Origin of the sequence: Pedobacter psychrodurus, from assembly GCF_004331735.1 — a bacterium.
GTDB lineage: Bacteria > Bacteroidota > Bacteroidia > Sphingobacteriales > Sphingobacteriaceae > Pedobacter > Pedobacter psychrodurus.
The window spans coordinates 1-57671 of sequence record NZ_SJSO01000026.1 but is presented as its reverse complement, the minus strand read 5'-3'; the positions used below and the strand labels follow the sequence as shown (position 1 = coordinate 57671).

The 57671-nt window shown below is 41.4% G+C and carries 18 protein-coding genes (1 of these 18 running past the window's edge); 8 read left to right on the top strand and 10 right to left on the bottom strand.

All coding sequences use genetic code 11. The features are described 5' to 3' along the window. The 7 genes from EZ456_RS21970 to EZ456_RS21940 form a co-directional block, all read left to right on the top strand. Positions 1-180 carry the 3' end of a hypothetical protein gene (locus EZ456_RS21970; protein WP_131533885.1) on the top strand. The gene continues 342 nt to the left of window position 1, outside the view, so 180 of the gene's 522 nt are visible here — the last part of the coding sequence; the start codon falls outside the window, past its left edge; its stop codon occupies positions 178-180. Positions 181-182: 2 nt separating this feature from the next. Then, complete coding sequence (locus EZ456_RS21965) at positions 183-350, top strand: Arc family DNA binding domain-containing protein (protein ID WP_086545783.1); 168 nt, start codon at positions 183-185, stop codon at positions 348-350. A gap of 564 nt (positions 351-914) precedes the next feature. Continuing rightward, on the top strand, positions 915-2090 hold the full coding sequence (locus EZ456_RS21960; RefSeq protein ID WP_131533883.1) for an acetyl-CoA C-acyltransferase: 1176 nt from the start codon (positions 915-917) through the stop codon (positions 2088-2090). A 36-nt stretch (positions 2091-2126) separates the two neighbouring features. Further along, on the top strand, positions 2127-3023 hold the full coding sequence (locus EZ456_RS21955) for a hypothetical protein (protein ID WP_131533881.1): 897 nt from the start codon (positions 2127-2129) through the stop codon (positions 3021-3023). Between the two features lie 137 nt (positions 3024-3160). Continuing rightward, positions 3161-4750: a peptide MFS transporter gene (locus tag EZ456_RS21950; RefSeq protein ID WP_131533879.1), complete on the top strand. Its 1590-nt coding sequence runs from the start codon at positions 3161-3163 to the stop codon at positions 4748-4750. Between the two features lie 172 nt (positions 4751-4922). After that, the gene (locus EZ456_RS21945) at positions 4923-6404 is read left to right on the top strand and encodes a peptide MFS transporter (RefSeq protein ID WP_131533877.1); all 1482 of its coding nucleotides are present in this window, start codon (positions 4923-4925) and stop codon (positions 6402-6404) included. Positions 6405-6985: 581 nt separating this feature from the next. Continuing rightward, on the top strand, positions 6986-7720 hold the full coding sequence (locus EZ456_RS21940) for a polyprenol monophosphomannose synthase (RefSeq protein ID WP_131533876.1): 735 nt from the start codon (positions 6986-6988) through the stop codon (positions 7718-7720). A 181-nt stretch (positions 7721-7901) separates the two neighbouring features. Here the strand turns inward: EZ456_RS21940 and EZ456_RS21935 are convergent, their stop codons facing one another. From EZ456_RS21935 to EZ456_RS21905, 7 genes are all read right to left on the bottom strand, one after another. Further along, positions 7902-8405, bottom strand: coding sequence for a YdeI/OmpD-associated family protein (locus tag EZ456_RS21935; protein ID WP_131533874.1), 504 nt, complete (start codon positions 8403-8405; stop codon positions 7902-7904). Positions 8406-8870: 465 nt separating this feature from the next. After that, positions 8871-11882, bottom strand: a complete 3012-nt coding sequence (locus EZ456_RS21930) for a DNA polymerase III subunit alpha (protein ID WP_131533872.1) — start codon at positions 11880-11882, stop codon at positions 8871-8873. 2 nt (positions 11883-11884) lie between these two features. Further along, the gene (dinB, locus tag EZ456_RS21925) at positions 11885-13198 is read right to left on the bottom strand and encodes a DNA polymerase IV (protein ID WP_131533870.1); all 1314 of its coding nucleotides are present in this window, start codon (positions 13196-13198) and stop codon (positions 11885-11887) included. A gap of 884 nt (positions 13199-14082) precedes the next feature. After that, on the bottom strand, positions 14083-14814 hold the full coding sequence (locus EZ456_RS25845) for a thrombospondin type 3 repeat-containing protein (protein WP_131533868.1): 732 nt from the start codon (positions 14812-14814) through the stop codon (positions 14083-14085). A gap of 536 nt (positions 14815-15350) precedes the next feature. Next, positions 15351-17312 carry an OmpA family protein gene (locus EZ456_RS21915; protein ID WP_131533866.1) on the bottom strand — a complete coding sequence of 654 codons (1962 nt, stop codon included), beginning with the start codon at positions 17310-17312 and terminating at the stop codon, positions 15351-15353. A 44-nt stretch (positions 17313-17356) separates the two neighbouring features. Further along, a complete protein-coding gene (locus EZ456_RS21910) occupies positions 17357-18328 on the bottom strand; it encodes a PorP/SprF family type IX secretion system membrane protein (protein WP_131533864.1) in 972 nt (323 codons plus the stop codon). Between the two features lie 60 nt (positions 18329-18388). Then, positions 18389-48544 (bottom strand): Calx-beta domain-containing protein, encoded by a 30156-nt coding sequence (locus EZ456_RS21905; RefSeq protein WP_131533862.1) that lies wholly within the window; start codon positions 48542-48544, stop codon positions 18389-18391. A gap of 524 nt (positions 48545-49068) precedes the next feature. Between EZ456_RS21905 and EZ456_RS21900 the strand changes: the two genes are divergently transcribed. After that, complete coding sequence (locus EZ456_RS21900; protein ID WP_131533860.1) at positions 49069-49254, top strand: hypothetical protein; 186 nt, start codon at positions 49069-49071, stop codon at positions 49252-49254. A 27-nt stretch (positions 49255-49281) separates the two neighbouring features. Here the strand turns inward: EZ456_RS21900 and EZ456_RS21895 are convergent, their stop codons facing one another. The 3 genes from EZ456_RS21895 to EZ456_RS21885 all read right to left on the bottom strand — a co-directional run. Beyond that, positions 49282-49929, bottom strand: coding sequence for a response regulator (locus tag EZ456_RS21895; RefSeq protein WP_057934807.1), 648 nt, complete (start codon positions 49927-49929; stop codon positions 49282-49284). A 111-nt stretch (positions 49930-50040) separates the two neighbouring features. After that, positions 50041-51015 (bottom strand): PorP/SprF family type IX secretion system membrane protein, encoded by a 975-nt coding sequence (locus tag EZ456_RS21890; RefSeq protein ID WP_225876598.1) that lies wholly within the window; start codon positions 51013-51015, stop codon positions 50041-50043. Between the two features lie 14 nt (positions 51016-51029). Next, positions 51030-57671, bottom strand: a 6642-nt coding sequence (locus EZ456_RS21885) for a DUF7507 domain-containing protein (protein ID WP_131533858.1), incomplete at its 5' end; no start/stop codon positions are given.

Here is a 57671-nt window from a genome sequence, read left to right as displayed (position 1 = left end):
CGCAGCAGGCTTTGGTTTAGGTTTAACGATAAGGCCTACTTATTAAATGATAAGGATAAAGGTTTACAGATTGAATTTAAAAATGGCAAAAAATTATTGTTTAGCAGCAATAAAATAGATGAGCTGGAAATGTTCCTCATTAATTTAAAAACGAAGTATAATATACAAGCAATACAATAAGAATGGCGGAGAAAGATAAAAAAGCTTTTGTATTAAGAATTAGTCCTGCTTTATTAAAAGAAGTAGAAACCTGGGCTGCCGATGAGTTTAGAAGTACGAACGGGCAGATAGAATTTTTACTTACGCAGGCAATAAAATCGAGAAAGAAAGGTAAGGCGAAGGAGGAGTAGTAGCAAGACTTCCAAAGCTTCAAAGGCCTAGAGCACCAGCCAGCTGCAAATTGTGAATTGCAAACTGAAAATAATATGGGCGTTCCCCAAGCTACGCAAGGGTCGGGCTTTTTCAGGGCTGCGCTGCGCTCCGGTACCGATGAAGATCGGCACTGAACCCTTACAATCCCTAACGCTAACCACCCCGTTTTAAATTAAACCTATCAGGTTTTAAAAACCTGATAGGTTTCTAATGCTCCCCAAGCAGCACCGGCCCAAGTTAATTAAACCTGATGGCAGCGAGCATCCCGATTTTTCGTCGGGATAAAGCGAACAGCAGGACTGAACAAACCCAAACATTACTACAGCACCTTTTCCAATAAATTAATATTATTTAACCACCCCACCCTACGGGCACCCCTCCTTAAAACAAGGAGGGGAGTAATTACCGCAAGCATTAAGACTCCCAATTAACTAATGCTTTCTTTTCAATTGAAATATGCAAAAACTAACAATCATACGTTATTGCAATATTAAAAATGCATAACTTAGCGGCCTAACCAAAAATTCATAAATTTAGTTTACATGAAAGAAGTTGTAATTGTATCAGCTGTAAGAACCCCTATTGGTAGTTTTGGAGGCTCATTAGCTCAATTTTCTGCTACGCAGCTTGGTGGTTTTGCCATTAAGGCTGCCATTGAAAAAGCTGGATTAAAACCAGAACAGGTCCAAGAAATATATATGGGTAATGTTTTATCTGCAAACCTAGGGCAAGCACCCGCTACACAAGCTGCAAAATTTGCTGGTTTACCAGATTTACCTGCCACTACGATAAATAAAGTATGTGCTTCGGGCACAAAAGCAATTATGCTTGCTGCACAAAGTATTGCAAATGGCGACAATGAAATTATTGTTGCCGGCGGAATGGAAAGCATGAGTAATGTTCCCTATTATCTGGATAAAGCAAGAAACGGCTATCGCCTGGGGCATGGACAGATTACAGACGGTTTGATAAAAGATGGCCTATGGGATGTTTACAACGATTATCACATGGGATCTGCCGCCGAGCTTTGCGCTACAGAATGTAATATCAGTCGCGAAGCACAAGATAATTTCGCCATTACATCTTACAAAAGAGCGCAAGCTGCACAAAGTTCAGGTAAATTTGCTAATGAAATTGTAGCTATAGAAGTTAAAGACCGTAAAGGAGATATTACTTTGGTTGATACCGATGATGAGCCAACAGCCGTTAAATTTGATAAAATACCTTCATTAAAACCTGTTTTCAAAAAAGATGGAACAGTAACTGCAGCAAATGCATCTACCTTAAATGATGGCGCAGCGGCATTGGTTTTAATGAGTGCCGATAAGGCAAAAGAACTAGGTTTAACACCTTTAGCTAAAATTTTGGGTTATGCTGATGCGCAGCAGGCACCGGAATGGTTTACTACAGCACCATCAAAAGCAATTCCCCTGGCTTTACACAAAGCCAATATAAACATAAAAGATGTAGATTTTTTCGAAATCAACGAAGCTTTTTCTGTCGTTTCTATTGCGAATAATCAACTTTTAGAACTAAACGACAGCCAGGTTAACGTTAATGGTGGCGCAGTTTCATTAGGTCACCCACTTGGTGCATCGGGCGCCCGGATTGTAGTTACTTTACTTTCGGTATTGGCGCAAAACAAGGGCAAAATCGGTGTTGCCGGAATTTGTAACGGAGGTGGCGGCGCAAGTGCACTTGTTATCGAGAAATTATAATTTTTGATTTTGCAGCATCTTTGCACATTTAATCCTATGAAACTTATCAGATTTTATATCCTTTTAATCTTTGGAACGCTAAGCTTTAGTTTAAAAGCGCAACAGGCGCCAAACCAATTAAACGTTTTTCAGGATACACTGATTAAAATATCGACAAGGATTGTTGCTGCACAAAGCGATGCACAAAAATTAGCAGTAAATGGCAATTTTGTAAAAACATTGGTTGAGGCTTTAAAAGCCCCTAATTCTTTTTCTTATCCATTCGATTCACTTAAAAACATATCGGTAATTAAATCGTCCGATCAGGCTTTTAGAATTTTAAGTTGGTATGTGCTGCTCGAAAACGGTACATACCGTTATTATGGTACCATCCAGATGAATACCAAAAATGGTCCGCTGAAACTTTATCCATTAATCGATCAGACCGAAAACCTTAGCGACCCCAATATCGTTACCAATAACCAGAAATGGTTTGGTGCCAGGTATTACGAAATTGTTTCAGTAACCAGTGGAAACCGCCTGCCCTATTATGTACTTTTAGGCTGGAAAGGAAATACACAATTTACCACTAAAAAGGTAATCGATATCCTTTCTTTCGATAAGGATAATCTAACCTTTGGTGCACCTGTTTTTGATGGAAAAGAACTAAAAGAAAAAAACAGGATCATATTTGAATATGCCAAATCGAATGCGATGACTTTAAAAACGGACATGAAAGCTGGAATGATCGTGTTCGACCACCTTGCATCCTTCGATTCGGAAATAAAAGGAAAATTTGAATATTATGGTTCTGATGGCACTTTTGATGGCTTCAAAATTATTGGCGGAAAGCTGAAACTGCAGGAAGATATTACGCTTAACAACGATCCAAATTCGAGTGATGAACTTTATGCCGACCCAAAGAAAAATGTTAAACCCATCAGAAAGTTCTAAATCTTAACAAATCATTTACCTAACACATCATTTAAAAATTTGTGAGTTTGGCAATCGCTGACTATATTGCGCCCTGCTAAACTAGCTTAAACAACACACAAATTCTGAATTCATAAACTAAAACCAACAAATGTTTTATGCAAACATCTAATGAAACCATTAGTATTGACCATAGCAAGGAACTAGACCTCCACTTAGACAGTAACAATGTATCCAAAGAAAAATTATTTAATCATCCAGTAGGCCTCTTTGTACTATTTTTCACAGAAATGTGGGAGAGATTTAGTTACTATGGAATGAGATCATTACTTGTTTTATTCTTAGTAAGTGAAATAAGTAAAGGTGGCTGGCACTGGACAAGGCCAGAGGCTTTACAACTCTACGCCTGGTACACAGGTTTAGTATATTTAACTCCAATAATTGGCGGCTTAATTGCGGATCGATTGACCGGATATAGAAAAGCGGTTATCGTAGGCGCTTTAATCATGACCATTGGCCACATATCAATGGCGTTAGAAGGTGCAAATACCAATTTCTTCTATCTCGGATTATTTTTATTAATTGCTGGGAACGGACTATTCAAACCAAATATTTCTTCTATTGTAGGAAAACTTTACCCATCTACAAGTGATAAAAAAGATGCTGCTTACACTATTTTTTACATGGGTATTAACTCTGGTGCCTTTTTAGGTATGTTAATGTGTGGTTATATTGGCGAAAAAGTGGGCTGGCATTGGGGCTTTGGACTTGCGGGGGTATTTATGTTTTTTGGAATGCTTCAGTTTTACTTCGGACAAAAAATCTTTGGTGTTTTAGGTGCTGCTGTAAATAAAACAGAAAAAGTAATTGATCCAACTGATGAAATTTTACCCAAAAAAGTAAGCAATCAACGTTTAGCTGTAGTCGCTGTATTTTCAATTTTCACCATCTTCTTTTGGATGGTATTTGAGCAGGCTGGCGGCTCAATGACTATTTTTGCTAAAGATTACACACTTAGAAATTTAACAGGAAGTGCAGGTACAATTTTTAAATGGGTTGATGCCATACTTACTATTTTCCCACTTATTGCTGTAACCGTTGTTTTATTTAGCTTGGCGGCAAAAATCGCAAAAAAATATCCTGCCACAATAATTTTCACGGCAATAAGCTTCATTATTATCTGGGGATTAGCCATTTGGAAGGTAGAAAAAGAATTTACCGCTTTAAACACAGAAGTTCCTGCTTCATGGTTTGGGATTCTAAATTCATTCTTTATTGTTTCCCTTGCACCATTTGTGTCTAAAATATGGGAAACTAAATTTAACCCAAGTGGGCCCGTAAAATTTGGACTCGGTTTAATTTTTGTAGGTATAGGTTTTGCAGGATTGGCTTATGGAGGTATGGATATTGCAAAAGGCGCTACATCTGCACAGGTAAGTATGTTTTGGTTAATTTTCGCTTACTTCTTCCATACCGTTGGGGAATTATGTGTTTCGCCAGTTGGATTATCTTACGTTAGTAAATTAGCTCCAGCCAAAGTGGTAGGTTTAATGTTCGGTGTATGGTTTACCTGTACCGCAATTGGTAACTGGTTAGCGGGTACTACCGGCGGCTTAATTGACAAAATAAGTTCAGAATATTCCATTTCAATTTTCTTCCTAATATTTACGATTATACCTATCGTTGCAGGCTTAATTATGTTTGCTATAAGTCCAATATTACGTAAATGGATGCATGGCGTTCACTAATCAAAAAATAAATTTAACACAAGAGGTTGTATCATAAATATAGATTTGTCATCCTGAGCTCGTCGAAGGACCTGTTTAAACATGATTTAAGGTGTTTCGACAGGCTCAACATGACAGCATTTGAGGTGAAATCGCCATTATGAGACAACCTCTTTAATTTTAAACCTATTTAATGGAGAAAACAATTTCAATAGAAGATATTCAAAATTTTGAGGGGAAATACCCGAAACAGCTCTGGCATTTATCGTTGGTAGAAATGTGGGAGCGTTTCTGTTTTTACGGAATGCGCGGGGTATTGGCTTTCTTTATGGTTGAGCAACTGGGTTTAAGCGACCAAAAATCGAACCTACAGTACGGTGCCATACAAGCCTTTGTTTATGCTTTTACTTTTATTGGTGGTATTTTTGCCGATAAGATTTTAGGGTTCAGAAAATCTCTTTTTTGGGGAGGGGCTTTAATGATTATTGGGAACTTAATCTTAGCCTTCTCTCCACATGATTTATTTTATGTAGGAATTACCTTATCTATTATTGGAACAGGTTTTTTTAAACCCAATGTTTCATCAATGGTTGGCGAATTATACCACGAAAAAGATAACCGGAGAGATGCGGGTTATGGACTTTTTTATGCCGGTATTAATGTTGGCGGATTATTGGGCGGTGCCATGTGCATTTATCTCGGTAAATATTACAACTGGCATTTGTGTTTCTTATCTGCGGCAGTGGTAATGATGATTGGCTTAGGTACGTTTGTTATGACTAAAAAACACCTGGGACCGATTGGAAATTCACCTTTGTTACACCTTAAGCGGTCGAAACAAAAAACAGCAGAAATCGCCGTTTATATAGGCTCAATTTTATGTATACCATTGATTTATATCATGGTAAAAAACACAGCCTTCACCGACTATTTCATGTACACCATAGGTATTATTGCCTTGGTTTATTTCTTGTACGAAACTTTTAAAATAAAAGATAAAAAAGCACAGTATAAACTGCTGGCAGCTTTCGTTTTTATCTTCTGTTATTTCATTTTCATGGCCATATCTGAGCAGAGTGGCGGTTCGCTATCATTATTTGCGAAGGACAATCTGGATCATAAAATTCTTTTTTTTAATATCGATCCGAATGTGGTGAACAATAGCGTCAACTCGTTCTTTGTTATTGTTTTTAGCCCGATTGTGGGTATTTTGTGGCTAGGCTTGTACAAGCGCAAAATTGAACCGAATACTGTGGTGAAATTTGGAATTGGCTTCCTTCTATTGGCCGTAAGTTTTTATGTTTTTTACGCCACAAGATTCTTCGCTAATGTACAGGGCATTAGCTCGTTAAATGTATTTACGTTAGCCTATTTATTATTAACGCTAGGCGAACTTTGTTTGGGTCCGATAGGAATGTCGATTATTACTAAACTTTCGCCAAAGAAAATGTTTGGGATGATGATGGGACTTTGGTTTTTATCAAGTGCCTTTGGGCAATTGGCTGCCGGAAAATTGGGTGCAGAAATGTCGAGCATAGATAATGCATCACTACCGACTAAATTAATGGCTTATACCGAAGGTTATAAGGCATTGGCTTTATATTCTTTAATTGCAGGTTTGGCATTGATTATTTTTTCGCAGTTGGTTAAAAAGTTAATGCAGGAGGTGAGGTAAGAAAGATATCGTCATTTCGACCGTAGTGGAGAAATCTATTCTATAAAACGATTATTTATTAATGTACTGTAAGATTTGAAAATGAAAAGACAGTAGTTCTTGGAGGTCTAATGTCCCGCTCTTTGTTCCAAGTCCTCGTCCTCATGCTTCGGTATGTGGGCTTTACACGCCGATCGGGTTTAGGAACAATGGTTTGTATCGCAAAAGCTAAAAACAAATACAAGAGCTAGTCGGGATTGCAATCCAGTCTTAAGAACTTAGGATTTGCAAAACTGCTAAACCTGATTACAAATCCGGACCAACACAAACCTTGAAAATTAATCTGCGGTGATCTGCGAAATCAGCGGGAAACATTGTGGTAAGGTATTCGACTACGCTCAGACTGACAATGCTTTAAAAACAATAAAAACTACTAATAAAACAAGTTCAGGAAGACGAATCATAGGTTATTAATGAAAATTCATAAAGGTTTCACATTAAATATTTACTTTCGCAGTTTAAAAGCAAAGTGCACAGCGCAATAAGCTCCGCGTATCAAATACAAAGGCTAAAAGCTTACCTTATTAAAAACCACAACAAACGTGTCAGATAGTTTAGTCATCATTCCCACCTACAACGAGAAGGAAAACATCGAAAAAATCATTAGAAAAGTTTTTTCTTTAACCCAGCCTTTTCATGTTTTAATTATTGATGATGGTTCTCCTGATGGAACTGCTGAAATTGTAAAATCACTGCAAGACGAATACGAAGGGCATTTATTTATTGAGGAGCGTGCTGGTAAACAAGGATTGGGTACGGCATACATCTACGGCTTCAATTGGGCATTACAACACGATTATGCCTACATTTTTGAAATGGATGCCGATTTCTCGCACAACCCGGATGACCTGTCCCGCTTACGCGAAGCCTGTGTAAATGGTGCAGATGTAGCCATTGGCTCCAGGTATGTTAAGGGCGTAAATGTTGTAAACTGGCCAATGGGCAGGGTTTTAATGTCGTATTTTGCCTCAATGTATGTGCGTATCATTACCCGGATCAATATTCAGGATGCTACTGCTGGTTTTAAATGTTACCGCAAAATTGTATTGGAAACCATTCCATTAAATAAAATTAAGTTTGTTGGTTATGCGTTTCAGATCGAAATGAAATTCACCGCCATTAAATTTGGCTTTAAAGTGGTCGAAGTTCCGATCATCTTCACCGACCGTACCGAAGGAACATCAAAAATGAGCACCCGTATTTTCAGGGAAGCCTTTTTAGGTGTAATACAAATGAAGGTTTGGAGTTGGTTTAGGAATTATAAGAGGAAGGCTTAAGTTTGGAGCTGGGCGCCTGGAGTTGAGAGTTCTAAGTGCTTAACCGTTCTAGTCGCTAAAGGATATGATTCAAAACTTAGAGTTTTAAGTTATTGTAAGTTTGTTCTTTTTTCAAAACATATAACTTATTTCTCCAAAACCTTTTTGCTCTTTGGAAAACTCCAAACTAAAATCTCCAAACTCACAACTTACTTTCCCTGATCATTGCGCCAAAATCTTGCCCTTTATCCATCGCTTTAACCGTCATTACGATTCTTTTGGTGCGCGTGGGTTCGGTTTTAGCCTGGTTAATCCAGTTGATGTAATAGTTTTGGTGCGATTTCGGCTGCTTTAAAAAGTTTCGGATTAAATGTTCTTCTTCTGACAAGCAGATTTCGAGGTCTTCGGGCATTTCGATCTTAAAATCTTTATCTTCTTCTAAATAAAGTACTATGCTGGCGCCAGCTTCTTTTCTTAGTTTTTTACGGATTTCGCCTTTTAAGGCAACAATAAAATCGCCCTCTCCCATTGGAATAGTTGCCATTCCGCTAATCTCCAGCTCATCTATCTTTCCTTTTACCCGGAAACTCTTTTTACAATCGGGCTTAATTTCGTTGGCCAAAGCTGCCGGTATAAATACATAACTCCAGCCGGTTTTTTCGCCCATGGTTTCGAAACGCTCTATTTCTGCTTTGAAGTGTATCATGGTTTAAATATAAAAATTATGTTTTAACTGCTAAACGATTAAATCGTTAGGCTATTCATGCACTCGTTAGAAACGAGCGCAAACTATATTTTGGTAAAGGCTTAGACTCCCGCTACCATTGATAGATTCCAGTAGAAGTATCGTCATCTCGACCGAAGCAATGCGGAGTGGAGAGATCTTTGGACGATGTTAAAGATTTCTCCTCCAAAGGAGCTTCTTCGGAGCACTGTGGTCGAAATGACGATTCCGTTCGGACTGTCATCTCCACTCCAATGTTTTTTTATTAAAAACTAACCTCTACCATTGACATAACCCAATAGGTCGTCCTTTGCGAGGCAAACCTGCCCCGACTTTTCAGGGAAGCAATCTTAAAGTGCACGCTAGTAGCGACCGTTTTAAGATTGCTTCGTCGTTCCTCCTTATAATGACGATCTATCGAAAGAAAACATTAATCGGCTCATTCCACTAAACTGCCACCGGGTTCAGCTGGATATCTAATTTGGCAAACTTTAAAACCTCGATACTCTGGAAGCCAAAATCTTCTACTACTTTGCCTAAAATGAGGTAACAGCCTTTTCCTTTAAAAGGATACATGGGTGTGGTATTAGGAAAATGGGTTGTATCGAAAAAATCGCCATTGGCATCTAAAAAAGTACCGAACCACATTTTGGTATTTTTAATGGTGTGTACCGTTTTTTCGCAAACATAATTCCCTACCATCCTTACCGTTTTACCCAAGTATTTGTGCAGATCGGCCGTCATCACATCACCACGATAAGGCGTTTTTAAAAAATTAAACATTTTATAATTGAGTGGATAACCCAATAACTCTAATTCGGTATAGGCATTTTCCAGTTCCGAGTCGGCCAGTTCTGGCAGCTGATAGGTTTTATAACTTAATTTAAAAAGTTCGGCATGGTTCACTTTCTTCTGCTTAAAGCCGAGGTAGTTGTGTACATCCCAAAGCAGGGTTTTACGATCTTTGCCAGTAAACCGCAATGCACCTAGCCGGATTAAAATAATTGCCTGCTCTAGCGAAATACAGGTACGCTTTACAAAATCTTCGAGATCGACATACAAACCATTTGCATTACGTTCTGCCGGAATAATTTTGATATTTTTTTCTTCTAAACCCTGAACAGCAATAAAACCCAGGTAAGCATTTTCGCCATTTATAGTCACAACGTCATCACTGTGGTTAACACAAGGCAAATGCACCCTTGCTCCTGTTTTTTGCAGTTCGTGCACATAAACCCAGCGACTGTAAAAGCCGCCATAATTATTCAACACAGCCACCATAAACTCCATTGGATAGTATGTTTTTAAAAACAAACTCTGATAACTTTCTACAGCAAAAGAAGCCGAATGTGCTTTTGAAAAACTGTAACCGGCAAAAGATGAAATCTGTCGCCAAACTTCGGTAATGAGTTCTTCCGAGTGCCCTTCTTTTCGGGCTGAGACAAAAAACTTGTTTACCAGTTCGTCAAAGGCAAGTTTAGAGCGATATTTACCGCTCATGGCTTTACGGAGGATATCGGCATCGGCCAGATCAAGACCTGCAAAATAATGACAGACTTTGATCACATCTTCCTGATAAACCATTACCCCATAGGTTTCGCTAAGCCGTTGTTTCATTACTTCGCAGAGGTACACCACTTTTTCGGGCGCATGGTAACGTTCGATATAGGATTTCATCATACCCGAACTAGCCACCCCCGGGCGGATAATGGAACTGGCTGCCACGAGCGTAAGGTAATTATCGCATTTCAGTTTTTTGAGCAGTTGCCGCATGGCTGGCGATTCGATATAAAAACACCCGATGGGCTGCCCCTCTTTAAGGATATTATTTAACTTCTGATCTTCCTTAAAGGTTTTAAAATCGTGGATATCGATCTCCTTTCCCTTGTTCTTTTTAATAAGCTGTACGGCTTCGCGGATGTGCCCGATACCCCGCTGACTTAAAATATCGAATTTCTCATAACCAATGGCTTCGGCTTCGTACATATCCCATTGCACGGTTGGGAAACCTTTTGGCGGCATATCCAAGGCCGTATAATAGGTAATCGGCTCTTCAGAAATCAAAATCCCTCCGGCATGGATAGAACGTTGATTAGGCATACTTTTCATGTAGCGGTGTACAGCCAATAACTTCTGGTAAGTAGCATTCAGTAAATTTTCACGTTCTTTGGTGGGATCTGTAAAACTATCTATTTCGCCTTTGGGTAAACCCAGCACTTTACCGATTTCCCTGATAATTGCACGATCTTTAAAAGTGCTCATGGTACCCAAAAAAGCAACATGCCATTTGGGATAGCGTTTAAAGATATAACGTTGTATCACCTCCCTCTCATCCCAGGAGAAATCGATATCAAAATCTGGCGGACTAGTCCGTTTTTCATGCAGGAAACGTTCGAAATACAGGTCGAGATCAATCGGATCTACATCGGTAATGCGCAAACAATAAGCTACAATGCTGTTGGCACCCGAGCCACGGCCAACGTGGTAAAAACCACATTTATTCATGGCGTAGCTTACAATATCATAGGTAATAAGGAAATAAGCACAGAAATTTTTAAGTTCGATGATGCGCAGTTCTTTCTCCAAACGCTCAATGGCTTCTGTATTATTTTCACCATAACGATACTTAAGCCCTTCTTCAGCTAGCTCTCGAAGCATTTTTTTATCTCCTTCGAAATCTCTTGTATAAAAAAACTTGTTTTTAGAAGTAGGTGTAGGACCATCCTCAAAATAAATACTTAAATCGCAACTATTCATCAGTTTCTGTGTATTCTGAACAATGAACGGATACTGTTCAAATTGCTGGGTTAGTTCTACTTCTGGAATCAGGAACTCATCCGGATCACATTTTTGCTCATCGTTCACTTTACTTAAAAGCGTATTGAGCTCGATCGCCCTAAAATATTCGTGCAGGCGATAGGTGATCTTATCGCTAACGGTAACAGGATGCCACACCAACAACTTTTCTTTCTGTTTTAAAAGTGGGTGTTTGTACAACAGGTTGAGCTGTTTGGCACGGATACCTATGAATTCATTTTCTTTGAGTACTAGATTAAAGGATTTTTGAAAGGGATAAATGATATACACATTTTTCATTTCGGGAGGAACGTTGGGTAGCGAAATGTTGCAGATATTATGGTGGCTTAAAAACTCATTCAGCTCACGCATCCCCTCTTTATTCTTAGCGATACCCACATACAATAACCTGTTATCAATCCTGAACTCAATCCCCGCTATGGGTTTAATCTGATATGGAATGTTGCCTTTGTGTATTTCGTCAGCTTCTTTAGCGATGCCTTGTTTGTAGCACTCGCGAATAAATTCTACCGCCCCGGTTGAGTTATTGATATCAGTAAGTACCATTTGGTGAATACCCAAGCTCCGGGCAGTAGCAATTAACTGACCAATACGCTGCGTGCCATACTTTAGGCTATAAGAAGAATGCACATTTAAAAACATTGCTAATCATAAGATTTAGTACCTATTGTTCCTTTTTCACTCATAAAACTTCTAATTTTCGAGCGTTTCCTTACTTCCTGCTGTTCTTCTTCTGTTTGGTTTTCGATCAACATTTTCTTTTTGCGCGGATTGTACTTGATTATTTTTCCTTTTTCGTCGCGGGGCGGCTGCGTAACAATACAGGCCTTAACCACTGCTTCGGCACCATAATGATTGCGCACCTTATCCATAGCCTGGTAAAGACTATATTCTTCTTCGGCGATATTATATAAACCGATCTGTTCGTAACCGCTCACCAAATGCGAGAGTTTTACACCTACCAGCCGCAGCAACATTCGTTTGGCATACACTTTCTCGAACAGGTTATGTGCCCTGCTGATCAAAAAAGAATCGAGCGAGGTATAAGGAATACGTTCTTGCTGAGTAACGGTTTCGAAATTAGTATAACGCACGGTCACGGTAATACAGGCGGTTAATTTTTTCTGGTTGCGTAGCTGAAAAGTTAAACTGGTAACCATTCCGGTTATAATGGCCTTTAGTTTGGCCATATCCATGGTATCGCTTTCGAAGGTGGCCTGTGTACCAATAGATTTTCTTTCGCGGTAAGGTACAACTGGCGAAAGATCGATCCCGTTTGCTTTTTGCCATAAACTTAAACCATGCTGCCCCAAAATTTTAAACATGAGCTGTTGCGGGATCTGGGTAAGCGTAAGGATTTCGCGTACACCCATTTCGCTTAATTTTTTATAAGTAGCATGGCCGATACCCGGAATTTTGTGAATAGCCAAAGGATCGAGAAAGGGCCGCAACTGGGGAAAGGTAACCTGCCGTTCGCCATCAGGCTTCGATTCGTTTGTGGCTATTTTGGCTACGGTTTTATTGATCGATAAACCAAAGGAAATCGGCAAGCCCATTTCTTTAATAATGTTTTGTCTGAGCTCTGACGCGAATTTCATGCAACCAAAAAAGCGATCCATACCTGTCATATCGATATAATGTTCGTCAATACTGGCTTTTTCGAAAAGGGGAACTTTATCGGCAATAATCTCGGTAATATCATGCGAAGCTTTGGAATATTCCTCCATATCGCCTTTTAAAAATATAGCCTGAGGGCACAGCAATTTTGCCGTCCTGCCGGGCATTGCAGCATGTATGCCGTATTGGCGTGCCTCGTAACTACAGGATGCCACTACCCCTCTATCGCCGCCTCCACCAATAATTACGGGTTTACCTAACAACCTGGGATTTTTTCTGATCTCTACCGACACAAAAAATGCATCCTGATCCATATGAATAATCTGCCTTTCCTTCTCCATTCTCGTATTATAAGGATGATTGAGATCAAAAATACTAATATTTTTAGTTTTAAAGAAAATTAAAATCGATTAATTTCAATTAAAATACTAACAATTTTAGTTTTTAATGTACTTTATCATTCTGAGTTCTGGTTGAAACATTTGCCCGGAAACACAGAGCGCCCGGATTTAGATTCCCAATCGAATTGTTCAAGGAACTACTGTGGAATGATGCAATTCAGGGATTAAATGGTTATACTTTCGTCTTGGTTAGTGTCTCACTAACTACTACAGCTGGTTAACGATCGATGGCAACTGGGCATAGAATAAATGCAGTGATTTGTTACTCTGAGCCGAGTCTAATCATTTAACACAGAAACACGGAGTATCAACTGCGAAATATATAGATGCATTCCCGAAACATCTGATTCAATGATAATTTGAACTATATAATATGAGAACATATTAGCTCATATGGCAGTATATTTTTTATGTGGTTAAGAAAGTCTTCGACTACGTTCAGACTGACATACATTTTATTATCTGTGGTTGGTGAGCCTCCGATCAATGAAAAAGAATATATTGGGTAAAATGCAAGTCGAACTAAGCATTAAGATTCCCAATCGACCTGATAGCTATCGGGTTGGGAATGACGAAACGCGGATGGTGGTGAGAGAATAATAAAGTGCTAATAAACATACATTTAATCAAAGATAGAAAAGACACACATAGATAAAATGTGTTTATCTATGTGTGTCTGTGATTTAAAACTCTTTACACCATTACGTTTTTCCCGCACAAGTGGAATCCTAGAGCAAGGAACAACCTAGCTAAACTCTTAATCAAGTTGATAGAGGAAATGGAAAAAGTCTTTCAATTTTGAAGAACTTTAGATACTTATTTAACTATGGAAGTATAAAAACAGGTAAACTAGAATTACTAAACCAAAAAGCTTGGGTACACCCCGACTTATAAGCATTATAATGGTCAGCATAATTCGGAAACTGCACAATCAACTCATCAATATAAGCAAGCTTTGCATTTATATAACTAAGATTAGCCTGGCGAATTGCAAAATCATTTCCTTGAGCCGATTTTATTGTTACATAGCATTTGTGAGTTTTGCAGGAATCTTTTACGGTTTCAACTAAATCTGTACCGTTGTTTTTATCTATCATGAAGTAAGCTTCTAAAGGTTCATAAACTGTAGTGTTCTTAAACAAATCTTTAGTCTCTAATAATACCTCTTTAATTCCTTTCGCTAACCCACAACCTGTTGTCATTGTATTAGTTGTTGCACAGTAATTATCATAATAATATTCAGCGGTTACGACACTTCCAGAAACAGGCATTGGATTTGAACTACCACCGCCCGTATCGCAAACATCACCTACACCATTTCCATTTACATCTTCTTGACCAGGGTTATAATTATCCGGACAGTTATCAAGCACATCTGTTACACCGTCACAATCACGGTCATCAAAATAAGGGCAAGGTGTTCCATCAGTCATTAATGCCCTCTTACCTGATTTAAATGTGGTTTTTTCAGGATCAGGTTCAATTGACTGTCTTTCACAGCTATAAATTACAACAAGCATAGCAAAGGCAATTCCAATAAGTTTAATTTTTTTCATAGGTTAATGATTTAGTAGTTGTTTATCTGTGTCACAAAATAACAATCAATACTGACAAAACATAACAAATCATACAAATATAATATTACAGTATAGTTAATATTCCGAATTAGCTTTTACATTGATTCTTAAGAAAATCATTGGCCTAACAACATCTATTTATTACAATTTATCTATCCCCCCTTTATAAAACATATTCGAATTAGTAAATTGGTCAGAAAAGATTGTCAATTTTTTTTTGCATGATTCATATTAAATGCAAAAAAAATGCGTGTAAATACTTAAAAGCTATTAGTATTATTATGTTTTACTTCAATACCTATATTGTTTTACCTTGAGAAGGCTTCCAGTCGGGAATGACGAAAAGCGGGCATTTTTACCATTAAGTTATTTAAGAAATATAAGCTTATATGGCCTTATATTTCTTACACGGTTGATAAGGTTGAGGATCACCAACCATGAAAACAAAAATGCCCCCGATTTTCATCAGAGGCTTTGTACTAAAAAATTAAAATATAATGTAAACCCTAATAATGTTATTGTTTTACAATTTTGAATTCTGTTCTTCTGTTTAACTGATGTGCTTCATCGCTACAATCTACACCATTGCTACATTTGTTTAACAGCTGTGTTTCACCATAGCCTTTTGCAGTAATGCGGTTTTTATCAATCCCCCTCGAAATGATATACGCTACAGCAGATTCTGCCCTTTTTTGCGATAGGGTTAGGTTATAACTATCCTTGCCCCTGCTATCGGTATGCGAACTTAATTCGATCCAGATGGTTGGATTATCCGTCATAATCTTAACCAATTTATCCAGCTCTACTGCAGCATCTGGGCGGATGTTCCATTTATCGAAATCGTAATAGATATTTTCAAGCTTAATTGCTTTATTCATTACAATAGCTTCTAAATATAGGTTTTGCGTAAGTACGCTAGAAGTTGTTAAACCAATGGTTGCCAGATTTTCTACATCAGATCTGTAGTTTGTTTTCTCTGCCGAAACATTGTATTCAGATTCTTTGGCTAAATTAAATCTATAACCGCCATTCTCATCAGTTTCGGTTTTTAAAACAGTACCGTTTACCTTTGCTAGGGTTACCAATGCACCTGCAATGGGCTGGTTGCTATCTTTATCAAATACCCTGCCTTCTAATTTGAAAGCCAGGATCATTTTCTGATCAATGGTATAAATATCATCGCTACCTAAACCACCCTCGCGATTAGAAGAAAGATAAACAATACCACCTTTTTCGTTTAAACTAAAGCCAAAATCGTCCTGTGGAGAGTTGAAGGGATAACCCATATTTTCAATCTGGCCAATCTTGCCTTTTTCTCTTAAAGCCTGATAAACGTCTAATCCCCCCATCCCAACTCTACCATCGCTAGAAAAGTAGAAATTATCCTTTTCATCAAAAACCGGACTGCGTTCATTGCCTTCGGTATTTACTTCTTTCAGGTTAACGGGCTTGCCCCATTCGCCAGCATCTGTTTTTAGGCAAACATAAATATCAGTACCGCCTAAGCCACCTGGCATATTCGAGGCGAAATAAAGGCTATTTCCATCGGTAGTAATAAAGGGATCGCCTACGGAGTAACCGTTTACATTATTATACGCAAATGAAACAGGTTCGCCCCAAACACCATTGGCACCTTTTGTACTGCTAAAAATTTCTACGTTAACGGTTGTTGGTTGTTTTTTTAAGCGTTCTAGTTCATCGGTGATACGGGTGAGCGTAAAATACATGGTTTTGCCATCGGCTGTAAAGCTTGCCGAACCTACGTGATAGCTTGTACCTGCTTTTATAGGGAACAACTGAAGGCTATCGTTTGGCGACGGTTTGATGTATAGTTTCAGGTATCCGTTACCAGTCCAGCCGTATATTTTTTTATCGGGTTCTTTTGACCCGTCGAATCTTAAAAACGGTTTACTTTCCTGAGCGGTTAACCCACTGTTTGATCTGTCGGAAGTGAATACAACCCCTCCCTGATAGTTAACGGCACCCCAATCGGACTGCGTACTATTTAAAGTTTTTTGGTTAATGAGTTCGATTTTCTTTGGATTCCTGATCCATTTCAAAGCCGAATCGCAAGAGGCAACCCAAACAGCCTGCTGCTTTTCTGATACATTTTTCTTTTTATCAATATAATTTAGGTACTGAACTTTTGCTTCGCTGTATTTCGAATTGCGCTGTAAAGCTTTGGCATAACCCAAAATATTCTCAGGGCTACTACCTGGCATTTTAGCTGCAATAGCATACCAGCTTTCGGCCTGTTTGTAGTTATAAACAAACGCATAAGCATTTGCTAAACGCTCTGCAGCATGTAAAGTTTCTTTCTTTTTATAGGCTTGTTCGTATAAATCTATTGCTTTGCTGTAATTAAACAGTTCGTACTGCTTATCGGCATCTTTTAATGCATACTGGGCACTTGCCGAAAAACTGAATACGAATAAACAATATGCAGAAAGGCAGGTACCTATTAAAATTTTCTTCATTATGTTGTTGGGATAGTTGGTCAAAAATACTGAATATAGTTAGTTTAAAATACCCTTGGGGTTGTCATTCTTACGTTTTGTCTGATAAAAGAATAAGCGATAGAAATCTCATGTGTACCGCCGCTATAGCCTTGTAATGGACCGATTGAGAAATCATAGCCATAACCGATCCTGAGTTTCTCTGATGGAAAAATCTGTATCGCTGCTACAGCAGAGTTTCTAGGAGTAAGATCGCGCTGTAGATAGCTTTTATCATACAGCTTTACTCCCGTCCGATATGAACCGCCAACCCAGATAAAATCTTTGATCATCAAAAAAGCATTCAAATCTAAACTCGTTGGGCCTCCGCGATCGTCTTTTAACAGGAACGATGGCTTAACCTGAAAATCTTCCGAAAGCGGAAACAAGGCTCCAGCGGTAAGGTAATAATGCGGTTTTGGCTGTGGGATAAAGGCATAACGGTCAATATCAATATAAGTGGCAATCAGGTTATCGGCCGAAAAACCCGCATAAAACTTATCGTTGGCAAAGTAAACCCCTGCCCTTGCATCGGGTACAATGGTACTCTGCATGCCTACTGGCTGGTTAGGCTCTGGATTATTCGGGTTGAGCATAGAACCGTCTATACCCAGCTGCACCATTCCAACACCAAGGCCTAGCGCTAATCTCGAACTACCATCATCATTCATCCTGATCCGGTAAGAATAGTTACCATAAATGCTCAGGTTGGTCTGTGCACCAAGTTTATCGCTCGCCACCTGAAGAGCCAAACCAACATTGCCGCTGTTTGCAATCGCATCAACCGCCAATGACATACTCCTTGGCGCTCCGGTAATGCCTGTCCACTGGCTACGGTAAAAGCTATGTACATTCAGCACTTCCTTATAACCGGCGTAAGCGGGATTGATATAGATCCCGTTGAACATGTACTGGCTATATTGCGCATCTTGCTGCGCAGATGCCGATCGTGTAAGCAACAAAAATAAACCTGCTATTAACCATATTAATTTCTTCATCATCTTAATATCTTAAAGTACAGTCTGGTTTAAAAACCAGACTGTACAAAGCCTCATATCTTATTTTTTAAACGCTCTAATTAATGTAATGTAACCTTTAAACACTTCGTACTGATCGCTTCCTGATTTTTTAACACGCAGTAAGTAGTAGTAAGTTCCTTCGTTCAAGCCCTCACCTGTCCAGTTATTCTGATAGCCTTTGGCACGGAATACTTCATTGCCCCAACGGTTAATAATCTGCAGTTCGTTAACCTGGTATTGGTTAATACCCAAGATTTCGAAGGTATCATTTATACCATCACCGTTTGGCGTAAACAGGTTAGGTATGGTAAGGCCGGCGAAGTTAGCCGTTAAGGTTACAGCTGCCACATTGGTATAATAGCCAAAGGCATCTTTCACCCTATAGGTAAAGGCATCATCACCTGTATAACCCGGATCAGGTGTGTAGGTGATCGTTCCATCAAGGTTCACCGTTACTTTTCCATGCTGAGGCTGACGTACAATTTCTACCGTTAATTTATCAAGGGTAGAATTTCCAGGATCATCATTCGCCAATACATTAATGGTAACCGATTTATTTGCTACTGTACCACCAACATCATCAACCGCTTTCGGCGATTTAGGGAATGTGATAACGGTTGCTGCATTGTTGTTTTCTGAAGTTCCTGAAGCATCGGTTACATTAACACCTCCAAGTGTTTTGGCATTTACCGTTGCGGTATTGGTTACTGTTCCCAGATCTTTATCGGCCTGTGTTAAGGTGTATACTTCAACATCGGTTATAGAGGCTCCCGGGGCCAGACCACCAGGTACTGCAATTACTTTATTGCTTAAGCCAAGTTTTGCATCGGTTAAAGTAACGGTATTTAAAGTATTGGTTCCTGTGTTCCTGATTGTAAACGTATAGGTTACCTGATTACCACTAAATGCCGCTGTTTTAACCAAAGCTATAGCGCTCATAACCGGAATCTGCGTTATGGTTGGCGTATTGTTGTTTTCGGCTGTGCCCGAGATATCGCTAACGGAAACATTTGCTGGTGTTTGACCAGTAATGTTTGCACTGTTGGTTACGCTTGCGGCATCTTTATCGGCTTGGGTTAACTGGTAAACATAGCTGTCGGTTACGGTAGCACCCGGAGCAAGTGTACCTGGGATCACTCTGTTCAGTCCAAGTTTTGCATCTACCAGCGTAATAATATGTAAGGTTACATTTCCGGTGTTTTTAACACTGAAATTATAAGTGATACTATTTCCATCGGCACTTAGCGTACCTGTTTTAACCAGGGTAATGGTAGAAGCCGGAGCAATTAACGTTACCGTAGCATCATCTGTAGCTGGTGTACCTGGATCGTCAGACCGTGGTTTGTTTACTGTACCACCATTTGGTGTTTGTGCGGTTGCCGAAGCCTGGTTGCTGAACGAACCTGCATTCACCTCGGTTAGGGTAATGGTGTGCCTTGCAGTTACCGTAACACTTGCGCCTGGTGCCAGGCTTGCAATACTGAGTGGAATAATCGATCCTGCATCGGCACCAACATCTGTAACGGCCACATTTGTTAAGGTTACATTACCAGTATTGGTTACCACAATGTTGTAATTAATTACATCGCCAACCTTGCTCACCGTATTGGTAGCTGCTTTGGTTAAACTCATTGCTGGAGCTGGCACCAAAGTTACCGTTACCGGAACAGTTACGGTAGTGGTACCACCTTTTCCATCACTTACCGTTACGGTAAAAGTATCACTACCTACATAGCCCGGAGTTGGTGTATAGGTGTAGGTACCATCGATATTTACGACCACTGTACCATGTGCTGGCGGAGTGCTAACCGTAAAGATAAGCGGATCTCCATCTACGTCACTTGCGGTTATTGTACCGTTGGCTGCCGTATTTTGCGGCGTAGTAATAGCGGGTGAAGTTGCTACCGGTGCATCGTTTACCGGGCTTACCATTACAGAAACAATTACTGTAGTGGTGCCACCTTTACCATCGCTAACCGTTACCGTAAAGGTATCTGTACCGTTATAGTTTGGTGCTGGCGTATACGTGTAAGTACCATCAGCATTTACCACTACTGTTCCATGTGCCGGAGGCGTACTTACCGTAAAAGTAAGTGGATCGCCATCGGCATCGGTCGCCGTAATTTTTCCGTTAACAGGGGTATCTTCATTAGTAGTAACCGCTGGTGCAGTTGCAACTGGTGCAACATTGGTAGGGTTAACGGTTACGTTGATCGTTACCGTAGTTGTGCCTCCTTTTCCATCACTTATGGTTACAGTAAACACATCAGTACCACTATAATTATTGGCTGGTGTATAGCTATAGGTTCCATCTGGATTTACCACCACAGTACCGTGTGCAGGAGGTGTAGTTACCGTGAAGGTTAATGGATCGCCATCTACATCACTAGTTGTAATGGTTCCGTTAACTGGGGTATTTTTATTGGTTGTGATGGCTGGAGCAGTTGCAACAGGCGCATCGTTAACCGGGCTTACAGTTATAGGAACAGTTACTGTAGTAGTGCCACCTTTACCATCGCTAACCGTTACGGTGAAAGTATCAGTACCGTTATAGTTGGCTGCAGGCGTATAAGTGTATGTACCATCAGCATTTACCACTACTGTTCCGTGTGCCGGAGGCGTGCTTACCGTAAAAGTAAGTGGATCGCCATCTGCATCGGTAGCTGTAATTGTTCCGCTAACAGGGGTATCTTCAGGAGTAGTGATGGCTGGTGCAGTTGCAACAGGTGCGCGGTTATCGCTAATGTTAACTGTAGCAGGTGTTGTACTTGCTATGATTAATGCATTATTTGTTGTTGCATTCATCGTTAAAATTACCGTTTCATTTCCTTCGTTAAGATTATCATTAAGTACCGGAACGGCGACAGTTACCGTTTTTTGTCCGGCAGGTATGGTCACTGTTGTACCTATTGAAGTATAATCTGCGCCACTTGTTGCCGTACCCGTTACGGTATAGCTAATTTGGGTATCGGTTGTTGATACGTTACTTAAAGTAAAGGTAAACTGACCAGGTGTTGAAGGTTCAGCGCCATCGGCCGTTGCAGCTACTGTAACCGTTGTATTTGATCCATCCAGAATATTAATCGCTGCAGGAACATTACTCACCGTTACCGCTGGATTACCCGAAACGGTTAAGGTAGCAATTACGGTTTCTGTTCCTTCTACAACTGCATCGGCTAATACCGGAATCGTTATGGTTACAGTAGTTTGGCCAGCAGGAATAATAACTGTTTTGGTTACAATTGGGCTGTAGTCATTACCTTCTGTTGCTGTACCACCTAAGGTATAGGTAAGCTGCGTATCGGTAGCCGATGCTTTGCTTAACGTTACGGTAAAAGTTCCGTTTACAGGACCAGTTTCATTACCGTTTGTACCCGCTGCAATTGTTGCTACAGAAGCATCGTTATCGATAATGGTTGTGCTTGCCGTATTTGTAGCAATAGTTACCAAACCACCAGTTATATTGCTGATGCTTGCGTTAAATGTTTCATTCGTTTCAACAATGTTGTCATCGTTAATTGGAACGGTAAAGGTTAAGGTAGCACCAGCTGCAGATCCCGTAGGGAATGTTAATGTTCCATTCGTGGTGGTGTAGTCTAATCCCGCTATTGCCGTTCCGTTGCTTGTAACATAATCAACTGTAAATGAATTTTGAACAGCTGTATTTAAGGTTACGGTAAAGGTAGCTGTACCTGCTGCTTCGTTAATCGTTGGACTGGTAGAGATACTTACAGTTGCATCATTGTTATCGGCGATGTTAATGGTTGCCGCAACATTGCTAACGGTTACCTGTGGATTTCCAGACGCAGTTAAGGTAGCTATAACCGTTTCTGTACCTTCTACAACTGCATCTGTCGATACCGGGATACTAATGGTTCCGGTGGTTTGACCCGCAGGGATGGTAATGGTTCTGGTAATCGCAGTATAATCACTACCCTCGGTTGCTGTACCACCTAAAGTATAGGTAAATTGGGTATCGATAGCCGATGGTTTACTTAATGTTACGATGAACGTTCCATTTGCAGGGCCGTTTTCGTTACCATCAATACCTGCAGTAATGGTAACCACTGCAGTATCGTTATCGATAATTGTAGTGGTTGCGGTACCCGCAACAATGGTTACCAAGCCACCTGAAACATTATTAATTGTACCGCTAAACGTTTCGTCCGTTTCAACAATGTTATCATCGTTAATTGGAACAGTAAACGTTAAGGTTGCACCAGCCGCAGCACCTGCAGGGAATGTTAATGTTCCGCTGGTTGTGGTATAATCGAAACCTGCAGCTGCAGTTCCATCGCCAGTAGTGTAAGCTACCGTAAATGCATTTTGAACAGCGGCACTTAGTGTTACTGTAAATATGGCTGTTCCTGCCGATTCGTTGATGGTTGGATCAGTTGATACACTTACTGTTGCCGTATTGTTATCAATAATATTAATGCTTGCCGGAACATTACTGATCGTAATTAAAGGATTACTAGAAGTTAGCAATGTAGCAATAACCGTTTCAGTACCCTCTACCACTGCATCGGTTAATACCGGAATGGTAATCGTTCCAGTAGTTTGACCAGCAGGAATGGTAATGGTTTTGGTTACAATTGTAGCGTAATCACTTCCTTCGGTTGCCGTTCCACTTAAAGTATAGGTAATCTGGGTATCGGTAGCTGATGGATTGTTTAAAGTAACCGTAAATGTTCCATTAACCGGACCGTTTTCATTACCGTTTGTACCGGCAGTTATCGAAGCAATTGAAGATCCACTATCGGTAATGTTCACCGTTGCAGGAATAGTGCTGGCAATGATCGAACCGTTATTTGTAGTGGCATTCATGGTTAAGATAACCGTTTCAGTTCCTTCAACAATATTATCATTTAGTACTGGTACCGATACAGTTGCCGTAGTTTGTCCGGCAGGAATGGTTACCGTATTACCGATAGCCATATAATCGGTTCCACTGATCGCCGTTCCACTTAGCGCATAGATAATTTTTGTATCTGTTGTCGATACACGGTTTAGCGTAAAGGTAAACTGACCTGGAGTAGCAGGCTCGGCACCATCTGCTGTTGCAGATACCGTTACCACAGCATCCGTATTATCTATAATGTTAATGGTTGCCGGTGTACTGCTTACCGTTACCAATGGATTTCCAGAGGTATTTAGTGTTGCGATAACCGTTTCCGTTCCTTCAACAATTGCATCGGCCGATACCGGAAGGATAATTACTCCGGTGGTTTGACCCGCAGGAATGGTAATGGTCTTGGTTACAATTGTAGCGTAATCACTTCCTTCGGTTGCCGTTCCACTTAAAGTATAGGTAATCTGGGTATCGGTAGATGCCGGTTTACTTAAGGTAACGGTAAAAGTTCCGTTTACAGGTCCGTTCTCATTTCCTGATGTACCTGGCGTAATGGTTGCTACTGATGAATCGTTATCGGTAATGGTTACTGTAGCCGAACCATCTGCAATAGTTACCAGTCCACCAGTTACGTTACTGATTATTCCATTGAAAGTTTCACTTGGTTCAACAATATTATCATCAATAATTGGTACCGTGAAGGTTAAGCTCGAACCTGCTGCCGAACCTGCAGGGAATGTTAATGTTCCACTGGTTGCCGCATAATCTAAACCGGCTATTGCCGTTCCGTTCGAAGTGGCATAATCAACACTAAATGCATCCTGTACTGCTCCACTTAAGGTTACTGTAAAGGTTGCAGTACCTGAAGCTTCATCTACATTGCTTTGGAAAAGCGATATACTCGCCGCTACCGAATTGTTGTCCAGAATATTAATGGTTGCAGGCGTATTGCTTACTGTTACCAAAGGATTATTGGTAGCAGTTAAGGTAATTACCACCGTTTCATTTCCTTCTACCACTAAATCAGTTACCACAGGAATCGTTATTGTTCCTACAGTTTGACCTGCTGGTATGGTAATGGTTCTGGTAATCGCGGTATAATCGTTGCCTTCTGTAGCGGTTCCGCCAACAGTGAAAGTAATCTGGGTATCAGTAGATGATGGATTACTTAAAGTTACGGTATATGATCCGTTTACAGGTCCGTTTTCGTTGCCGTTTGTGCCCGCAGTAATGGTTGCCACCGAAGTATCATTATCAGTAATGGTTACGGTTGCAGATGGTGTACCAAGGGTAACTACACCACCTGTAACATTGCTTAGTGCAGCACTTAACGTTTCAGACGGTTCAACCAGATTATCATCATTAATTGGAACCGTAAACGTTAACGTTGCACCTGCTATTGAGTTTGCAGGGAAAGTTAAAGTTCCGCTGGTGGCCATATAATCGGTGCCCGATGTTGCAGTACCATTTGCTGTAGCATAATTTACACTGAAGCCATTTTGTACAGCATTGCTTAAGGTTACAGTAAAGGTTGCTGTACCTGCATTTTCATTAATTATTGGTGTGGTAGATATGCTTACTTTAGCCACATCTTCATCAATAATATTAATTGTTGCCGGCGTGTTATTTACTGTAATTACTGGATTGCTAGATCCTGTTAAGGTAGCAATTACTGTTTCGGTACCTTCAGCCAGTACATCTGTCATCACCGGAATGGTAATGGTTCCTGTGGTTGCACCTGCAGGGATGATGATTGTTTTGGTAATGGCTCCATAATCGGCACTTTCTGTTGCTGTGCCTGTTAAGGTAAAGGTTAACGTTGTTGGTGTAGCTGATGGATTGCTGAGCGTAACGTTAAATACACCGTTTACCAAACCATTTTCATTGGCATTTGTACCAGCAGTGATGGTTGCAACAGCGCTATCGTTATCAGCAATATTTACAGTTGCCGGACTCGCACCGATAGCAACATCTGCCCCTACCACGTTACTTAATCCAACAGTAAACGATTCTGGGTTTTCAATCAGGTTATCATCAATTATCGGGATAACCACATTGAATACTGTACCAGCAGGCGAATTTGGCGGGAAGGTTATGGTTCCACTGGTTGCAGTGTAATCTAATCCCGACAGGGCTGTTCCGTTTGCTGTCTTATAATCAACAGTAAAGCTATTTTGAACAGCAATATTTAAGGTAACGGATAAAGTAACGGTACCAATTGCTTCGCCAATGCTTGCCGCGTTAATCGAAATACTTACGTTAGCTGTATTAGCATCAAGAATATTAATGCTTGCAGGCGTAGTATTTACTGTAATGGCAGGATTATTCGAAGTACCCAAGGTAGCAATTACGGTTTCGATACTTTCTGCTACTGCATCAACAATTACAGGAATACTGATTGTTCCGGTAGTTAGACCCGCAGGGATAGTGATCGTTTTGGTTACAATATTGGTGTAATCGATGCCCTCTGTTGCTGTTCCGCCCAAAGTATAGGTAATCTGAGTATCGGTAGCTGATGGATTACTTAAGGTTACGATAAACGTTCCGCTAACCGGACCAGTTTCGCTACCATTAGTACCTGGGGCAATGCTGGCCACAGCGGTATCGTTATCGGTAATGGTAACATTACTTGTTGATGTCCCGATGGTTACCAATCCACCTTGAATATTGCTTAGTGCAGCACTCAAAGTTTCTGATGGCTCAACCAGATTATCATCATTAATCGGAACAGTGAACGTTAATGTTGCACCAGCTGGCGAATTTGCAGGGAACATCAATGTTCCTGTTGTAGCGGTGTAATCTAAACCAGCTGAAGCCGACCCATCTATCGTTTTATAATCAACACTGAATGAGCTTTGTACTGCTGTACTTAAAGTAACCGTAAAGGTTGCCGTTCCAGCTGCTTCATTTATTGTTGGTGTGGTAGAAATGCTTACGGTAGCTGTATTGTTATCCAGAATATTAATGGTAGCAGGATTATTATTTGCGCTAACCAGTGGGTTATTTGAAGTACCCAAAGTAACAATAACCGTTTCTGTTCCTTCTACCACTGCATCTGCCAATACCGGAATGGTAATGGTGCCTATGGTTTGACCAGCAGGAATGGTAATGGTTTTAACAATTGGGGTATAATCGTTGCCTTCAGTTGCAGTTCCACCTATCGTATAAGTAATTTGTGTATCGGTAGCAGATGGATTACTTAAGGTTACCGTAAACGTTCCATTTACCGGGCCGTTCTCATTACCATTGGTTCCGGCGGTAATGGTTGCAATTGCGGTATCGTTATCTGTAATGTTAACGGTTGCTGGTGTTGTATTTGCTGTAATAGCACTATTATTTGTCGTAGCAACCATGGTTAATACCACGGTTTCGATGCCTTCTACCAGGTCATCATTCAATACCGGTACACTCACCGTAGCAGTTGTTTGTCCTGCCAGGATAGTTACGGTTGTACCAATTGAGGTATAATCGGTTCCACCTGTAGCGGTTCCAACTACCGAATAGGTGATCTGTGTATCTGTTGTAGAAACGTTGCTCAAGCTGAAAGTAAACTGACCTGCAGTAGTAGGTTCAGCTCCATTCGTAGTAGCCGTTACAGTTACTATTGCAGCGGTATTATCTGCAATATTGATACTTGCAGGCGTATTGCTTACTGTTACCAAAGGATTGCCAGAGGTAGTTAAAGTGGCCGTTACGGTCTCTGTTCCCTCTACAATATTATCGGTTAATACCGGAATGGTAATGGTACCAGTAGTTTGTCCAGCAAGGATGGTGATGGTCTGTGTTACAATCGCAGTATAATCGCTACCTTCTGTTGCTGTTCCGCCAATAGTATAGGTAATTGTGGTTGGCTGCGATGATGGATTGCTTAAGGTTACTACAAATGTTCCATTTACAGGACCATTTTCAGCACCATTTGTTCCTGCAGCAATAGTGGCAACTGAACTATCATTATCAATAATGTTAACTGTTGCTGGTATTGTGCTTGCTGTGATGGAAGCATTATTGGTTGCAGCAGTCATGGTTAAAATAACCGTTTCCGTGCCTTCTGCAATATTATCATCCAATACTGGTACACTTACCGTCGCGCTGCTTTGTCCGGCAGGGATGGTCACCATTGTTCCGGTTGAGCTATAATCGCTGGCACTAATAGCTGTTCCAGTTACGATATAGCTAATCTGTGTATCGGTATTAGCTACATTGCTTAAGGTAAAGGTAAACAAACCTGGTGTTGCAGGTTCTGCACCATTCGTTGTAGCAGTCACGGTTACGGTAGCGGTAGTATTATCAGTAATATTAATACTTGCAGGTGTATTGCTTACAGTTACCAGCGGATTGCCCGAGTTGGTTAAAGTTGCAATTACGGTTTCGGTTTCCTCTACAATATTATCGGTTAATACAGGGATGGTTATAATTCCAGTGGTCTGTCCGGCTGGAATGGTTATGGTTTTCGTTACGATCGTACTGTAATCACTTCCTTCTGTAGCCGTTCCACCCAAAGTGTAGGTTAAGGTTGTTGGTTGAGAAGACGGATTACTTAGTGTAACTGTAAATGTACCGTTTGAAGGTCCATTTTCGTTACCCGGTGTGCCTGCAGTAATGGTGGCTACTGAAGTATCATTATCCGTAATATTAACTGTTGCAGGAGCCGTACTAGCTATAATTGAAGGATTATTTGTAACAGCTGTCATGGTCAAAATAACGGTTTCAGTTCCTTCTGCAATGTTATCATTCAATACCGGTACACTTACAGTTGCGGTTGTTTGTCCGGCAGGAATGGTTATGGTAGCCCCTATTGCGGTATAATCTAATTCACTTGTAGCAGTTCCACCAACACTGTATGTAATCTGTGTATCTGTTGTAGATACATTACTCAACGTGAAGGTAAACAAACCTGGTGTGGTTGGCTCTGCGCCATCGGTTGTTGCCGTTACAGATACTGTTGCTGTGGTATTGTCGGTAATATTGATGGTTGCAGGCATATTGCTTACCGTTACCAATGGATTTCCAGAAGTAGTTAATGTGGCCATTACGGTTTCTGTTCCCTCCACTATAACATCGGTTAATACCGGAATAGTAATGGTTGCTGTGGTTTGTCCAGCCGGGATAATAATGGTTTTTGTTATGGTGGTGTAATCGCTTCCTTCAGTTGCAGTTCCAGCTAAAGTGTAGGTAAGCTGTGTATCTGCTGATGATGGATTACTTAAAGTTACCGTAAATGTTCCGTTTATTGGGCCGTTCTCATTACCTGGTGTTCCGGTAGTAATCGTGGCTACCGAAGCATCATTATCAACAATAGTTGCTGTTGCTGAGGCATTGCTAATTAACACCACACCACCAGTAATATTGCTTAATGTTGCACTAAAAGTTTCAGCTGGTTCAGCAATATTATCATTGTTGATCGGAACCGTAAAGGTTAACTTATCTCCAGCTGCAGAATTTGCAGGGAAGCTTAAAGTTCCAACCTTTGTGGTATAATCAGCTCCTACAATTGCAGTCCCGTCAGCTGTTGTATAATCAACAGTAAATGCATTTTGGACTGCATTATTTAAGGTTACCGTAAAGGTTGCTGTTCCATCGGCCTCGTTAACCGTAGGTGTAGTCGAAATACTTATACTTGCCGTATTGGCATCAAGGATATTGATCGATGCAGCTGTGGTACTAAAACTTACCGATGGATTGCTTGAGCTAGCCAAAGTTGCTATAACGGTTTCAATACTTTCGCTAACAGCATCCACCAATACCGGGATGGTGATGGTTCCTGTAGTCTGACCTGCAGGAATGGTAATGGTTTTGGTTACAATGGCCGAGTAATCACTTCCTTCGGTTGCTGTTCCGCCCAAAGTATAGGTAATCTGCGTATCGGTTGAAGATGGATTGCTTAACGTTACAGTGAATGTTCCGTTTACCGGACCAGTTTCATCGCCGTTTAAACCTGCAGTAATGGTAGCTATCGAAGTATCGTTGTCGATAATAGTTACCGCAGCGGTACTGGTTGCAATGCTTACCAATCCTCCAGTAACATTACTTATTGTTCCATTGAAAGTTTCATTTGGTTCAACAAGGTTATCGTTATTAACCGGAACGCTAAAAGTTAAAGTTGCTCCTGCAGCAGATCCGGCAGGGAAAGTTAATGTTCCACTTGTGCTGGTATAATCTAATCCTACGCCAGCAGTTGCGGTGCTATTGGTGGTCGCATAATCAACTGTAAATGCGCTCTGAACTGCGGCACTTAAAGTAACGGTGAATGTTGCTGTTCCATCCGCTTCGTTTATACTGGTTGGTGTTGCCGAAATACTTACTGTAGCGGCATTATTATCCAGTATGTTGATGGTTGCAGGCGTATTGCTTACCGTTACCAATGGATTTCCTGATGTTGCTAATGTAGCAATCACGGTTTCTGTTCCTTCCACTACTGCATCGGTTAACACCGGAATGGTAATCGTTCCGGTAGTTGAACCCGCAGGAATGGTAATGGTTTTAGTTACGATTGCAGCATAATCACTGCCTTCGGTTGCTGTTCCATTTAAAGTATAGGTAATCTGCGTATCTGTTGAAGATGGATTACTTAAGGTTACTGTGAATGTACCATTTACAGGCCCGTTTTCGTTTCCGGCTATGCCCGCTGTAATTGTTGCAGCTGAGCTATCATTATCGGTAATGTTTACGGTTGCAGGTACTGTGCTTGCCGTAATTGAAGCATTATTGGTTGCAGCGGTCATGGTTAAGATTACCGTTTCGGTACCTTCCGCAATATTATCTTCCAACACTGGTACAGATACCGCAACCGTAGTTTGTCCGGCCGGAATGGTTACCGTATTACCGATTGAAGTATAATCTGCTCCACTGCTTGCTGATCCACTTACCGAATATGTAATCTGGGTATCTGTTGTTGATACATTGCTTAAGGTAAAAGTAAACTGACCAGGCGCGGTTGGTTCGGCACCATCGGCACTTGCAGCAACTGTTACTGTAGCAGTTGTATTATCGGTAATGTTAATGCTTGCCGGGATATTGCTTACCGTAACAGCAGTATTATTACTCGCGGTTAATGTAGCCACTACAGTTTCAATACCTTCTACCAGTACATCGGTTAATACCGGAATAGTAATGGTTCCAGTAGTTTGACCTGCAGGGATAGTGATTGTTTTGGTTACAATATTACTGTAATCTGCACCTTCGGTAGCTGTTCCGCTTAAGGTGTAGGTAAGCTGCGTATCGGTTGCAGATGGATTACTCAAGGTTACGGTATAGGTTCCGTTTACCGGTCCGTTTTCGTTTCCATTTGTAGCCGCGGTAATGGTAGCTACCGACGTATCATTATCTGTGATGGTAACTGTAGCGATACTGGTTGCAATGGTTACCAGGCTTCCTGTTACATTACTGATGGTGGCGTTAATGGTTTCGTTAGGCTCAACAATATTATCGTTCGTAATCGGAACGGTAAAGGTTAAAGTAGCACCTGCCAACGATCCCGCAGGAAAATTTAAGGTACTTGTTGCTGCAGTATAATCGCTGCCTGCAATAGCGGTACCATTAGAAGTAGCATAATCGACGCTAAAACCTGCCTGAACCGCATTACTTAAGGTTACGGTATAGGTGGCGGTTCCTGCTGCTTCATCGATACTGGTTGGCGTGGCAGAGATACTCACCGTAGCCACATCGTTGTCGTTAATGGTTCCAATTCCTTCGGCCTGTGTAATGCCAACCGGAGCGGTAGCAGCACTTAAGATTACTTTGAAAGTTTCTGTACTTTCAGTAATGTTATCATTTGTTATCGGAATAAGAATGGTTTGTGTTGCACCAGAAACAGATCCGGCAGGGAAAGTAACTACACCTGTTTGAGCGGCATAATCGGCCCCTGCGATTGCTGAATTATCAGTAGTTGCATAATTGATCGAAAGGGCATCTTGTACATTTCCGGTCAATGTTACAGTGAAGGTCATATTACCAACGTTTTCTAAAGCAGAAACACTGTTAATGGCTACACTTGCAGCATCATCGTCGGTAATACTCGCCGTTCCTGTTGCCCCTGCTACAGGAATAGTTACTGCCGATCCGGCACTTATACTGTTCAACGTTACCGTGAAGTTTTCGCTACTTTCGGTAATGGCATCATTAATAACTGGGATATTGAAAGTCTGCGTAGCACCGTTAACAGACCCAGCAGGGAAAGTTACACTGCCTGTTGTTGCCGTATAATCAGACCCAGCTAATGCCGTTCCATTTGCAGTTGAATAATTCACCGTAAATGCATCCTGAACGTTACCTGTTAAGGTTACCGTAAATGTTGCATTACCTGCATTTTCTACCAACGATATACTGTTGATTGCTACCGTTGCCTGATCGTTATCGGCAATATTTACCGTTGCAGGAATGGTACTTGCCGTAATGGCTGGATTGTTTGTTGCGGCCACCATGGTTAAAATAACCGTTTCTGTTGCCTCTACAAAAGTATCATCCTGTACCAGCACTTGTACAGTTTTGCCGGTTTGCCCAGCAGGGATAGTTACCGTTGTACCAAGCGAAGTATAATCTGCTCCGCTGCTTGCAGTTCCGCTTACCGTAAATGCAACCTGTGTATCGGTTGTAGCTGCATTACTTAACGTGAAGGTAAACAAACCTGGCGTACCTGGTTCAGCACCATCATTCGTGGCGGCTACGGTTATCGTTGCCGTTGTATTATCGGTAATATTAATCGTTGCCGTTTTATCAGCAGGGATTGGCGAAACGGTTACCAATGCACTGGCTGTAGACACCAATGTTGCCACAACTGTTTCTGTTCCTTCAACCAATAAATCGGTTTTAACTGGAATAGTGATGGTTCCGGTAGTCTGTCCTGCCGGGATAATAATCGTTTTGCTTATTGTTGTATAATCACTTCCCTCTGTTGCAGTACCGCCTAGCGAATAGGTGATCTCTGTATCAGTTGAAGATGGATTACTTAAGGTTACCGTAAAGGTTCCGTTTACAGGTCCGTTTTCGTTACCTGATGTTCCTGTTGTAATCGCTACCGTTGCAGCATCGTTATCTATGATGGTAGCGGTGGCAGTTGCATTGCTGATAATGACTACACCTCCGGTAATTCCAAATAAAGTAGCGGTAAAGGTTTCGGATGCTTCAGCAATAACATCGTTGTTTATCGGAACGGTAAAAGTTAATGTACTTCCTGCCGCAGCATTTGCCGGGAAGTTTAATGTTCCGGTAGTAGCGGTATAATCTAAACCTGCCAAAGCAGTGCCATTGGCTGTGCTGTAATTTACACTAAACGGATTTTGAACCGCATTATTCAGGGTAACGGTAAAGGTTGCCGTACCAGCTGTTTCATTAATGGTAGGCGTAGTAGAAATACTGATACTTGCCGTATTGGCATCAATAATATTGATACTTGCTGGTGTTGTATTTACGGTTACCGCATTGTTCGAAGTTGTTAATGTAGCAATTACCGTTTCTGTATTTTCGGTAACAGCATCAGGCTGAACATCAAGGGTAATGGTTCCTGTAGTTTGACCAGCAGGAATAGTGATGGTTTTGGTTACCACCGTTGAATAGTCAGTTCCTTCACTTGCCGTTCCACCTAAAGTATAGGTAAGTTCTGTATCGGTTGATGCCGGATTACTTAAGGTTACCACAAAGGTTCCTTTTATTGGTCCGGTTTCGTTACCGTTTACACCTGCAGCAATGGTAGCAACAGAAGTATCGTTATCAGTAATAGTTACCGGAGCAATTGCAGTCCCGATGGTTACCAATCCACCTGTTACACCAGTTAATGTTCCATTAAAGGTTTCGCTCGGCTCAACAATATTATCGTTATTAATTGGAACGGTAAATGTTAAGGTAGCACCCGCCGCAGAATTTGCAGGGAAGTTTAATGTTCCGCTCGTAGCAGTATAATCCAATCCGGCAATTGCCGTTCCGTTTGTTGTGCTATAAGTAACATCAAATGCACTTTGAACGGCATTGCTTAAAGTCACCGTAAATGTTGCAGTTCCAGCGGCCTCATCAATACTAGTTGGTGTGGCCGAAATACTAACCGTAGCGGTATTGTTATCAAGGATATTAATGGTCGCTGTTTTATCAGCGAGCACTGGGGTAATGCTTACTAAAGCACTGTTAGAAGAAACAAGATTTGCAATAACGGTTTCGGTTCCTTCTACTGTTAAATCAGTTTTAACAGGTATAATAATGGTTCCAGTGGTTTGCCCAGCAGGAATAGTAATTGTTTTAGTTACAATAGCATCGTAATCTGTTCCTTCTATTGCTGTTCCAGCTAAGGTGTAGGTAATCTGAGTATCCGTTGATGATGGATTGCTTAACGATACCGTAAATGTTCCGTTTACAGGGCCATTTTCATTCCCTGTAGTTCCTGCAGTAATAGTTGCAATTGAGTTATCATTATCGGTAATGGTTGCAGTAGCTGTTCCAGTAGCAATGGTTACCAAACCGCCTGTTGCATTGCTTAATGTTGCAGAGAAAGTTTCACCTAACTCTACCAGATTATCGTTCGTAATCGCAACGGTAAAGGTTTGAGTTGCTCCTGCAGCTGATCCGGCTGGGAAAGTAATGGTTCCGTTTTTAGCGGTATAATCTGTCCCTGCGGTGGCCGTACCGTTTGCAGTAGTATAATCTACCGTAAATGCGTTTTGAATAGCATTGCTTAAGGTTACGGTAAAAATAGCTGTTCCGGCGGCTTCATCGTAACTGCTTGGTGTTGCCGAAATGCTTACAGTTGCGGCATCATTATCGGTAATGGTAGCTGTTCCAGTTGCTGTAGCAATAGTAACCGGCCCGGTTATTCCCGATAATGTAGCCGTGAAGGTTTCACTGGTTTCGGTAATGTTATCATTGATTACTGGAACGGTAAAAGTTTGCGTAGCGCCATTTACCGATCCTGCCGGGAAGGTAACCGTTCCTGTAGTTGTGGTATAATCGCCCGGTTGAACTGCTGTGCCATCGGCAGTAGCAAAATTAACAGTGAAGCTGTTCTGTACTGAACCGGTTAAGGTTACTGTGAAGGTGGCTAAACCACCGGTTATGTTTTCTACAACAGAAATATTGTTGATGGCAACAGAAGCGTTATCATTATCAACAATTGATGTGCTTACACTTGCATTGCCTAAAGATGCCGGACCGGTAATCGATCCGATAGAAACCGTATAATCTTCGGTAGTTTCAAGGATATTATCATCAACTATGGTAACAGGGAAAGTGATGGTACCACTCGCCGCTCCAACAACCGACCCTGCCGGGAAAGTAATAGTCGAACTACTAAAGCTATAATCTGCAGCATTTGTGGTATTCGGTGTTATTCCAGTTACCACCGTTACAGGCGATGCCAAGGTTGTTCCTGCTGTTCCGGTAAGGGTAACCGTATAATTAACAGCACCTGCATTTTCGTTAACTGACGCAGGTCCTGACAATACTACAGTTGGATAAATGCTCACATTAACCGTAATCGGATCACTTACTACCCCATCAGCCGTTGTTAAGGTATAGGTATAGCTATCTGTTCCGGTGTAACCTGCATTTGGTGTATAGGTAACTTTTCCGGTTGCATCAACGGTTGTTGTACCATGCGCTCCATTCCCGGCTAATACAGTTGTATTGGTAGCTGTTGCGCCATCGTTGGCTTTAACATCGGTAGTAACCGGTGTGTTTACCAGGGTATTTGCGTTATCGGTTAGTCCTACTGGTTTAATTGAAATGATAAAAGTTTGTGCTGCACTTTGGTCTACACCGCCATTTGCAGTGCCTCCATTATCGTTTAATACCACAGTTACCGTAACCTTGCCTGCAAAGTTTCCTGAAGGCGTGTAGGTTAGATTTCCTGAAGCATCTATAGCAGGTTGTACCGTAAACGAAGTGCTGCTGTTATTGCTTAGCACAAAGTTTACCGTTTGGCTTGCAACTTCATCAGCCGGACCAGCCACTATAGCTGTAGCCCAGTTATTTACCGCTTGCGCACCAGCATTCGCATTCACTAGCTGATCTGCTCCTTTTACAAATGAAGGTGCATCATTTATTGGATTCACCGTTATGGTCAAAGTACTGTTTACAGCGCCTCCATTACCATCACTTACGGTATAAGTAATGGCCGGCACTGTACCATTATAATTGGCTACAGGCACAAAAACATAACTTCCATCGGCATTAAGGGTAATGGTACCAACACCAGCAATCAGGTTTGAAGAACCAGGAGCATAATCAACACCTGCAATACTGTATTTAGTTATGATTAAGGTATTATTGTCTATATCTGTATCGTTGTTCAATACGCCATTTGCAGCTGTAACGGTTAGGGTTACATCCTCGTTGGTTGTTTTGGTGTCGGCAACTAAAACCGGATCGCTATTTACAGCGGTTACTCCGGCTGATGCTTTATTGTTATTGGTAATAGGATCATTTTGTGCTCCAGAAATTGTGGCCGTTGTGTTATAATCGGTTCCTAATTTCACGGTTGCGGTAATGGTTAACACGCTACTTGTGCCGCTATTTAAGTTACCAACTGTCCACACACCTGTAGATTGATTATAGGTTCCTTGTGCTGCCGAGGCCGATACGAACTGATATCCGGCTGGTAATAAATCGGCAACGCTTACTCCTGTTGCATCACTTGGACCATTGTTACCTGCTGTTATGGTAAATACCGCATTTTGGCCAACTTTTAAGAAGGCATTAGCAACGGTATTGATTACATAAAGGTCGGTACTGGTTTGGATTGTTGTTGTTACCGTTGCCGATGTTGCAGGGCTTGTTCCTGCTTCAACAGGCGTAGCTACAGCTGCATTGGCTAAACTGCCTGTTGCACCTGAAGGGATAACACCTTTTATAGAAATGCTTACCGCATTGGTTGATCCAGCAGGAATATTAGCCGTTAATGAAACCGAATTCCCTGTTCCGGTACTTCCCGAAGTTACAGTTGCAGTTCCAGCCGTACTGGTTGTCCAGCTTACATTTTGGATTCCTGATGGTACCGCATCTGTAATTACAGATGCCAAGGCATCACTGGTACTGGTGTTTCTTACGGTAACAATATATTCTATTTCAGCACCTGCATTTGCAGTAGCTGGTCCGGTTTTAATAATTTCAAGTACCGGCACTCTGCTTACCACTGTGTTTGCAGTAGCAGATGAGGCCACAGCGCCAGCTTCTGATGGTGTAGCTGTTGCCGTATTCGCCAATGTACCTGTATAATTTGCCGGAACTTTTCCGCTTACCGAAATCGTGAAACCATTGCCATTGCCTGCATTAATATCGCCCGTTACCGAAATGGTATTTCCGGTAACACTGCTATTGGCAATAGTAGCATTACCAGTAGTGCTTGCTGTAATTGTAACGTTTGTAATTGTAGCCGGTACAACATCAGCTACACTTAAGTTTACAGCATTACCTGTTCCTTCGTTGCTTACATTAATCAGGTAGTTGATGTTATTGCCCGCTGTTAAGGTTGCAGGGCCTACCTTGCTAATTTTCAATATTGGTTTTCTGCTTACCGTAGTTACCACTGCTGCAGAAGTAACCGGTGTGCTGCCAGCTTCTGATGGGGTAATTGTTGCAGAATTAGAAATCGTACCAGCGAATGAACTGGCTATTGTTCCTTTAATATTGATGATGACCACATCATTTGTACCTGCCGGGATGTTAGCATTTACATTGATTGAATTGGTATTTCCCGAATTTCCAGAGTTTACAATTGCATTACCCTGAGCCGTAGCTGTCCACTGAACATTGGTTAAATTATTCGAAACAGCATCTGTAATTACGGAGTTCAGCGCTGTACTTGGCCCATTATTCCGAATGCTGATCTGGTAATTGATTTCCTCTCCAGCCAAAGCAGTTGTTGGACCACTTTTCGTGATTACCGGACTAACCATTGCCGAAACAGTAGTTGTTGCACTAGCTGTTTTAGCCGCAACACCAGGTTCTGATGGCGTTGCTGAAGCGTTATTAACAATGGTGCCAACATAAGTTGGATTAATGGTTCCAGTTATTACGATGTTGATTACTCCACCTACCGGAACACTTACAGCGGCAGAAACATTATTTGTTGTGCCAGAGGCCGTTCCATTAACTACAGCCCCATTACTAGCCGTTGCGGTCCATTGCACATTGCTAATATCAGCTGGAACCACATCAGCAATAGTGGTATTTAAGGCATCTGATGGACCTGTATTGGTTAATTTTAAAGTATAGGTAATCTGTTGTCCGCTTGATGCTGTTGTAGGTGCAGATTTAGAAAGCGCCAAACCTGGTGTTTTCTGTAGTACCGTAGTTACAGGCGTAGAAACCACAGGTGGGTTACCTGGTTCTGCAGGTGTAGCGGTAGCAGTATTTACAATGTTTGCAGTTGCATTAGAAGCAACAAGACCATTCACGGTAATTAATATTTTTGAGTTTCCGCCTGCTAAAATATTTCCGGTTACCGATAATGCATTTCCGGTTCCGGTAGCTCCTGCACTTACAGTTGCGCCATTGGTAACTGTTGTACTCCAGGTTACATTTTGTATAGCTGCTGGAACTGCATCGGTAATTACTGTACCAGTGGCATTACTTGGGCCAGCATTGCTTACTTCAATGGTATAGCTTATCGGTAAACCAGCACTTAAAGTTGCAGGTCCCGATTTAATTACGCTTAAATTGGTTTGTTTAGCCACTACCGTGGTAACTGTTGGCGAATTTACCGGAGTTCCGGCTGCACCAATTTTTGCCGATGCTGTATTTAATATATTTCCAGCGAAAGCAGGATTTATGGTTCCAACAACATTGATGGTAATGGAATTGCCCGAAGCAAAAGGAATATTTCCAACTACCGCTACTGTATTTCCGCTTCCGGTTGTACCTGAGGTAATTGAAGTTGTACCATTTGCTACAGCTGTCCAGCTTACGTTGGTAATATCTGCAGGGATTACATCGGCAATATTTACTGCTGTTGCATCACTTGGGCCATTATTACTAACCGTAAGGGTATAATTGATCTGTGTTCCAGAAGCAGCAGTGCTTGGACCACTTTTTTGCACCACTAAACTAGGTGAATTTACCACAGTTGTATTTACCGCTGATGAATTGTTTGTGGTATTAAAATCTGTTATTCCAGCCTGTAAAGTTACCGTTGCAGTATTAGTCAAAGTTGATGCAGCGGTATTGGATGGCACCTTTCCACTCACCAAAATGGTAATGAAATTTGTACTTCCTGCATTTATATCTGCACCAACAGAAATGTTATTTCCGTTGCCTGTTGCTGGTCCGGTTATGGTGGCAGTTCCACTGGCAGTTGCCGACCAGCTTACATTTGTAATGCCTGCCGGTACCACATCTGCAATCGTTAATCCGCTAACATCAACAGGACCATTATTAACTACTTTAATCGCATAGCTAATATTTTCTCCGGCAGATATGGTTTGAGGACCAGTTTTGCTGATTGCAATATCTGTTGATTTATTGATGCTTGTGGTAACAGAACTTTGTTTAATATCACTAGCGGTTACTTCAACCGTATTGGTAAACACCGCTCTGGCTGTTTGTTTGATAATACCATTCACAGTAATGGTAATCGTTCCTGTTCCTGAATTAATATTTCCTTTTGTTGATATTGAGTTTGATGATCCTGAAGTTGTACCTGTAACTGTAGCACCTGCGGTAGCTACTGCAGTCCAGCTGTTTACCTGTACATCTACAGGTACATTATCAGTGATAAAGGCATTGGTAATATTTCCAGCTCCTGTGTTATTAATCACAATAGTATAGGTTATCGGATCGCCGATATTCGCATTTGCGGGACCAGATTTCGAAACCCTGAATACTGGATCGTTATCTACAGTTGTTACTTTTGTTGAAGTATTATCAGAAAGATCGGGATCGGTAATACCCGCAGCTACAGTTGCTGTTGCTGTGTTTGTAATCGTATTGCCCTGCGTTAATGCTGGGTTTACCGTTCCGGTAATGTTAACCAGAATAAGTCCGGTTGTTGGTATGGTAGCGTTAAAACTGATGCTCCTTGTGGTTCCACTGGCTGCGGTTGATGTTGCACCGCCTGAGGCCACCACATTCCAGCTTATACCACTTATAATTTCAGTTGGTATGTTATCGAGTATTGCGGTTGTGGTAGCCGTACTTGGTCCATCGTTTACAATACGCAAGGTATAGGAAATTACTTCTCCTGCCCCAACGTTTGCGGGACCAGATTTTGTAATACGCACATTTGCTTTTCTTGTAGTAGTGGTGGTAACGGTACTGCTTGCTGGTGTTAAATCGGTTACACCTACTGGAGGAGTTGCCGTTGCAGTATTAGAAATACTGGTGGTTAGCGTTGGCGAAATCCTGCCAGTAATGGTAATGATAATTTTATCGGCTGCATTTGCCGTAAGGTTACCTGTAATATCAATATTTCCTGAACCACTACCTACACTAGCCGTTGCTGCACCTTGCGTAGCAACCGTCCAGGTTGGTGTTAAGAAGTTTGCATCAAAGGTATCCACAATTCTTGCTGCCGTAACATCACCAGGCCCGGCATTGGATACTGTAATGGTATAACTTACCTGCTCTCCTGCAACTGCTGTTGTAGGTCCGGTTTTTTCTATTCTTAAATCAGCTTGTTTTGTTACTGCAGAGGTAACGGTATTTGAGGTCACTACCGCATTACCTGCCTCTGATGGTGTTACGGTAGCCGAATTTGATAAAGAGGTACCTGCAAATGCGGCATTTACCTTACCTATAATGATTACATTAATGGCGTTTGCAGCTCCGGCTGGAATATTTCCGGTAATGCTTAAATTATTTCCTGTTCCGGATGCACCTAAACTAATACTTGCAGTACCCGTAACAGCCGCCGACCAGCTTACATTAGTAATTCCACTTGGAATATTATCTGCAATTACTGCAGCAACCGCATTACTAGGGCCCGCATTTTTGATGCTTAACGTATAGGTTATATTTTCGCCAGCATTAACAGACGAAGGTCCGGCTTTAACGATGGTAATTGCACTTTTATTAGAAATAGTAGTACTTACCGCATTTGAATTAACAGGGGCTATGCCTGCCTCTGTAGGTGTTGCCACCGCCTGATTAGTAATGGTTACATTACTTTGGCCTGCAGCAATTGTTCCTGTGGCAGTTATGGTCACTTTATTTGCAGTACCTACTTTTAAGTTACTGGTTAAACTTACATTTCCACTACCTGAAGCTACGCTTACAGTAGATGTTCCCAAAGGCACCGCAGTCCAGGTTACCCCTGTTAACTGTGTTGGGATAACATCTGTAATACTTAAATTGCTGGCATTAGAAGGTCCGTTATTAATGGCTTCAATAATATAAGTAACCGTTTCGCCCGATTTGGCCGTTGCTGGTCCGGTTTTAGTTAAGCTAATTGATGGTAATTTCCCTACCGAGGTAGTTACTGTATTGGATGTTTTAGCCGTTGCGCCACTCTCTGCTGGTGTAACGGTAGCGCTATTTGCAATACTTGTTGCTGCAGTACCTGCATCTACAGTTCCTGTAACAGTAATTACAATTTTATTTGCTGCTCCTGCCGGAATATCACCTGTTACACTTACTGCATTTGTATTTCCTGTGGCGCCTGCAGTAACCGCAGCTGTTCCCGAAACTGAAGTAGTCCATGATGGGTTTAAAATACTTGCAGGAATGGCATCGGTAATTACTGATGCATTTGCATTGGCCGTACCTTGGTTGGTAACGGTAATGGTATAACTGATCTGTTCGCCAGCGTTAATAGATGCTGGTCCACTTTTTTGTATTGCTAAAACCGGAATTTTGCTGACAGTTGTATTAATGGTTGATATTGCAGGTGTTGTTCCGCTTTCTGATGGTGTAGCTGTTGCAGTGTTAGCTAAATTACCGTTTAATGCAGCACTAACCTTACCTGTAATGGTTACTGTGATGTGGTTTGCACTTCCTGCAGGTACATTGCCCGTAATTGCAACAGTATTTCCAGTACCAGTTGCGCCAGTTAATACCTGCGCAGCGCCCGTGGCAGTAGCCGTCCAGGTTACATTGCTAATCTGATTGGAAACTGCATCAGCTATGCTTAAATTTTGTGCATCAGCAGTGCTGGTATTAAATACATCCAATGTATAGGTGATGTTCTCTCCTGCTATTAATGCCGTAGGACCATTTTTAGTAATTGCAATTGTTGGTGTTCTATTAACCGTTGTATTCGTTGTTGATGACGGAGAAAGACTTCCGCTTTCAGTTGCAGTAACTGTGGCGGTATTACTTAATGCACCGTTAAATGCAGGATTTACTTTTCCGCTAATGGTAACAATTACTTTATTTGCCGCCCCTGCTGGGATTGTTACTCCTGTTTGCAAGCTATTGCCGCTGCCAGTTGCGCCAGCATTTATTACTGCGGTTCCTTGAACAGTTGATGTCCAGGTAGGACTTAAAACCTGAGCAGAAATCGCATCATTTAATATTGCATTGATGGCATCGCTTGGGCCGTTATTTCCTATTTCTATGGTATAGCTAATGTTGGCTCCAGAAATTAGAGTTGAAGGAGCACTCTTTAATACCGTTAAACCCGATTTGGTAGTTAACGAAGTGTTAACTGGGCTCGAAGTGATTGGAGATACGCCATTTTCAGCTGGTGTAACAGTGGCTGTATTGGTAATATTACCCGATGCATTGCTCGCTATTTTTCCAGATATAGTAATCTGAACTGTACTGTTGGCCTGGAAACTTCCGGTTAAACTTAGGTTATTACCTGTACCCGTTGCCCCGGCAGATATAGTCGCTGTTCCGGCCGTTACGGCACTTGTCCAACTTGCATTGGTTATCGATGCTGGTATGGCATCTGTGATTACTGTATTTAGACTATTCGATGGACCCGTATTTTTTATGGTTATCGAATAAACAATGTTGTTACCTGCAATGGCGGTACTTGGACCGCTCTTCGTAATGGTGAATACCGGTTTTCTACTTACCGAAGTTATGGCCTGGGCATTTACAGGAGTACTTCCACTTTCCTGCGGTGTCGCAGTAGCGGTGTTGGTAATGTTGCCATCAAAATCTGGTTTAATGGTACCGGTAACATTGATGATGATTTTGTTTGCTGCCCCTGCCGGGATATTACCAGTAAGATTGATAGTATTTCCAGTACCAGTTGCACCTGTAGTTACTGTAGCTGTACCCAATACCTGACTCGTATACGTAACATTTGTTAAAGAAGCAGGGACAATATCAGCCAATTGTACACCTGTTGCATTACTTGGACCATTGTTGGCAATCTGAATCTGATAGGTAAGTGTATTTCCTGCAGTTTCTGATGATACGGCAGTTTTTGAAATCGTAACACCAGATGTACTGGTAATGTTCGAGTTTACACTCGAGGTACTTCCTGTTCCCTGTGGTTCTGCCGGAGTTACCGTTGCAGTATTGGTAATGCTTCCTGTTGCACCTGGATTTACGGCACCCTGGATCGTTACATTTATGGCATTCGCACTTCCTGCCGGGATATTAACTTTTAAATTAACGGTATTTCCACTCCCTGATGCACCTGTGGTAACAGCAGCAGTACCTTCAGTGGTACTGGTCCAGGTTACCCCTTGTATGCTATTAGGTACGGCATCGGTAATATCGGCGTTTATGGCATTACTGCTTCCGTTATTTACAATTCTTAAAGTATAAGTTACTGCCGAACCAGCTGTTAAACCTGAAGATCCTGTTTTGGTAATGGCAAGTACTGGTCTGGCATTTATAGTGGTATTATTGGTAGCTGTATTATTTGTAGTATTCGGATCGGTTATACCCGCTGGAGGGGTTAAAGTTACCGTATTGCTTAAACTTCCTGTTGCAGCAACACCTACTGTTCCGGTTATAGTTAAGGTTGCCGATTGTCCATTGCTTAAAGTTAAGCCTGCCCAGTTTCCATTTGTGCTGGTATAGGTTCCCGATGAAGTGTTGTAATTCGTTGCAGTAAAACCAGCAGGTAAAGCATCTACTACTTTAACTATATCTGTGTTTAATAACTGGCTGGTTCCATTATTGGTAAGTGTAATGGTGTAGGTTAGCGCTTCGCCTGCAATTACCGGATTTGGTGTTGAGGTTTTTGCGATAGCAAAATCTATCGAACGATTTATGGTTGTTGCATCTGTTGCCGTGTTATTACCTGTATTCGTATCGGTTGTTCCTGATGGGGCGGTAACTGTTGCCGAGTTATTTAAGGTTCCACTTGCATTCGCGGCAACGGTTCCAGCGATGGTTAATGTAGTAGATTGACCGTTGCTTAAAGTTAAGCCCGTCCAATTTCCATTTGTTTGGTTATAGGTTCCTGCAGCAGCAGTAAAAGTTGTTGCGGTAAATCCTGCCGGAAGGTTATCTACTACATTTACAACATCAGTTGAAAGTAGGGCGCTGCTTCCGTTATTGGTTAAAGTAATGGTATAGGTTAATGCTCCACCAGCTACAACTGGTTTTGGTGATGCTGTTTTTGCAAGCACTAAATCAACCTGTCTGTTAATGGTTGTATTATCTGTTTGGCTATTATTGGTCAAATTCGGATCAACCGCGCCCGTTGGTGCAGCTACACTTGCACTGTTACTAATGGTACCTGTTGCAGTTGCAGCCAGTGTACCCGCAATAGTTAAAGTTGCATTTTGTCCCGTGGCTAAAGTTAATCCTGTCCAATTGCCACTTGTACTCGTAAAAGCACCTGTTGAAGCAGCATAGGTATTTGCAGTAAATCCGGCTGGAAGATTATCGGTAATCTTCACCACATCTGTAGATCTTAAAGTGCTTGGACCGTTATTGCCTAATGTTATGGTATAGGTTAAAGCATTACCTGCAATAGCTGGTTTCGGCGATGCAGTTTTAGTTAAGGATAAATCAACTGAAAGAACCGGAACTATATTGGTTATGGAGGTCGAATTATTTGCAGGTGTTGGGTCAGTTTCTGTACCTGTAATATTTGCATCGTTGCCATAGTTGGCCGCGGTGGCATTGGCATTAACCGTAGCAATAATGCTTAATGTTTGCGAAGATGTGCTATTTAAAGCACCAATGGTCCAAATACCTGTGGTTGCATTATAGGTCCCTGTTCCTGGCGTTGCACTTACAAAGGTATAGCCTGATTTTAATAAATCATTTACCTGTACACCTGTTGCATTGCTTGGCCCGTTATTGATTGCAGTAATGGTAAAGGTTACATTTTCGCCAACTGTAGGATTTGTTTTATTTACTGTTTTAACAATTTGCAAATCAGTACTTTCAGTATAAGTAATTAAAACATCATCGGTAGAAGCGGTACAAGGAGAACTTGTGATTGTCCAACGTAAAGTAGCAGCGGTATTTTTTGCAATCGTTACAGTAGTATTACGGTTTGTAGGCGTAGTGATAGTGGCCGATCCAGTAACAAGTGTCCAAACACCAGTGCCCGAGGTTGGCGCATTTCCCTGTAAAGTAAATGTTCCAGAATTGTATTGTGTTTGATCAGCACCTGCATTAGCCGTTGTTGGCAATGCACTCACACTTATCGTTACCGGAGATGATGGCACAGATGAACAGGCTGTTGCAGCAGTAGAAACAGTTGTTCTTCTGTATAAAGTTGTAGTGGTTAAAACAGGAGGTTGGAAGGTTGCTCCATTTGCACCCGCAATAGCTGCCCATGTTGTTCCATTGGTAGAATTTTCCCAAATATAACTAATGGTACCCGAGCCTGTTCCATCAGCTACCGAAGTTAAAGCTGTTGGTTGAGTATTTGTACAAATCGACTGATTGCTGCCAATAGATCCGGCAGTTACAATACCCTGAACGGTTACTGTAAAAGTAAATGTATTACCCGAACATCCATTGGCAATTGGTGTTACTGTAAAGGTAACCACTTGCGCCGAACCTGTTGTATTGGTTAAAGTTCCGGTAACACTTGTACCTGAACCGCTACTTACGATTCCCGTTACGTTAGTATTATTATCCCTTACCCAGGTATAACTTGTTGCCCCACTAAAATTAACGGTAGCAATAGATGCACCACTACAAATATTCTGACTTACTGGTGTTGCCGATCCCGTTGGCAATGCATTTACTGTAACCGTAACGGCAGGTGTTATGGCTTCAGCACAAGCACCGCTTTTAACCCTAACCCTATAATAAGTAGTTGCTGTTAAAACACCTGGTGTTATCGAAGTTAAATTTTCCGTTCCTGCAATATCCGTCCAGGTACTGTTATTTGGAGAAGATTGCCAAAAAACAACATTACCAGTTTGACCACTTATAGACAATGCTGTTGGTGCAGTATTAAAACAAATGCTTTGTGCACCATTCACTGTACCAGCAACTGTTGTTGGACTCTGGTTAAGCACTACTGTTCCGGATGCAGTTCCAGAACAGGTAGCATTTCTAACAGAAACTAAAGAGTAAGTACCTGCTTGTGTTGGTACGATGGTAACACTAGTCGCCGCACTACTCTGCTCCGTGGAAACCAAACCTGAAGGATCTCTGTAGGTATAAAGCCATGGACCAGTTCCTGTAAACGCAATATTCAGCGTTGGTAATGCTGTCCCGGTACAAACTGTTGACGAACTTCCAACAGTACCATTAATACTTAATGTACCAGTAGGCAGTATACTGTTATTAGTTAAAACTAAATCTGATGTACTGGTACAAGTACCATTGGTTATCGTCCAACGAGCGGTAACAGGCGAACCATTTCTTACCCCCACCACCGTTGCATTTGGCTGGTTCGGGTTATTAAGCGTAGCAAAGCCACCTGTATTTACGGTAAGGCTCCATTGCCCGGTACCTAATGTTGGGGTATTACCAGTAATAAAAAATGTACCGTCGTTACAGGCCGTACCTCCAGAAGTAATTGATGAGCTGGCCGTAGTTGGATTGGCATAAAGTAAAACAGTCGAATTACTTCCCCCACTTACCGATGCCGTATTAGACCAATTGCCAGATGGCTGTACTGTAGTTGCAGTTGCAGTAATGGTAAAAGAGGTCGTTTGTCCGGTGGTAAGACCAGTACCTGAGTTATAGGCAAAGGTATAAGTTGTACCTACATTCGAACGTGTCCAGGGAGCAGTTGTTCCGGTTGAACTTACAAAAGTCATTCCCATAGGAATTACATCCGTTACCGAAAATGTATTTAGGGTAGTAGCACCTTCATTTTTAACCGTAATGGTATAAGTAGCATTACTGCCAGTAGCAATACAGGTTGGACTAACGGTTTTTAAGATTGATATATTGGGTTTGGTTAAGAGTAAATCTTCATCTGTTAAAGCAGGATTGTAATTGCTTCCACCAACTGTTCCACCGGTTTCGTAAGTTGTATTTGTTCCTCCTATGGCAAAGGATGCAGGAGAAATTAACCGACTCGGATTTGCAGCAGTACGTGTGGGATCAAGGTAAGTTACCTGGGCCGGATTGCTGTAAGTACCTGCAGCTGTTGCGGCTGGGATAGTAACTGTTAGTTGAATTGTTGCCGAGGTTCCAGCTGGAATATTAAAATTTCCTAATACTGGAGCGGTAGCTGTGCCACTATTTGTTACCGTAACCACGGTTGATGGACTAGTAGAATAAACGATCGTGGCTGATAAGAATGTTAAGCCTGCAGGTAGCTGATCATTTATCCGAACGCCTTCTGCACCGCCACCTGTATTGTTAATATTGATGGTATAAACAGTGGTAGAACCAGCTGGCACCGAAACTGTTGGATTGGTTCGAGACTTAGTAATAACCAGATTTGGTAAACATGTTGAACTTACACCTTGCAACTCCGGAGGTAAATCATTAAAAGTGAACTGATTCACCACGCCTGGCGTCGAACCATCTGTTGCACCATAAGGAACATTAGAATTTACATTTCCAGCCTGTGTAACTCCATTATTTGTTCTTCCACTCAAACCACCTGCAGTAGTAGTCGTTACGGTTGCATTGGGAATTTTATAGTGGATTACACCACCACCACCACCACCACCAGGACCATGCGCTGTTGTAGTAAAAGAATTTCCGCCGTTACCACCTTTTGCCTGAATGGTTAAGTTAGCTGTTGGACTTGGGTTAGCCACATTGATAAATATTGTACCGCCGGCACCACCACCACCTGCACCATCTGCAGCATTACCCAAACCACCTGCTTCACCTCTCCCTCCATTGGCCAGGATAGTTCCTGTTCCTTCAATTTTATTGGCTGTAATGAGGATAATACCTCCACCAACACCACCTCTCACACCATTAGTTGCATTATTGGCATCTCCGGCACCTCCACCACCTCCAAGAAATAATCTGTTTAGTGCATAAGGAACTGTAGAACCTTGCCGGCCACCCGTAAGTGTATTGTCTCCAGTTGCACCAACCCAAGCCCATCCGCCTAATCCACCAGCAGAGCCGTTACCACCACCGCCTCCGCCTGCATTGTGCACGTTACCCCCACCACCGGCATTACCCGGGGCACCACGGCCATAATCTCCATTTGGATACCCCTGAACTCCGTTATCTACCTGATTATAACCATCCCACATAAAACGGGGTGTACCCACAATTCCTTCTCCCTTAGTACTTGCCAAGGAAGGATCTGTGGTGACGTATAAACTTTCTTGCCTATTTAATATGGCCCTAGGCAATAAATAACCACCACGAAATCCCGTTGCACTCGCATCAATTACACGACCGTTCACGGTCAGCGTTCCGGCAACATCGATCGCAATTAACCCCCCAGCTTTACCATTCCAGGGAATAGTCTTAATATCAGTGGTCATGGTTAGATTCGAATACTGCATTAAACGCACAATCTGGAAACGTCTTTGTCCCTTAGTAGCAGTTGCATCCGAATTGACATAACTATTTACCAATCCACCACCTGTACCAGCACCTTTAAATTGTAAGGTTCCGCCAGCTGTTGTGATATCATTAAGTGCCACCACGTACTCGTAGCGACCAGCAGTAACTGTTCCGGTATAGCCAGAGCCATCATTGGCAGCCACTCCCGACCCATAAGATGATGTATTCGTTGTATTGGCATCTGCGCCCTGCATCTGGATGATCAACAACAAATTACCTTTGGTAATCTGCGTATTGCCAAAAGAAAATACAGTACTCCCTACAGTAAATGAACCAGGTACAGGATCTAATTCTAAAGAGGTACTGCCCGAATTTAAGGTTACACTTCCCGCCTTTGATGGATAAAACGTATTCGCTGCAGTACTTAAATTTCCAGCCCCGTCTGCACCTGGTGTTGCACATACAGGCGTTTGTGCATTGGAAACAAAGGCACAAAAAAGCAATGTTACAATAACAAACCATGCGCAACTGATGCGACTAAATTGTTTCGTTAAATTAATTTTCTGACCAAAAAAGATGTGCGAATAGCGGGATGGAGAGTGTAAATTTTTATTCATACGCTGGGATGATATATGCTTGTACCATTAGTGGGAATGGTACCGTCCTATAAAGCTGTTTTATTTCAAGAAGTATTTACGTAATCTTAAAACCCATGGTTTTAAAAACTGAAAATTCTATGAGCAATTAATTTTCAGCAGTTCATTTTCTTCATTTATGTACACAAAGATATATTATTTAGTATCAATATTTTTACGATACGTCCGAAATACGTATAATTAATTATACACACAAATATAAATTTGATATTTATCAATTGGAATAGCCATTTAAAGCATGAATTTACATGTTTTACAAACAGCTATAATTCAGATATTTTGATCCTGATCAACTAAATAAACACAACTTATAGCTATATCAGCTAAATCCGTTATACTCAAGCAATGTTAAATACAACTTTTGTATCAGTTGTGCATTTTAAAAATCTAAAATTATTTCACCCAGAATTTCAGCGCTAGCTAAAAAGAATAAAATAAAACTTTGAATGTTTTAAAATGTTGAGACAATAAACAACATTTATCTTATGAAAAATAAAGACAATAAAGATTCAGCGGAAAAAGGGAGTAAAAGTAAAGGAAGCTCAAAGGGAAAGGCCTCCTTTGATCAAAACGGAAAGGGTTCTTCAGATAAATTTGGCCAGGCTGGCTCCACACCTAACGAATCAAGAACGGGCGGGCCTGGTACTGTAGATAAAAACAAAAAGGCTTAGAAAAGATAAAAAGAGTAAATACTCTTTTTATCTTTCATAGATACTCATCTTTTCAGCCAGTTCTATAATGCTTTTTATTTTCAGCTTTTGAAAAAGTCTCAATTTATAAGTACTTACTGTACCCATTTGAAGATTTAGCTGATTAGAAATTTCTAATACACCTATCCCCTTTGTGAGTAATTCTGCTACTTCTAATTCTCTACCCGAAAGTTTGGTAAAAGGATTATCAGCATCGTTACCCAAGATACTGTTGAACATGTTTTCCTTAACATTTCTGCTCGAATAGCGACTGCCTGCTAAAATCGTAGTAATAGCGGTTACAATTTCTGATTCTTCTGCATTTTTAGTTAAGTAACCAGATGCGCCAGACTTTAAATATGGAACAGCATAAATATTCTCATTCAAAGATGAAAACACCAAAATTTTTGCGTTTGGCTGAACCAATTTAATTTGATCGATTACCTTAAGGTTGTTACCTCCTGGCAAGTTTACATCAATGATAATTAAACTCGGCGATTTTTCTGTTTCGACAAGCGCCTGCTCTAAAGTAGATGCATGAATGATTTCAACACCAGGCCAAAAGTCTGATATTAAGCCTTTTAATCCACGACGGATGATCTCATGATCATCAGCGATGAGCACAGTAAAAGTACTTACGGCATTTTTTGTTTTCATTATTTTAAGAATATTCTGCAAGTTAATAAAAAGTTACTTTTTTGTACGCAATTGTAGTTAATTTTTCGTTTAAATGTGTAAATATTATTATACACAAGTTTACAGTTTTGTTTAAAACACTCTTGGGGTTGCCAATCTCACATTTTGCTTAATGAACGAATAGGACAATGAAATCTCATGTGTACCGCCGCTATATCCTTGTAACGGGCCAATTGAGAAATCGTAGCCATAACCGATCCTGAGTTTCTCTGATGGAAAAATCTGTATCGCTGCTACGGCAGAATTCCTTGGAGTAAGATCGCGCTGCAGATAGCTTTTATCATACAGCTTTACGCCCGTCCGGTACGAACCGCCAACCCAGATAAAATCTTTGATCATCAAAAAGGCATTCAAATCCAAACTCGTTGGGCCTCCGCGGTCGTCTTTTAACAGGAACGAGGGCTTAACCTGAAAATCTTCCGAAAGCGGAAACAAGGCTCCAGCCGTAAGGTAATAATGCGGTTTGGGCTGTGGAATAAAGGCATAACGGTCAATATCAATATAAGTGGCAATCAGGTTATCGGCCGAGAAACCCGCATAAAACTTATCGTTGGCAAAGTAAACCCCTGCCCTTGCATCGGGCACAATGGTACTCTGCATGCCTACTGGCTGGTTAGGCTCAGGGTTGTTTGGGTTGAGCATAGAACCGTCTATACCCAGCTGCACCATTCCAACACCCAGGCCTAGCGCTAATCTCGAGCTACCATCATCATTCATCCTGATCCGGTAAGAATAGTTGCCATAAATGCTCAGGTTGGTCTGTGCACCAAGTTTATCGCTCGCCACCTGAAGGGCCAAACCTACGTTGCCGCTGTTTGCAATCGCATCTACTGCCAGCGACATGCTTCTTGGTGCTCCGGTAATGCCTGTCCACTGGCTACGGTAAAAGCTATGTACATTCAACACTTCTTTATAACCAGCATAAGCGGGATTGATATAGATCCCGTTGAACATGTATTGACTATACTGCGCATCTTGCTGAGCAGATGCCGATTGTGTAAGCAACAAAAACGAACCTGTTATTAACCATATTAATTTCTTCATCATACCTTCCTCCCCTATTAGTTTTTAAATGCCCTGATCAGGGTGATATAACCTTTAAATACTTTCCACTCAGTATTTCCACCTTTTCTAGCGCGTAACAGATAATAATAGGTTCCTTCATTCAAACCTTCGCCCGTCCAGTTATTCTGGTAACCTTTAGCGCGGAACACTTCGTTACCCCAGCGGTTAACAATGGTGATTTCGTTTTCAGCAAATTCGGCCAGGCCATTAATCTCGAAAGTATCATTTATACCATCGCCATTTGGTGTAAATAAGTTCGGAATCAATAAATCATCGCCTGTTATGATTGCAGCATCAGCTAGAACCATGTTATTATTTAATACCGGATCTGGTTGATCTGCTTTTACTGTTGCTGAGTTGTTTAATACACCAGCAGCTAAGGTTCTTGCTTTAAAGGTTAGTGTTGCGCTCTGATTTAAATCTAAGCTTCCAACTAACCATATCAAATCTCTGCTGGTGGTTGTATAGGTTGTTGTACCGATTGTAACCGTAATTTCTTTAGGGGCATCGATAATAGTCGAAAGCTTGTCTGTAACGGTAACTCCTGTTGCCCTGTTTGGGCCTTTATTCGTAACGGTAATTTTATACATTACATCAGCACCTGTTTTGATATCGCCTTTGGTTAGCAATTCTTTTGTAACCATTAAATCAGCTGATTTATCTACAGCCATAAGCGCTTCTGGCTTAATGGTTGTTCCTAATGGACTCATCATTATAGCCACATTTTTTATGGTATTGTAGCTATTTACATCTGGTGCAACTTTCGCATCAAAAGTTAATACCGTACTTGAGTTTGCCTGCATATTAATCGTCCATTTCAAGGTATTACCCATAACGGTACCATAACCTGAAACAGAATTCGGAATATAGGTTAAGCCTGCAGGAAGTTCATCGGTTATGGTTACTCCATTTAGTGCAGCGCCGCCTGTATTTTTAACATGAAGCGAATAAGTCAAAATTTCGTTGGCTTGTGCTTTGCCATCTTTATTGCCCTTGCTATCAACAACTGATTTACTACCTTCCAACATTCCTTCTGTAGGAATTGATACAGCCGGATTCAATGGTGTTGAGGTATTTCCAGGATCAGTAACAGTAGCGGTGTTATTCACACTTAACACACCCGAAGGAATAATGCCATTAACCGTTACTTTAAAGGTTACCAGCACCTGTCCATTAGCAGGAATGGTCAAATTGTTCCAGTTTAATATATTGCCTACTAACGATCCAGCATTATCTGCACTTGCACTTACATATGTAGTATTATTTGGAATCGCATCGGTAATATTCACACCTGTTCTGGCTGTATTTCCATTGTTTTTAACGATAATATGATAAGTTAAAACCTCATTTGCTTCGGCTTTTCCATTGTTGTTAGCATCGGTAACGGTTTTCGAACTAACAATTTTTGGCAATTCTAAAATAGTAGGATAGTCGTTGTCTTCCTCGGTTCCCGAAACATCCGAAACTGAAATTCCAGCTGGCGTAGTGGCCGTAAGTGTAGCCGTGTTTCTTACCGAACTTGCATTTTTCTCTGCCTGCGTAATGTCATAAATAGCCGTGGCCACCGCCGTTTGATCAGGTGCGATACTTGCGGGTGTGAAAGTAAGCGTTGATGAAATTTTTGGATCAAGCAAACTGAAATTCCTCAAAGTAACATTCCCGGTATTTTTTGCTGTAAAAGTATAGGTAACCGAATTTCCATCGGCACTTAAAACACCTGTTTTAACCAAAGTAAGGCCCGGTGTTTCTTTAATCAAGAATACTGTAGGGTCATCAGGCGCCAGGGTTCTTGGATCATCTGAAAGTTTACTCAGTTTATTAGCGCCCGAATAGTTGGCAACCAAACCAGCCTGGTTAACAAACTTACCGTTATCGATTTCTGGTTGTGTTAAGGTGTGTCTCGCTAAAATCAAAGCGGTTTCGGCAGGTTCTAATTTACTGATGGAAGCAGGCGTAATACTACCCGGATCTGCTCCTTCATCGGTTACTACAATATTGGTTAGCGTAACATTACCCGTATTGGTTACCTGAATGCTGTACTCAATTACTTTAACGACACCCGCACTATTCGCAAACATTTTGGTAAACCTAACTGATGGATTGGCCACAATTGAACTAAAGGTTGCATCATCTGCTGTAGGGGTTGATGGATCGTCGGATACTTTCGAGATCGTATTTCCTTTCGGATCTTTTACGTTTGCACTTATCTGATTACTGAAACCACCAGCGTTTACATCACTTTGTTTTACGGTATGTTTAGCTGTAATACTAACTATAGCACCTGGTAATACCGAAGCTATATTCGAAGGGGTTAAACTACCGGCATCTGCATTTGCATCAACTAATGTAATATCGGTTAAGGTTACATTCCCCGTGTTTTTGAATATAATACTGTAATTGATTACATCGCCAACCTTGGTTGCACTATTTGTGGCAGCTTTAGTTAAGGTGAAACCTGGCGATGGCGTTAATTGGGTTACTGTAGCATCAATTGGTGCTGGTGTAGACGGATCATCAGATAACTGACTAAGTGTATTCCCTTTATTATCAGTTAATTTTATTGATGCCTGATTAATAAACGCTCCCTGGTTGATATCACTTTGTGTTAAAGTGTGTTTTGCCGTAACATTAACGCTTGCGCCCGGCGCCAAAGTTGAAATACTTGCTGGTTTGATCGATCCGGCATCAACCGCAGCATCGCTCAGGGTTAAATTGCTTAACGTAACACTTCCTGTATTGGTAATAGTGAAGCTATAATCGATCGATTCGCCAATTTTCGTCCCTACAGCACTGGCTACTTTTGTAAAAGTAAGTGAGGAAGTATTTAAAATTGGTGTTACAGTAGGATTATCGTTTCCATTTCCAGTTCCAGAAATATCAGTAACCATATTTCCTGCAGGTGTTTTGGCACTTACTGAAGCGCTATTACTTACTGAGTCCGCATCTTTATCACTTTGTGAAAGGACATAAACCTGATTGTAGGTAAAGCTCGCCCCTACGGCTAATGCTGTTGGGAATGTTTTACTTAAAGCTAATTTCTGATCAATTAACACTACATTATTTAAGGCTACACCGCCAACATTGGTTATGTTAAAAGTGTAAGTAACGCTGTTACCATCTGCACTTAATGTACCCGTTTTAACCAATGCTACTTTACCTTTCATTATAGGGGTCGTAACGGTTGATTGATTGTTTACATTTTCAGGATCTGTTGATTTGGCGGTTGGACTTAACGACACGCTGTTCACCAAATCTGTTCCGGCATATGCTGCTGCCACACGGCCGTTAACGGTTAAACTTACCTGTTGGCCAATCAATAGATCTGCAGCAAGAGTAAAGTTTTTTCCGCTTGAACTATAGGTTCCGCCGATTGCATTGTAACTTATATTTTCCAGTCCTGCCGGAAGATTTTCTATCAGTCCGATTGATTCGCCACTTAATACCGTAGCAGGTCCGTTGTTTTTAATAGTGATGGTATAGCTGATATCGCCATTTGTTTCAACACCAGTTATATTGGCTGTTTTACTTACCTGAAGATCAGTTATCCAATTCGGGATGCTAACGATTATTACTGCTGCTGAAGTTTTTGCAGCATCCAGTTTATCGGTAATCTGATAAGTCAGCGTATAAACTCCAGGAAGCGTTCCTGCCGCAACATTTACTTTTCCGGTTGCTGCATCAATGTTAATTTTTGGATTTGAAGTTGAAATCTGATTGATTACAATCGTAGCTGTAGTTGCAGGAGAAACATCATTATACTTATCGTTAATCAGGATATTATCAACAGCTACGCCACCTGTAAAACCATTTGCTGTTCCGGTATCGTCTTTGGCCAAAATTGTACTTGTACCAACAGTGATGGTTACAGCAGCCGTTTTTGTCTGACCTGGGTTCAGTTTATCTTCGATCTGGTAAACCAAAGTATAGGTTCCCGCAGGAGTGTTCGGTGCAACATTAACCTTTCCAGTGGTTACATCTAAGGTAACATTCGGATTTGTTGTCGAAACTTGGCTTAATTTCACCTCGTTTAATGTGGCTGGGTTGCCATTGTAGGTATCGTTAGTCAATACATTTTCAACTGCAGTACCACCCGTGAAGCCGTTTGCATTTCCAGAATCGTTTGTGGCAGCCAATGCTGGTGCACCAACCGTGATGGTTACAGTAGCGGTCTTCGCCTGACCTGGGTTCAGTTTATCTTCGATCTGGTAAACCAAAGTATAGGTTCCTGCCTGAGTGTTTGGTGCAACGTTAACCTTTCCGGTGGTTATATCTAAAGTAACATTCGGATTTGTTGTTGAAACCTGGCTTAATTTCACCTCGTTTAATGTAGCTGGGTTGCCATTGTAAGTATCGTTAGCCAATACATTCTCAACTGCTGTTCCGCCAGTGAAGCCGTTTGCATTTCCTGAATCGTTTGTTGCAGCCAAGGCAGGTACCCCAACCGTGATGGTTACAGCAGCCGTTTTTGCCTGACCTGGGTTCAGTTTATCTTCGATCTGGTAAACCAAAGTATAGCTTCCTGCCGGAGTGTTCGGTGCAACATTAACTTTTCCAGTGGTTACATCTAAGGTAACATTCGGATTGGTGGTCGAAACCTGGCTTAATTTCACCTCGTTTAATGTAACTGGGTTGCCGTTGTAGGTATCGTTAGTCAATACGTTCTCAACTGCTGTACCCCCCGTGAAGCCGTTTGCATTTCCTGAATCGTTTGTGGCAGCCAATGAAGGTGCACCAACTGTAATGGTTACAGTAGCCTGTTTGGTTTGATTTGCATCTAATTTATCTACAATTTCATAAACTAAGGTGTAAACGCCTGCTGCTGTATTTGGTTTAACATCAACCTGTCCAGTTACAACATTAAGCGTTACATTAGGATTTGTTGTTGAAACTTGGGTAATGGTTACATCATTTAACGTTGGAGCTGTTGAAGTTCCATTGTAACCATCATTAGAAAGGACATTATTTACAGCTACCCCACCTACTAAACCATTTGCACTTCCGGCATCATCCTTTGCCAATAGTGTTCCCGAAGCCACTGTTACTTTTACCGTTGTGGTCGAAGTTTTTGAAGCATCCAGTCTATCGGTGATGGTATATGTTAAAGTGTAAACACCCGCTGGGGTATTTGCTGTTACGCTTACYGCTCCTGTTGTTGGATYAAGTGTTACYTTRCCATTGCTATCATTCGTGCCATTGGTAATGGTGACATCAGCCAAAGTTGGAGCTGTTGTTGTTCCGTTATAAGTATCGTTGGCTAAAACATTCGCAACTGCGGTTCCACCTGTTACCGAGTTGGCGGTACCAGCATCATCCTTAGCCAATAGTATTCCCGAAGCCACAGTAACCTTTACCGTTGCAGTCGAAGTTTTCGAAGCATCCAGTTTATCAGTGATGGTGTAAGTTAAAGTGTAAACGCCGGCTGGGGTATTTGCTGTTACGCTTACTGCTCCTGTTGAAGGATTAAGTGTTACTTTACCATTGCTATCATTCGTGCCATTGGTAATGGTGACATCAGCCAAAGTTGGAGCTGYTGTYGTTCCGTTGTAGGTATCGTTCGAAAGTACATTGGCAACTGCTGTTCCACCTGTTACTGAGTTGGCAGTACCGGCATCATCTTTCGCCAATAGTGTTCCCGAAGCCACTGTTACTTTTACCGTTGCAGTCGATGTTTTTGAAGCATCCAGTTTATCGGTGATCGTATAAGTTAAAGTATAAACGCCGGCTGGGGTATTTGCTACCACACTTACCGCTCCTGTTAAAGGATCAAGGGTTACCTTGCCGTTGCTGTCGTTAGTGCCGTTTGTGATGGTGACATCCACCAAAGTTGGAGCTGTTGCAGTTCCGTTATAGGTATCGTTCGAAAGTATATTGGCAACCGCCGTTCCGCCTGTTACCGAGTTAGCTATTCCGGCATCATCCTTAGCCAATAATGCACCCGAAGCTACCGTTACTTTTACTGTTGCAGTAGAAGTTTTAGAGGCATCCAGTTTATCGGTGATCGTATTACCGTTGCTGTCATTTGTACCATTGGTAATGGTTACATCCGCCAAAGTTGGAGCTGTTGTCGTTCCGTTATAGGTATCGTTGGCCAAAACATTCGCAACTGCGGTTCCGCCTGTTACCGAGTTTGAAGTACCGGCATCATCTTTAGCCAACAGAGCTCCAGATGCTACCGTAATTTTAACTGTTGCAGTCGAAGTTTTCGAAGCATCCAGTTTATCAGTGATCGTATAAGTTAAAGTGTAAATACCAGCCGGGGTATTTGCTACCACACTTACCGCTCCTGTTAAAGCATCAAGGGTTACTTTACCATTGCTATCGTTTGTTCCATTGGTAATGGTTACATCATTTAATGTTGGAGCTATTGCAGTTCCATTGTAAGTATCGTTCAAAAGTACATTAGCAACTGCTGTTCCACCTGTTACTGAGTTGGCAGTACCTGCATCATCTTTTGCCAATAGTACACCCGAAGCCACGGTTACTTTTACCGTTGCGGTTGAAGTTTTCGAGGCATCTAATTTATCGGTGATGGTATAAGTTAAGTTATAAACACCAGCTGGGGTATTTGCGGCCACACCCACCGCTCCTGTTGAAGGATCGAGGGTTACCTTGCCATTGCTATCGTTTGTACCGTTGGT

Coding starts and splice junctions, on each gene's coding strand:
- EZ456_RS21965 (WP_086545783.1), top strand. CDS start 183: ATGGCGGAGAAAGATAAAAAAGCTTTTGTATTAAGAATTAGTCCTGCT.
- EZ456_RS21960 (WP_131533883.1), top strand. CDS start 915: ATGAAAGAAGTTGTAATTGTATCAGCTGTAAGAACCCCTATTGGTAGT.
- EZ456_RS21955 (WP_131533881.1), top strand. CDS start 2,127: ATGAAACTTATCAGATTTTATATCCTTTTAATCTTTGGAACGCTAAGC.
- EZ456_RS21950 (WP_131533879.1), top strand. CDS start 3,161: ATGCAAACATCTAATGAAACCATTAGTATTGACCATAGCAAGGAACTA.
- EZ456_RS21945 (WP_131533877.1), top strand. CDS start 4,923: ATGGAGAAAACAATTTCAATAGAAGATATTCAAAATTTTGAGGGGAAA.
- EZ456_RS21935 (WP_131533874.1), bottom strand. CDS start 8,405: ATGATACACTTCAAAGCAGAAATAGAGCGTTTCGAAACCATGGGCGAA.
- EZ456_RS21930 (WP_131533872.1), bottom strand. CDS start 11,882: ATGTTTTTAAATGTGCATTCTTCTTATAGCCTAAAGTATGGCACGCAG.
- dinB (WP_131533870.1), bottom strand. CDS start 13,198: ATGGAGAAGGAAAGGCAGATTATTCATATGGATCAGGATGCATTTTTT.
- EZ456_RS25845 (WP_131533868.1), bottom strand. CDS start 14,814: ATGAAAAAAATTAAACTTATTGGAATTGCCTTTGCTATGCTTGTTGTA.
- EZ456_RS21915 (WP_131533866.1), bottom strand. CDS start 17,312: ATGAAGAAAATTTTAATAGGTACCTGCCTTTCTGCATATTGTTTATTC.
- EZ456_RS21910 (WP_131533864.1), bottom strand. CDS start 18,328: ATGAAGAAATTAATATGGTTAATAGCAGGTTTATTTTTGTTGCTTACA.
- EZ456_RS21905 (WP_131533862.1), bottom strand. CDS start 48,544: ATGAATAAAAATTTACACTCTCCATCCCGCTATTCGCACATCTTTTTT.
- EZ456_RS21900 (WP_131533860.1), top strand. CDS start 49,069: ATGAAAAATAAAGACAATAAAGATTCAGCGGAAAAAGGGAGTAAAAGT.
- EZ456_RS21895 (WP_057934807.1), bottom strand. CDS start 49,929: ATGAAAACAAAAAATGCCGTAAGTACTTTTACTGTGCTCATCGCTGAT.
- EZ456_RS21890 (WP_225876598.1), bottom strand. CDS start 51,015: ATGATGAAGAAATTAATATGGTTAATAACAGGTTCGTTTTTGTTGCTT.